Genomic DNA, 55,760 nt, shown 5'->3' with positions numbered 1-55,760 from the left:
CGTTCTACACTACAAGCAGATGCTCAATACTTCTGGCTTAGGAATTTGGAAGTTTACTATTTGGGATCGGATGAAGCAAGCTGGTCTCCTTCCGGCTAGGAGCAATACGAAGAAAATTTCAGCCAAGGAACATAGCGTGATTTTTAACAAAAAAGATGATTATCCATGGAACGTTGGTTAATGAATGAGGAGGAGATAGGATGAATGAAATTAAAAAGATCTGGCGTGCAAGAAAATGGATGAAAAGCAACGAGCCTTTCCTTTACGCCTGGCATGCGCACGTAGGCTATGTGCATGATCTTTTCGATGAATTCGAACATGGCGCTACAGTCAGAGACGTAGCGAGGAACCGTGGTATGAACGAGCTGCTTCTAACGAGATGGGCAGAAGTAGGAGTTGCGATCGGACACTTGAAGAAAGAGAAAGATGGCACGATTCGCTCAAAGAAAAACATGGTTGAATCCATGTCGAAAAGCAGTGACCAGGATGTTGGCGTATTGTTAAAAGAGATGATGGAGTTACATATTCCGATTCTCCTCTCTTACTCTGATCTATTGATAGGAGATGACTATGCTTCATACAAAGACGATGATTACGCAGGCACAGTAGCGGCTACTTCAAGCTTTATCGAACGTTTCGCATTTCCGAAGGTTTATCAATGGCTACAAAAGATAGATGCAAAGTCTGTCGTTGATTTCGGAGCTGGGTATGCAGGCTACCTTTCTAGAATCGGTGCTAAAGAAGAAAATATGAGACTCGTAGGAATCGAGAAGAATCGGCAAGTGTGTTTAGATGCTGAATCACATATTCCGTACCGATTAAAATCATCGATCGATCTTTATCCTGAAGATATGATGAGTTGGAAATGGGATGGTGAACGTTTTGACGTTGCGATGATGAATAATCTTCTATACTACTTTGCACCAGATGAAAGGTCTCATCTCTTTCAAAAAGCAAGTGAGGTCACGAATGATAGCGGATCGCTTATCATTATTTCACCTCTTCATGAATCAGATCACGGGCATGCATTCTCAGCAGCATTCAATAGTTTTATGAGTGCTCATAGTAACTTACACCAGCTCCCAACTAGCACCGAAATGATCGAGATGGCAGCGCGTGCTGGTTTTGGACTGAAGCACATGAAACCGATCGTGAAAGAAGGGGCTTGGTACTGTTTAACGTTCCAAAAAGCGTCATAAGGGAACCCTGTAGAGGGTTTCTTTTTTTATGATTTTCAATCACAAAACCTGGGCTCCTGCATACGTTAAAGAGAGTATGGATTGGAGGGGAAGCCTTTGTGTGGAATAACCGGGTGGGTAGATTGGAAGCAGGACCTGACACATAAAGAAAGCGTACTTCAACAGATGGCTAGCACCCTGTCAAAGCGTGGACCAGACGATACGAACTGTTTCGTGAATAGACACTGTGGTTTCGGTCACACGCGTCTTATCGTTGTAGACCCGTCCGGCGGAAGCCAGCCGATGTCACGGGAACATCTTAATCAGAAATATACGATTTGTTATAATGGAGAGCTTTATAACACAGAAGATTTACGTAGTGTATTGCTTACAAAAGGCTATACGTTTCGCTCTCATTCTGATACAGAAGTGCTATTAACATCCTATATCGAATGGGGTGAAGACTGTGTCGATCATTTGAACGGAATCTTCGCATTCGCCATTTGGGATGAACTTAGAAAACAACTGTTCCTTGCAAGAGACCGTCTTGGGGTAAAACCTCTTTTCTATCGATCTAGCGGACCATCCTTACAGTTTGGTTCAGAGCTTAAAGCGATTCTTGCGCACCCAGATGTGAAAACAGAAATCGATCGAGAAGGGTTACAAGAAATATTTGGACTCGGACCATCGCGCACCCCTGGCCACGGCGTCTTTCGTGGAATCAATGAGCTTCGACCTGGATTTGCCATGGTCTTTAATCAAAGCGGGTTGAAAACATGGCGCTATTGGGACGTTAAGAGTGCGGAACACACAGATGACCTTGATACAACCGTCGAAACGGTTGGGAATCTCTTGAAGGACTCCATAAAACGCCAGCTTGTCGCGGATGTTCCCGTGTGTACATTCTTATCAGGTGGAGTTGACTCGAGTGCGATAACGTCTGTCGCGCAATCGGCGTTTAAAGATGACGGAAAAGGCATCCTTCGTTCATTTTCTGTCGATTATGTAGATAACGATAAATACTTTAAAAGCAGTGAGTTTCAGCCGAATTCAGACGCGCCTTGGATTCGGAAAGTTTCATCGGAGCTTGGTACGGACCATAGTAACTGCGTCATCGATACCGATCAGCTCGTGCACCATTTAAAAGAAGCGGTCATCTGCCGTGACCTGCCTGGTATGGCTGATGTTGATTCATCGTTATTATGGTTTTCAAAACAAATCAAACAGCAAGCAACGGTTGCGCTATCCGGTGAGTGTGCAGATGAAATCTTTGGCGGGTATCCATGGTTTCATAAGCCAGAGCTACTCGACCAAGAACAGTTTCCTTGGATGCGTTCTACTCTTGAACGTCAGGCAATGTTAAAAGAAGATATTAGAAACAAGTTAAAGCTCGAAAGCTATGTTACTGAACGGTACAGAGATACGGTCAAAGAAACGCCAACGCTCGATGGTGAAAGTGAACTTGAGGCGAAACGAAGAGCACTCTTCTATTTGAATTTGAATTGGTTCATGACCACTCTCCTCGAAAGAAAAGACAGAATGAGTATGGGCGCAAGTCTTGAAGTGCGTGTACCTTTTTCTGATCACAGAATCATCGAGTATGTGTGGAACGTTCCCTGGGAAATGAAGATGCTCGATGGAAGAGAGAAAGGTCTTCTTAGAAAAGCGATGACAGGAGCATTGTCACATGACGTCCTTTATCGTAAAAAAAGCCCCTACCCAAAAACGTATAACCCTGCTTACACGAAAGCGGTGAAGACGTGGCTAACAGAGACGCTTGCAGATAAACAGGCGCCAATCCTCGATCTGATCGACCGAAAAGTCGTTCAGGATATCTTAGATACGGATGGAAAAGCTTTCAAAGTTCCATGGTTTGGCCAGCTTATGGCAGGGCCGCAGCTCATCGCCCATCTTGCACAGATTAATTTTTGGTTAGAGCATAATAAGATTAATCTTGTCGATTGATCGCTCAGAATAACATCATTGAAACCACACCTTTGAGAACAGGTGTGGTTTCTTCATGATTCTTACTACCAACAAAATTCTGATATGCGAGGAATCGAAAAATGATAAAGTAATAAAAGAAAGTGTTCTATAGATGAGCAGCGAAAAAACGGAAGAGGTGCAGCTGATGATCCTAGTGAGTTCTTGTTTAGCTGGGTTAGAAGTAAGATATGATGGAAACCATAGTTTACATTCAAAAGTCAGGAGATTAGTAGAACATAAAAAAGCCGTTACAGTATGTCCTGAATTACTAGGCGGGTTCGGAACGCCAAGAGAGCCCGCTGAAATCATAGGAGGGAGCGGAGAAGACGTTTTAGACGGTAATGCTAGAGTCGTTGATAAAACAGGAAAGGATGTGACCGCTTCATATATTGAAGGTGCGGAACAGGCATTGGAAATAGCGAAGCGAGTAGGTGCCACTACCATAATTTTGAAAGAGAATAGTCCATCCTGTGGAAGTTCAATGATTTATAATGGGGAATTTAACGGCAAAAAGGTTGTAGGGGACGGCGTTACGTCTGCGCTATTAAAACGAAACGGTTTTACAGTCATTTCAGAGAAACAATTTGTAGAAGGTAATGGATCTCCTTCAGTAGAATCGTGATCCATTGCTAAGAGACTGAAGGGGGGACTCTTATGAAACACATCCTTATCAACTATATGAAAAGATACTCTGATCGTACTGAAGAAGAATTGAACAAAATTGCATCCAATGTGCCTATTGAAGAGTTTTCAAAAGGGACCGTTTTGCTACAGCAAGGAGAAATTCCTGAGAAATGTTACTTTATTTTAAAAGGCTGTATTCGTAAATATTCAGTTAGTGAATGTGGAAAAGAAACGACTTTCAATCTTTACACAGAGGAGCAAAGCGTAACCATCTTTAATCAGCATGCAGCGGACAAGTCATCACGGTATCGTTTAGAATGTGTGGAGGATTGTGTCCTTGTTGTTGGAGACCTTTCAGAAGAGCGTGCTGCATATGAAGAGAATCCTGGTCTTGAAGCGATGATCCTAAATATGGTTCAAGGTGACTTAGGAGAAATGCATGATGAATTTGCTAGTTTTATGTCTTCTTCTCCTGCAGAGCGGTACAAAGCTCTCATTGCGAAAAGGCCGGAGCTTTTAAAAAGGATTCCACAGCATCAGCTTGCTAGTTATCTAGGAATGACGCCTGAATCATTTAGTAGAATAAAAAAACGATTAGGGAGTTTGAAGGGATGAGCGGTTAACTTTTGGTTTGATTCCTTTAAACAATAGCCACATACCGAACCCTAATTCACCGATTATCATAGGCAGACTAAGGAACATCTCGATCGTACCTGTGATCTCTTCATATTGAGGAGTGAGGTTATACATCGAGTGAATCAGCATGTAGCTTCCTCCAGCGATAAGTAACAATAAACTGATCACCTTCGGAATAAATGCCGCCTTCATCGCAACAGTACCTACGGCCAATAAGTGAATACCAAATACGATTAATCCAATGGACCACGTTGTTTCAAAACTTTCAATCTGTCCCATGACTTGTGCTGCTAAATCTCGTGTTACAGTCGAATCGTTCTGTATGAGGGTGGTGACTCTACCTAACTGAAAAACTGCTACGGCAAGAATCGAGGTATATAAAAGCCGAATCCCCCCAGCGACTAGTGCAAATGAACGGTGGACGGGTTTTAAAACCATGTAAAATGCCCATGAAACGATGATGTCAGTGAGGATAATGATTCCCCATCCCACAAGTTCAAAATGAAATAACAAAAGAGAGCTTTGTAACTTATTCAAAGTAGCCATTGCATCATCATTCATTACCAAAGAAGTATGAGCAAATCCATATGAAAAGAAAGCGGCTAGCGTCATAACGATTAAGCTGACTCCAGCAATGATGGCTGGTCGCGGGTTCACTTCTTGAGTGTTTACACGTTTCATAATAACCCTCCTTACTTTACACCTATCATACCTGAGAGATTGTATTTCACACATTGACTTAAATCAATAAGTGAAAAATAGTGATTTACAATTGTTAAGAGATTTGGTAATATCTTCACAAATAAGCTGCGATGAAGAGAAGAGTAGATCATGCTATCTTTTTACAGAGAACTCCGGTTGCTGAAAAGGAGGAAGGATATGTGATCGAACCAAACCTCTGAGCTTTACATCGGATCCGACTGGTGATGGTGTAACGGGAGCTCCCGTTATCGAGATAGGGTATACGCAATGTTAAATTGCCGTACCTGATAAGTTCGGTATGGTGACATATCGATAAACTGAGGTGGCACCGCGATACTTCTCGCCCTCAAGACAAAAGTCTTGGGGGTGAGATTTTTTTATTGTTTCAATAAAAAATATGTAACGGGGTGTGTATGATGAAGGGAATTACTAAGGATCATGTTATCTTATTGGTCAGCATCGGATTATCCAACGTTGGAGGGTGGATTTATCATATCGCACTTAACTTGATCATCCTCGACATGACAAAATCAGTGCTAGCAATCACAGCTCTATATACTTTAAAGCCGCTCGCATCGCTTCTTACGAACGGGTGGTGTGGTACCTTGATCGACCGCTTGAACAAACGAGCGTTAATGATCGGATTAGCTCTTTTTCAATCTGTCGTTATAGGATTTCTACCTTCACTAAGTTCGATTGGTTGGATCTTCTGCATGGTTCTTTTAATCAACATGACAGGTTCCATTTATCAGCCAACATCGATGGTATACCTTACAAAGTTCATTCCGGCTAAAAATAGGAAGGCTTTCAATTCGATCAGAAGTCTCGTAGATTCTGGTGCCTTTATTATTGGGCCGGCTATAGCGGGATTTCTGTTTATCGTAGGAACGCCTACGTATGCGATCTATATAAACGCTCTTGCAGTCGTAGTTTCTGCTGTCATTATGATGGCCCTCCCTGATGTTGAACGAAGTGTTAAGGCAAAGCTAAACCTGTCATTCCGTGTGATGGTGGAAGATTGGAAGGTTGTGTTTAACTATTCTAGGAAGGCATCTTACATTGTCGCGATCTATTTCTTATTTAGTGCAATCACGATCATGACGTGGGGGACGGATTCACTAGAAGCTGCGTTTTCAAAAGAAGTGTTGCACTTAACGAATAGTACGTATGGTTATCTTGTAAGTATTTCAGGCGTAGGAATCTTAATCGGTGCGACCGTTAATACCCTTCTCATCAAAAAGCTAACGACATCATGGTTATTAGGAGGAGGGACGGTCGTTCTCTCGATAGGCTATATCGTCTATGCTTTATCAGATGGCTTTGGTATGGCGAGTGTTGGGTTCTTTACGTTATCGTTCGCACTTGCTTTTGCAAACACAGGGTTCGATACATTTTATCAAACGAACGTTCCAGTCGAAATAATGGGAAGAATCGGGAGTTTATTTGGTTTTATCGAATCACTTCTCATTATTATCGTGATGGGAATAGTTGGACTAACGGCAGAAGTGATTTCAATTCAGTTTGCTGTTATTGGAGGCTCGGTTGTCATGTTCCTCTTATCGCTTCCACTAATTGTTTTGAGCGTGATGCCATCCAAAGTGGACTATTATTCAAGTACGGCCTCATCATAAAAAGAAAAAACCGCTCAGGTTACGAGCGGTTTTCCTACTTTATTGGGTTTGAGACTCTTTTACTTTCGGAGATTCTAACCGGTTCAATCGATCGACAAGTCCATGACCAAAGCCAGCGCCAGTGGAAAGACTATTGCTTGAGTTGATCGCTCCACGAACTTCATAAGCTGTTGATCCATGCTCTGAGAAGTCGAGTCCTTGAATTTCTTCTTCTCTTGAAACGCGAATCGATGAGAAGCGTGTGTAAACGAAGAGGAACAAGCCAACTGTCGAGAACGTCCACGCCATGACGGCTAGAATTCCAATTGCTTGAACACCTAGAAGAGCAGCGCCGCCTCCATAGAAGAGGCCGCCATCGACCGCAAAGAGTCCTACAGCGAGCGTACCCCACACACCACATACACCGTGAACCGCGATGGCACCAACTGGATCATCGAGCTTCACACGACGGTCGATCAACTGAACAGCTTCGATCAAGATAACCCCTGCGATAAGACCGATTGCAATCGCTCCGATCGGTGAAACGCTCGCGGTACCAGCAGTGATACCAACAAGCCCTGCCAGTGCACCGTTAAGCGTTAGTGAAGCATCGATCTGCTTGTATTTGATATAGGAATAAAGGGCACTTGAGATAACGCCACCAGAAGCGGCTAATAGAGTCGTTGCGACGATAGAAGGAATGAGTGCGTCACTAGCAGATAATGTACTACCAGCATTGAAGCCAAACCATCCGAACCAAAGAATAAATACGCCTAGAGCACCAAGTGGAATATTGTGACCTTGAATAACGTTTACTTTACCGTTTGAATATTTCCCAATACGACCACCTAAGAACGTAACTGCAACAACTGCACCAAGAGCACCTGTAAGGTGGACGACCGTTGATCCTGCAAAATCAGTAAATCCTAGTTCGGCTAACCATCCGCCACCCCAGATCCAGTGACCAACTACTGGGTAAACGAAGCCTACCATTGCAACGGTGATCGCAATATAGCTTATAAGCTTCATACGTTCAGCAACAGCACCTGATATGATCGTCGCACACGTTGCAGCAAACACGGCCTGGAAAACGAAGAACCCAATTTGATCAGACTGACCGGCGAGAAAGAATCCATTACTGCCAATAAAGCCAGAAGCAGATTCACCGAACATAAATGCATATCCGATTACAAAGTATAATACTGCTCCGATCGACATCGTCATCAAGTTTTTCATCAAAATATTCAGTGCGTTTTTCGAGCGGGTGAAACCTGTTTCTACCATCGCAAACCCTGCATGCATGAAAAACACGAGGAATGCTGCGATCATAACCCAAACCGTGTCGATGGACTGACTGAGTGCTGTAACCGCAGATGCATCTGTGGCAGCAAAAGCCTTTCCACTTGATAAGAGAATAATAGCTGCAAAGAGAACTGATACTTTTTTCATGACGTAACCATCCTTTACTGTTTTATTTAAAAGCAGTTAGACCGTGTTCACCAGACCGGATACGAATGACATCTTCTACGGGATAAACGAAGATCTTTCCGTCTCCTACCTGTCCAGTGGAACAAACATCGCGAATTGTTTTGACAACATGATCGAGAAGATAATCTTCAAAAATAAGTTCAACTTTCACTTTCGGCTGGAGATCGACTTCGAAATGACTTCCTCTGAATAATCCAGTTTGCTTTTTTTGGAGACCACAACCCGCTACTTCTGAAACAGTCATCCCTGTAATCCCTTCATCACGTAACCGATCTCTTAAGTCCTGAAATGATTCAGGACGAATAATCGCTTCGACTTTTTTCACCTTTTCGGCACCTCCATGTGAGTTAATCTAACAAACTAATTTTTCTATATGCTTATATTATGCTGAACAGCGTATAAGTTCAAGCTTATTTTTAGAAAATTTAAAATACTCTGTAAGGTAATCTGACATGGATGGAATTCTAAATTCGTATAAGTGCAGGCTGGGTATAGGTGGTTGCGCTTTCACAATATGGAAGTGTTTTTTGAACACAAAAAAGCTCCTGGAATAAAATCCAGAAGCTTTTTGCGATTAGGTTAGTGAGATGATCTCATAGCCATAAGGTTTGAGCTCTATATGATTCTTATCGATTTCTTCATGACTTAACAAACTCTTCGCATGGCTACCAAAGTTTGAAATAGAAATGGTAGAAGAAGAATCGTCATTGTTCAAAAGGAACAGTAACGTTTCTTTTTCTGTTCGCTTCACATATTGCGTAATCTTATCATGATCTGTTAACAATTCAAATGACCCAGCACTCCCGAATGCATCGTGCGTTTTTCTTAAAGAGATGAGCTTTTGAAGGAATTCAAACAGATCTTTGTCTTGTATTTTTTCATCCCATACCATACAGTATCGGCAGCCAGGGTCAGCCCCTCCCGTCATACCGACTTCGTCTCCATAGTAGATACAAGGTGTACCGGGGAACGATAGCTGCATCACATACATGAGCTTAACGAGGTCTTTGTTTTCACCCGCGAGCGTTAACAACCTCGGAGTGTCATGGCTCCCGAGAAGGTTGAATGCAACGTCATTCACATTCGCTGGGTATGAATGAATCAGTGAAGTGAGTCTGTTTGCCATCGTTGTAGCTGAAATTTTTTGATGTGCGAAATGATCAAGAATTGCAGCCGTGAACGGATAATTCATGACAGCATCGAACTGATCCCCCTGGAGCCATGGCATCGAATCATGCCAAATTTCACCTAATATATAGAGTTCCGGCTTCACTTTTTTCACTTCGTTTCTAAACTCACGCCAAAAAGCATGGTCCACTTCATTCGCAACATCAAGACGCCATCCATCGATGTCGAATTCTTCAACCCAGTAACGACCAACTTGTAAAAGGTAGTCACGTACTTCCTGGTTCTCCGTATTGAGTTTAGGCATCGCTGGTTGGAACGCAAACGTATCATATGAAGGTAACGGATCTGTTTCGATTGGGAACGAGCGAACGTGAAACCAATCACGATAACGGGATTTTTCTCCGTTCTTCAGCAAGTCTTGAAACGGTTCAAAGTAATAGCCGCTGTGATTGAATACGGCATCGAGCATAATTTTTATTCCTCGTTCGTGACAGAGTCTTACTAGTTCTTTAAACGTTTCTTTATCACCAAACTGTGGATCGATCTCCATGTAATCGATTGTATCGTACTTGTGATTAGATTGAGCTTTAAAGATAGGGGTGAAGTAGATCCCGTTAATGCCAAGTTCAATAAGGTGATCGAGGTGATCGATGATGCCTTGAAAATCTCCGCCAAAAAAGTTTGTTGGTGTTGGTGCAGCTTCTCCCCACGGTAAACTGTCGTCTGGGTCGATGGAAGGATCTCCATTCGCAAACCGCTCAGGGAAGATTTGATACCAGATCGTGTCCTTGACCCATTCAGGTGCACGGAATACGTCTTTACTATTCAAGAAGGGAAAGCTGAAGTAATCGTTCGTATCAGCTGGTTGTTCTGTGTAAAAACCTTTTTCAGTGAAGACGAATGATTCTTGATCGTCCTCTAAGTGAAACCCATATCGAAGCCTGCGATAAGGAGGCTTGATCGCAACATCCCAATAATCATAGTGAGCGTCTGAACCTGATAGGCTCATAGGTTGCTTCATAGATTGCCAGCCATCTTGTTTCCAATCATAAGGATCCCCATGTATGAGTGATACAGCCGTTACATCATTTTTCTTCGTTTGTAGTTTGATGTGTAGCGTTTCATCGTCATAAGGATAAGCGAAGTTGTTTTGAGGTCGATGATAGATCGCTTCTTTTTGCAAATTGTCCCCTCCTGAATGCAATCGCTTGCATGAATTGTTAGTATAAAAGTACCTATCGAACCAAACGAAGTCTGATACGCACTCTTAGATTAAATGTAGAAGATTATAGAGAACTAGTCAAATCCCTTTATAAACGAAAGAAATGTAGAATAAAAAAATTTCAAAAAAGTTTGTGCAAACGGTTGCTAAAAATTCCGCTACATGTATAATTAGTTATAGAAAGTTAGTGCAATCGTTTTCACGATTCAGCATAACTATCGTAAAAATTAGAGGGGGTTTAGGAAATGAAAAGGTTTTTTGCCTTATTTCTAACACTGGTCTTAGCAATCGGCGTACTCGCTGCTTGTGGTCCGCAAAACAATGAAAGCGCTTCTACGAACGAAGGCGGAGGTTCTGAAGGAGACGCTGATGCTAACAAACCTGAGAAACTAGTTGTATGGGAAGATAAAGATAAAGGCATTGCGCTTGAACCAGCAATTAAGAGTTTCGAAGAAGAATATGGTATTAAAGTTGAATTTAAAGAACTAGGAATGGCTGATGAAATCAGAGAGCAAATTCGTCTTGATGGCCCAGCGGGTACTGGACCAGACGTTCTAACTCTACCTCATGACCAAATTGGACAAGTTGCTGTAGAAGGATTGATCTCTCCAATCGAAGTGGATCAAGAAGTTGTTGATCGTTACACTGAATCTTCTATTCAAGCACAAACATACGATGGTAAGCTTTATGGACTTCCAAAAGCGACTGAAACACCAGTATTTATTTATAACAAAGCAATCATGGACGAAGCTCCAGAAACAATGGATGATGTATACACATTCGCAAAAGATTACACAAAGGACAAGCAGTATGGTTTCCTTGCACTTTGGGATAATTTCTACTTCGCGAACGCAGTCCTAGCTGGATACGGCGGTTATGTATTCGATCGTTCTGATGAAGGTCTGAACCCAGAAGATATTGGTTTAGCAAACGAAGGTGCTGTTGAAGGTACAGAATATATCGAGAAATGGTACACAGAAGGTTTATTCCCTAAAGGTCTAATTGGTGAAAACGGTGGATCTACGATGGATGGTCTCTTTAACGAAGGAAAAGCTGCATCTGTAATGAACGGTCCATGGTCTTTCCAAGGATACAAAGATGCTGGAATCGAGATCGGTGTAGCACCGATGCCTAAACTTCCTAACGGTGAAAACTTCAAGACGTTTATCGGTGTTAAAGGCTGGCATGTAAGTAACTTCTCTGAGAACAAAGAGTGGGCTACTAAGCTAGTCGAATGGGTAGCAAATGCAGAAAACGGTAAGATTCGTTACGAAGAAACTGGTGAAATTCCTCCAGTTAAATCTCTTATCGAAGATCCTGTAATCGCTGACAACGAAGCTGCTAGCGCAGTTGCAATTCAATCTCAGTACGGTACTCCAATGCCTAACATTCCTGAAATGGCAGAAGTTTGGGGACCAGCAGCATCTGCACTTCAATTAGTAGCGACTGGAAAACAAGATCCTAAGCCTGCACTTGAAGAAGCTACGAAAACAATCAAGTCTCAAATCGAACAAAACCACAGCAATTAAGGTAAAGAAAACTAAAAGCGGTACTCCGGAAACGGAGTGCTGCTTCTCACTTTAAAGGGTGACAAAGTGAGGGGAGAAAGGGGATTGCCATCACGATGGAGGCAAATGGAAGTCAAACTAAACATCGAAAAATTGCATTAGCATTGTCCCTCATACCAGGGTTGGGTCAATTTTATAACAAGCAGCTTTTGAAAGGGTTAATGTTCTTTATTCTAACCATTTCCTTTGCGGTTGCTTTTGCTGATCTAATCAATATCGGCCTATGGGGAATCGTTACGCTAGGAGAAAAGTTACCACGAGATCACTCCATTTTCCTTTTAACGCAAGGGATCATCGCGATTCTCGTCATTGCGATCGGGTTGTTGATCTACTTCTTGAACCTTCGGGATGCTTACTTGAACGGAAGAAATCGTGACCTTGGCATTCCACTTAACTCAGTAAGAGAACAGTATCGAAATGTTTCTGAGCAAGGTTTTCCTTATTTAATGCTTGCACCTGGATTTTTTCTATTAATCTTTGTTGTTATTTTTCCAATTCTTTTCGTAATTCTACTATCGTTTACAAACTATGATCTTTATCACTCGCCACCTGCTAATCTAGTAGACTGGATTGGCATCCAAAACTACATCGACATCTTTAGTATGGATATTTGGCGTAATACGTTCTTAGACGTATTCTCATGGACGATCGTCTGGACGTTCGTCGCAACAACTGGTCAAATCGCAATCGGTATTTTCCTAGCCGTCTTGATGAACCAGAAAGACCTTAAATTCAAAGGCATCATTCGAACAATTTTCATTTTGCCATGGGCAGTACCGGCTTTCGTATCGATCCTTGTTTTTGCAGGAATGTTCAACGAAACGTTCGGTGCCATCAACAATGACATCTTAGCTGCATTTGGAGTAGATAGTATTCCGTGGTTAACGGATCCTTTCTGGACCAAAGTAGCTTTAATACTCATACAATTTTGGTTAGGCTTCCCGTTCATCTTTGCGATGGTTACGGGTGTACTTCAGTCGATTCCAAACGAATTATACGAAGCTGCAACAGTCGATGGTGCTTCGATCTGGCAAAAGTTCAGAGCGATTACGCTCCCAATGATTCTTTTCGCGATCGCACCGATTCTGATCACACAGTATACGTTTAACTTTAACAACTTTAACGTGATCTATCTGTTCAATGGAGGTGGACCTGCTGTTTCAGGTCAAACTGCAGGTTCGACTGATATTTTGATCTCATGGATCTATAAATTGACGTTTACTTCAGCACAGTATGGTAAAGCTGCAGCAATTACCATGATCCTTTCCGTGATCGTGATCGCGGTTGCATTGTGGCAGTTTAGAAGAACGAAATCATTCCAAGAAGAGGATATGATGTAATATGAGTACAAAAATGCAGAACACCATCCGTTTAACACTGTCCTATATTGTTATTGCTATCGCTTGTATCATCATCCTATACCCAGTAGCATGGATTGTCGGTTCTTCCTTCAATCCGGGTGATAGTTTGTCTGGTTCATCGATCATTCCTGAAAATGCAACGCTTCAGCACTACAAAGATCTTTTCAATACTGCTGAAAGTGATTACTTACTTTGGTATTGGAATACACTGAAGATCTGTATCATCACGATGGTCATTGCGGTCGCTATGATTTCTTGCATGGCATATGCGTTTTCACGCTATCGTTTCGTTGGACGTAAAAATGGTCTGATGACATTCTTGATCTTGCAGATGATTCCTAACTTCGCAGCATTGATCGCAATCTATGTCCTTGCTTATATCACAGGATTCCTTGATACACACTTTGCGTTGATCCTTGTTTATGCTGGTGGCTTGTTGCCGATGAATACGTGGCTTGCGAAAGGGTATCTCGATACGATTCCGAAAGAGCTCGATGAGTCGGCTCGTATCGACGGTGCAGGACACTTCCGAATTTTTTGGCAGATCATCTTGCCACTTGCAAAGCCGATCCTAGCAGTTGTAGCACTATTTAGCTTCATCACACCATTTACTGATTTTATCCTTGCACAGATTATTTTGAGAAGTGAAGAGAAATTTACACTAGCAGTGGGATTATATCGAATGATTTCTGATCAGTTCGGAAATGAGTTTACAACCTTCGCAGCGGGCTCTGTTCTCATTGCAATCCCGATCTCCATTCTATTCCTATCGCTACAGCGTTACTTTATCTCCGGTCTAACAGCAGGAGGAACAAAAGGGTAAGTCATAAAGGAGGAAGAGGAATTAGGTGAATGCCATCTTCTTTCTCCTTTCTTAATTCATTTTGTACTTTAAAAGTGGAATCGTTTACAATAAGAAAGTAACAAACAACGGAAGAAGCTTGACCGGTGAGACTGGCAGCGACTTGCCTGTTGTTCAGGAGGGAAACCAGTGGCAGTAACGATTAAAGATGTAGCAAAGTTAGCAAATGTCGCCCCATCCACTGTTTCTCGTGTCATTGCAAATAATCCGAGAATCAGTGAAAAAACAAAGCGCCGCGTTCGTGAAGCGATGGAAGAACTCGGTTATCACCCGAACTATAACGCTCGTAGCTTAGCGAACAGAAGCACACAAACGCTAGGTGTCGTCATGCCTAGTTCAGCAGATAAAGTGTTTCAAAACCCTTTCTTTCCAGAAGTCTTAAGGGGAATCAGCACAAAAGCACATGAAAATGAATTTACGCTTTACATGTCGACCGGTTCCAAGGAAGAAGAGATTCTGGATGCTGTGAAAGGGATGGTTCATGGAAGAAGAGTAGATGGAATCGTCTTACTTTATTCTAGAATCGATGACTCGATCATGAAGTTTTTAAAAGAGGAACAGTTTCCGTTTACAGTGATTGGAAAGCCGTTCAAGTATCCTGACGAAGTAACACATGTGGATAACGACAACTTCAGGGCCGCAAAAGACGTGACGGAACATCTGATCGAAAGAGGGCATGAACGAGTAGCGTTCGTAGGTGGTCAACTCGACTTAGTTGTGACGGTAGATCGGTTGAGTGGCTATGAAAAAGCATTGCGTGAGGCAAATTTAACGTACCGCGATGAGTATATCGTGCATGTGGAGTTTCTGAAGGAAGGCGGACATGAAGCTGTGATGGAACTGTGCTCGCTTGAAGAACCTCCAACGGCACTAGTCGTAGCGGATGATTTAATGGCGCTTGGAATCATGAGCAAGTTAGATGAGATCGGACTATCTGTCCCAGATGATATTTCCATCATCAGCTTTAATAATGTGATGCTTGCAGAATATGCAAGTCCGCCACTAACGTCAGTTGATATCAATATTTTTCAACTAGGCTATCAGGCTGTTACTTGTTTACTTGAAAAGATTGAAGATGCAGAGTCGAGCAACAAGCGTGTTTGTGTCCCGCATAAGCTCGTTGAACGCTGGTCTGTAAAAACGCTTTAGGTTACGGAGCCTGCTGAGAATTTCTCAGCAGGTTTTTTTATCGTTCACGGAGTTTATCGATGATCACGTTAAGTGGTTCGTTCTTTTCACCATAGTACTTATCAAATGGACAAGGCTTCTCCTGTATTCGTTCAAGGACAGTCTCGATAGTAAACGAAGTAGGAGATAAAGAATCAGTAATCTCCTCCCAAAAAAGAGGTGCTGCGACGGTTGGGTTTTGTTTTCCTCTTGTTGAATAAGGACAGATCATCGTTTTACCTTCCGCATGCTGAAGGAAGTCTACGTACAGTCTTCCGTGACGGTTTCGTTTCAACCGTTCCACAGTAAATGAGGAAGGGTGCTCTTCGACAAGGTAATCTGCGACAAACGAAGTGAACACCCTTGTTTCCTCATAGGTTAACCCTTTTATCGGAATGTGGATCTGTATGCCTTTGCTTCCTGTGAGCTTAGGAAAACTCACGATTTTTAAAGAGGAGAGGATAGCATGGATCTCCTTCGCAGCTAAAATGACGAGATGAAAGGATTCTTCGTCAGGTGGATCTAAATCAAACACAATTTCAACGGGCTTCGTTGATCGGCGCGTGTGAAAGGGAATATGAAACTCGATGGTCCCCTGATTTCCTAGCCAAACTAACGTTGATAAATCATTGCAGACAATGTAGTCGATGTCATCATGTCTACTTGTTTGAATAAAGTCGGGAGCATAGTCAGGACAGTTCTTTTGATAGAACGACTCTCCATCCACACCGTCAGGGTAACGGATAACAGTCAATTGCTTCTCTTTCAGCATCGGTAGTAGAAAAGGGGAGACATGCATTAGATAAGAAATATAATCACTCTTCGTTACATGAGACCAGTATTGTTTCGAAGGGTGTGTGATGGAAACGTCTTCTCTATGAGGCAAGTTGTCTAGGATCAGTTTCTCGATCGTACACGTTTGATAATCAGTGTCGAGTGTAAAAGAAAGAAATGAAGTATCGGTGAGTTCGCCATTTTTCATACCCTTGAAAGAAAGTTCAACGCATATTCCAGGAGCTACTGAAATGCTTTCTCCATCACGGTGCGATTGGTTTGATTCGATGGTCTTAAGCAAGCTCTCAAACTCTTGTTTCGTGAGACCTTGCGAAAAAAATCCGATGAATGTAACCACATCGTCTTTCATAATCGATGCGATAAATTCCGCGCGTATCTCGTGATACCCAGTAACAATAATGACTCCTCTACCACCATGAGAGAGGGTTTCCTTCAATACCTGTTCCATTAACGCCCCTCCTAAGTTTGTTGAAGCGTACAATCAGTAGGATCACCTTCGACAATTGTTTGAACGACAGGTTGACGCAGGCGAAGATCACTCGTCCATTCAAGGTAGGTAACTTTTACAATGATCTTAGGAGAAACCCAAGTGACACCTGATTGTTGAGGGCCATCAATAACTTGTGACGTCGCTTCTTGTAGTGATTCGATTGTTGAAGAAAAGTCTGCGATCTCATCGCTCTTCAGCTTCCCCGTCCCAGCACTTCCGATATAGCGTAATTTCTTATTAGAGTCGTACAAACACAACAACAACGTATTGACTGATTTCCCTCGAAACGTGACACCGCACACAAGAGCATAAATGTCTTTGTAATTCTTGATCTTCATCCAATTTGCACTTTTTCCATTGATTACATAAGGGCTGTTAACATCTTTACATACGATGCCTTCCATTCCTTTTTCTTTGATCACCTCGTAGAGCTTGTTACCATCCTCGTGATTTTGAACGATTCTTATCGAATTGTTTTCTTCGAGACCATTCTTTAAAAGAGCGAGCCGTTCAAACAATGGACGTTCGTTAACCCATTCACCATCCCAATAGACAACATCAAAAATCATATAGAAGATCGGGTTCGATACAACACCTCTTGCGATTTGGTGGTCTTTTTTTAGTCGGTCTCTGCGCATGACATCATGAAAAGAAGGTTCACCTTTTTCGTTTAGAGCTACGATTTCACCATCAAAAATAAATGACTTTGCCTTTACTAAATCCGGCAGATCGTGTAGCTCGGGGTACGTATTAGTACGTTCGTTAAGAGAGCGGTTAAAAAGCGTTAACTCTTGTTCGAAATAGGCTAAAACCCGCACGCCATCCCACTTCACCTGAGCAAGATAAGAAGGTGGAATCGTGGTAGAAGATACTGGTTCAAATGGTTTGATCGGTTTCATTTTAAATCCTCATTTCACGTGCCTATGCGAGCATGCTAGTTCGCTTCTTTTTCTTTCTTTTTCTTCACAGATACTTTTTTCTTCTTTTGCTCTGACTTTGCCTTTGAGCCAGTATCCGCCGGCTCTAAACTAGCCTGAAGGGCATCCATCAGATCAACAACATTCTTCTTTGGTTTTTCTTTCACGACTTTAATATCATCACCAGATATCTTACTCTGAATAAGAGCCATGATAGCTTCTCGTCGCTCGTCTTTGTATTGAGAAGGATCGAATTCAGTTGTTAGCTGTTCGATTAACTGCTGCGCCATCGTTAATTCTTTCTTACTTAAATCCATTTCTTCTGGTAAATCAGGTACATGATCTAATTCACGCACTTCATCAGGAAAATACATCGTTTCCATCATCAATCCATTTTTGTATACACGAACGGCAGCGAGGTGTTCCTTTGAACGTATCGTAATTTTTGCAATACCGATCCTTCCCGACGCTTCCATTGCTTTTTTCAGTAGAGTATAGGGCTTGCTGCCATTTTCGTTCGGTCCTATAAAATAGGAGCGGTTGAAATACACGGGGTCGATGTCATCTAGTTCGACAAAGTCCACAATTTCGACAGACTTGTTTTTTTCTTGAGCGAGCGCTTCGATCTCGTCTCTTTCGATGATCACGAACTTACCGTCTTCATACTCGTAGCCTCTCACGATTTCATCTGATTCAAGTGCTTTTTCACAGTGAGGACATGTTTTCTCATATTTTATCGGCGTATGACACTTCTCGTGAAGGTAGCGCATTTTGATATCTTTATTTTCTGTAGCGGAATATAGCTTTATCGGAATATTAACCAAACCGAAGCTTATCGAGCCTTTCCACATCGTATGCATGATATTCAATCCTTTCAGCTTCTCTATACTGTTAGAATGTCTCATGAACGATAAAGCATGCAGAGAAAAGGGTGGGATTCGGTTGCACATAGAATGAAAGAGGAGTCGGATTTGCCCGTCAGAGAGCTTTATTGTCTAAAAAATAAATTTATTAGCCAAACATCCATTTTACTGTCTAAAATCTCGATTTGTTGTCCAAAAATCCGTATTTATTAGCCAAAGTAAAAAACCTCCTTCGAAAAGGAGGTTTGGATAAGGTCCTATGAAGTCATATACTGTCCGCCGTTAATGTGGATGGTTTGCCCCGTCATATAGGAAGAGTCGTCGGAACCAAGAAGCACATAAGCAGCAGCGAGTTCTTCTGGCTGTCCAGGGCGTCCCATCGGTGTATTCGTTCCAAAGTTCTTCACCTTATCTGCTGAAAAAGTGGATGGAATCAATGGTGTCCAAATTGGCCCGGGAGCAACGCTATTCACACGGATACCTTTTCCTACGAGCGATTTTGCCATGCTCCTTGTAAAGGACGTGATTGCACCTTTCGTACTCGCATAGTCGATCAGCTGTTCGTTTCCTTCGTAAGCTGTTATGGAAGACGTGTTGATGATTGCGCTACCCTTTTTCAAATGAGGGAGAGCGGCTTTTGTTAGATGGAACATGGAAAACACGTTCGTTCGGTACGTTTTCTCAAGTTGTTCTGCAGTAATATCCTCTAACCCTTTCTGAGGATGCTGTTCGGCTGCGTTGTTAATCAGGATATCAAGGGTGCCATAAGCTTCGATCACTTGGTTGATCACGCTTTGACAAAATGCTTCATCACCGATATCACCCGAGAGCAGAAGGCATTCAGCCCCATGCTCCTCGATGAGTTTTTTCGTGTTTTGAGCATCTTCTTCTTCATCTAAGTAAACGATTGCGAGTTTAGCTCCTTCTTTCGCATAGGCGAGAGCGGCAGCTTCACCGATCCCACTGTCACCACCCGTAATGAGAGCAACTTTATTCGTAAGCTTGCCAGACCCTTTGTAATCCCAGTTTTCAATCAATGGCTTTGGATTCATTTCTTCTTGTGAGCCTGGTTGATGGTTTTGATGTTGAGCTGGTTGACCATCCGTTTGTTTAAAATCTGGTCGCATAATCAGATCATCTCCTCAAGAATAATTTTACCTATGGTAGTGATTACCATTCCTGTTAGTTTTCAAACATTGCTTCTATCATGTAGGAATCAGTATTTCATGATAAACTAGAACAAGCATAAGTAGTCAGTGAGGGAACGCCATGGAAAATGATAAACAGTTTGAACAACAACTCGCAGCATTTTTAAAAGATAGCCAGCCAAAAATTGTTCAAAAGTGGCTAAACATCGCAAAGCTCTCGAAAGAAGATCCTTACTATGAAGAAATCATAAACAACGGGAAACGAACGGTAGAATTGATTTCTCATTTTATTTTGACAGAAGATGAAAGTTGGATCGTCACGCTAACCAAGAAAATCGCAACGGAGCGTATTCAAGCGAATGTGAATATAGGTGAATTCGTAGCGAATATTAATTCAGGTCGTTCAGTGGTGATTTCTGTATTAAATGAATCGGAATTCAATCGCGACGATCTATCGAGAGCATTAGATAAGGTCAATGATTATTTTAATTCTTACCTTTACCATTCAGTGACCGAATATACGAAGCAAAAAGATAGTATCATTCAAGATAAGAATTTGTTTATTAAAGAGATGCACAGCGATCGACTTACGATTCTTGGACAGTTAGGGGCTAGCTTCGCTCATGAATTTCGTAATCCTCTCACATCGATAAAAGGGTTTCTCAAACTTTTAGAAGGACAGCAGCATGAGACGCTGAGGAACCACTATTTTGAAATTATCAATGAAGAAATGAACAATCTTGAAGAAAAAGTTCGTCAATTTTTATTCCTTTCAAAGATGCGTGGAATCGACGATACGCCGTCGAAGGTGAACATGACTAGTTTGCTCGAGTACTCTGTCGAAGTGTTATACCCGAGGTTCCTTGAATCGAATATTGAAGTGATCACAACGGTTTCTAAAGAATTGTTCGTTTGCGGCGTTGAGGAACAGCTTAAACAAGTTGTTCTAAATATCATGATAAACTCGATAGAAGAATTGAGTGAGAACGATCAAGAGTCACGAAAGATAGTGGTCGAGGGGTTTAAGGAGGGTGAGTGGGTTATCACTCAAATTACGAACAACGGCGAGCCGATCCCTTCTCATCTCGTTGAAAGTATATTTGAGCCTTTTATTAGTACGAAGGAGCTCGGAACAGGCCTTGGGCTCTCGGTTTGCAAACAAATTATTGAAAAACACAATGGATCCATCTCTGTGCGTTCCAATGAAGATGAAACAACATTCGTAATTAAACTTCCAGAAAATTGTTGACAGAGGAAGAAATGAATAGTAGCTTTAAGATTATAATATGAAATGCTTATAGTCCACTAGGGGAGTCATTCACATGACTGAGACAGGAATACCTGGACCCTTTGAACCTGATCTGGTTAGCGCCAGCGGAGGAAAGTGGAGACGGATGCATAACGCAACCGCTCCATTTTTGGAGCGGTTTTTGTTTTGCTTCAAAAATGTTGATGTTCGTGCATGTGAGCTCCTTTCCTCTTCATCAGGCGGATGATAAGCGGAAAGGAGTTTTTTATGTTGTTTACTGATCAAATTAGAAGAGAAGCAGAACCAATTTTTGAAGCCATTTACCAACATCCGTTCGTGAGGGGCATCGCTGAAGGCAAGTTGGGAAAAGAGCAGCTTATTCATTATGTGAAGCAGGATTTCGAGTACTTGAATACGTTTGCTCGTATTTATGGGATTGCACTATCGAAATGTGAAAAGAGAGAGGAGATGGAATTCTTCAATGAACAAATCTCATTTGTCTTAAACAGTGAAGTTCACCCTCATACGAACTTCTGTAACGTGGCAGGCGTGACGTACGATGAATTGCAAGGATTTCCGCTCGCCCCAACTGCCCATCATTATACGAGACACATGCTCGATGCAGCTCATTCTGGATCATTAGGTGATATTGCTGCTGCTCTACTTCCTTGTCCATGGACGTATCAAGAGATTGGACAGCGACTGATTGAAGACCTTTCTCCAAGGAAAGATCATCCATTTTACGATTGGATCACATTTTACGGTGAAAAAGAGATGGTGTCCGTAACAGATCAACTGAGGGAAATTGTGGACGAAAGAGCTAAATCAGCTACGGAGGCTGAGTTTAAGAGGATGAGAGACCTTTATATTCAAAGCTGTCAACTTGAGTATGGTTTTTGGGAGATGGCATATACGATTGAACAGTGGCCTGTTCCAATCCTGGAGGAGGAGCGGATATGAAAAGGTTGAAACTTTCAGATATTCTGATCACCATCGTCATCGCACTTGTTTTTGGTATCATTTATAAACTCTGGGGCCCCGTTTATAACCTTGTGAAACCATTTGGCCTTCATGTTGGGGACATCGTATATGGCATGTGGTTTATAGCAGGAACAGTCGCAATGTTGATCTTACGAAAGCCAGGTGTAGCACTGCTTGCCGAAACAGCAGCGGCTTCAGGTGAATTTCTAGTCGGCTCAGAGTATGGTCTCTCTGTTCTTCTATATGGAATCGTTCAAGGTCTTGGAACTGAACTTGTCTTTGCGCTGTTTAGATATAAGCGCTACACAGCATTTGTAGCTGCTCTTAGTGGAATTGCAGCAGCTGCAGGTTCCTTGATCATGGATGTAGCTTACGGTTACATTTTAGATCTCGCACTGTGGAACTTGCTATTATTGATCTCAGCTCGAGTTCTTGGTGGTATACTGATCGCCGGAATCTTTGCTTACTTCCTTGTGGAAGCTCTTGAAAAAACAGGGGTGACAAGCCTTGTAAGACCTGCTAGTCATGAGGACTTCAAAGCATTGGATAAGTAAGGAGGCAGCTTATGAGAGTAGGAGTGACGAATCTTAGAGTGAAATATGCAGGAGCATCTGAGCTCCTTTTTAATGACCTTACACTTCATATCGAAAAAGGGGAAAAGGTGCTTTTACTAGGTCCTAGTGGCTGTGGAAAATCAACGTTGCTTCAAGTATTATCGGGACTCATCCCAGCGGCAGTACCAGTCCCAATGAAAGTGGAAGAGAAGATGATTCCTGAATCGACAGGGTATGTGTTTCAAGATCCTGACGCACAATTTTGTATGCCTTACGTTGATGAGGAAATGGCTTTTGTTTTAGAGAACCGTGCTATCCCTAGAAGCGAGATGAAGGGATTGATCAATACGTACCTCGATAAGGTTGGGTTACATTTTGATGATCCTCATGTTGAAATCGCTACGCTCTCTCAAGGAATGAAGCAAAGGCTTGCTATTGCATCCGTTTTATCTTTAGAACCAGATGTCCTTTACTTGGATGAGCCTACAGCTCTTCTAGATCCTGAAGGGACGAAGGACGTATGGGAGACGATAAAAAAGATCGAACAGCATCAAACGATGGTAATCGTAGAACATAAGGTTGATCATGTCATCGATTTTGTAGATCGCGTTGTTCTTTTCGACGATAGCGGAACGATACTTGCAGATAGTGACCCTGAAACGATTCTTTCTTTTTATAAACATAAGATGAAGGAATTCGGAATTTGGTACCCTGGTATTTGGAAAGAACACGAGCATGGCTTGAAAAGGGAGACGAAAAACGCCCTCTCTGTTATGACCATTAAGGATTTAAAAGGCTTCAAAGGGAAGAAGTGTCTTGTTGAACTTCCTGAAGCCGTGATCCATGAAGGTGAGTGGATCGTCGTCACTGGCGAGAATGGAGCCGGGAAAAGTTCTCTTCTCCTTAGTATCATGCAAGTGTTGAAAACAACCGGAGATGTACATGTTGACGGTAAAGCGTTGCACTCTATAAAAGAAGCTAGAGAAAAACTAGCGTTTGTATTTCAAAATCCAGAATTTCAATTTGTTACGAATTCGGTATATGATGAGTTAGCATATTCGATGTCTGAGGACGTACAGAATCGAGTCACGACCTGGCTTCAGAACTATGAGTTGTTAAACCATCAACATCAGCATCCTTATCAGCTCTCGACGGGACAAAAGCGCAAGCTGAGTGTTGGAACGGCATTGTTTGGAAATCAACGGGTCCTATTGTTAGACGAGCCAACGTTTGGACAGGATGCAAAGAATACCTTCAAACTACTGGAGTATTTCGAGGATTTACGGTCAAAAGGGATCACCATCATGATGGTTACTCATGACCAAAACATCGTAGAAACGTACGCGACGAGAGAGTGGATCATCTCGAAAGGGAGAAGGGTATCTGATCGTAACGTGAATCGAGGAGAGGAGGCTGTCGTTCATGCAGTTGACTCTTGATTACAATGAAACGTGGTTACATCGCATGAATCCTGCCTTTAAGCTCGTCTTTTTCCTTTTCTTGTTTTTAGGGCTGTTGTTTATTCATAATCCGAACATCATCACGTATGTAACGCTGCTCCCGCTCATTCTTGTGGCGTTCTTTACAGGACATAAAAGAAAGCTATTGTTGATTTTGATGATTCCGTTTCTTCTTTTGTTTGTATCTAGCTCATCAAGCATGATCTTTTTTGGACAGGGTACGACGACGTGGTGGAAGTGGGGACTCATTCATATTACGGAAGAGAGCTTTTACAGAGGTCTTCATATTGGATTCCGAGCACTTAACTTTGCATTGCTCGGTTTGATCTTTGCTCTTACGACAAGACCTGTCCTGCTATTTTACTCATTGACTCAGCAGCTGAAAGTCCCTCCTCGGTTTGCATATAGCTTTATGGCGGCAGTTCGAATCCTACCGATGATGGTGGAAGAGTTTCAACAGCTTAAGAATGCGCTGTTAGTTCGTGGAGTAAAGAAAGAGAAAGGGTGGAAGAGGATTACGCAATCCATCACGTTGTATGCTGTACCGCTTTTATCCCAAAGTATTCGGAGAGCGCATCGAATAGCAGTGGCGATGGAATCGAAGCAGTTCCACAATGGAAAACGGACGTATTATTATGAGACCCGTTTATCAAAATTCGATGGACTGTTTGTTCTGTACATCGTCCTAGGAGTAGTGACCATGGTCTGGTTGGGGTTAGAAGTCCCCACATATGAAATTACAGATGTGAGAAATTCAGAATGAAAAACAAAACTGCCGAGCAATGGGAAGTTTTTAGAGTGTAGAGAAAGTCTCGGTGTTGCGGTGAGACTAGTCGATCTTTTCCGTTATAAATAACTTGAAGGATAAATGGAAGATCAGAATTCTCATTTGTTAATCAATGGGACGGGATGTTCGTTTTGGATTTATTCACTTCGAGTAGGAGAGACAATCGCGGACTCCTGCGGTAGAACGGGCGGCCGAGACCGGGGTGTGGTTTTCACCTCGGGCTTGGACGTTCGTCCGCGGAAAGCATGCGATTGTCATAGACTACGGCATCGGGAGCACCGAATAATGACATAGGTTTCTAGATAAGGTACAGACTGCCGGTCAATAGGCAGTTTTGTTTTTTTGATCAAAAAAAGCAGGCTGATCGTTCAGCCTGCTTGATTTTTATAGATGATCACTGCTCTTTGAATACTGATGTTTCCCTTTTTCACGGTTTATTTCTTTTTGATCATTTTTCAGCATTCGCTTCGCATTATGATCCACTGGCTTTTTATTATTGTCTGTCGTATTAGGCACGATATTCCCTCCCTGGACCCATAGTTTAAATCACTACTTTTAGGGTACACAGTTGAAGGAGATACTATGTAGCATACAATTTACTTATTTAGGAAAAATAAGGCAAGTGTACCTGGGCCTGAGTGAGAACCGATCGTGGCACCAACTTCAGTGATGATGAAGTCTTGTCCGCCGTACTTTTCTTGAATCGCTTCTTTTAGTTTTTCAGCACTTTCAAGGTCATCACCATGTGAGATACCGATCACCTGAGATTGAAGGTTCACACCGCGTTCTTCCATGATTTCAACCATCCGCTTGTACACCTTGCTCTTTCCACGGACTTTTTCGATCGGAACGAGTTTTCCATCTTCCACATGGAGGATCGGCTTTATTTTTAACATGCCGCCAAAGAAAGCAGATGCTTTACTCACTCTGCCACCTCTTTGTAGGAAGTCGAGATCATCTACAGTAAAGATGTGTTCCATATGATCGATGTATGATTCGTTAAGGCTTTCGAGTATCTCTTCAACGTTCTTTCCTTGTGCTGAAAGTTCTGAAGCGTGGATCGCCATCAGCCCATATCCAAGAGATGCGCCTCTTGAGTCAACGACTTCCATTTTGACATCAGGGTATTCTTCTTGGACTTCATTTTTGATTACGGCTGCTGATTGGTACGTTCCAGATATACCTGATGAGAGGCCGATATAGATGAACGGTTGACCTTCTTTCGCGAACTTTGTAAATGTTTCTTTGATGCGAGCCGGAGGGATTTGAGAGGTCTTCGCTAATTTTCCATCTCGTAACGCAGTGTATAGCTCTTTCGATTTGATCTCTTCGCGGTCGAAATACTCTTTCTCTTCTAAAATAACAATGAGAGGCATGATTTCGAGGTTGTGCTTTTGCACTAACTCCTCTGGAAGATCAGAGGCACTATCTGTAATGATTTGTACACTCATTAAGAACCGTCCTTTCATAATTATGATACAGGCTAGTTTCTTAAAGTTTATCCCTAGAATCGTTTAAAATCAATGATTATATCGTAAAGTAAGTGCTTGATCGGCTTTACTTGAATAACACTTAAATTTGATGTTGTCGAACTGTGCCGAAAGCCTTACAATAAATCTTGCTAATGAAATAAAATCAATCGTCCTTTTTCATCAAGAAGAGGCAGTTACAGAAAAGGGTGTTAACATGGAAGAAGTAAAGAAAATAATTATTATCTTATTAGGAGCAATTCTAGGAGCAGTATCACTAAATTTATTTCTTATCCCAGCAAACGTATATGCTAGTGGTTTTACCGGTCTTGCCCAGTTGATTTCGAGCGTGTTGAACGATTATACGCCGATCCATATCTCAACGGGTATCTTGCTATTCTTATTAAATATTCCTGTTGGCATTCTAGGTTGGAAGAAGGTAGGAAAAGCGTTTACGCTATACAGTTTGATCAGTGTTGGCCTTACAACATTGTTTCTTGAAATTATTCCTGTTCAAGCTCTCTCAGAAGACATTCTTCTTAACGCAGTATTTGGAGGAGCGCTAGCCGCGATCGGAATCGGCTTTACGTTAAAGTGGGGTGCTTCGACCGGGGGAATGGATATCGTCGCTATGATTCTTTCTAGAATGAATGACCGTCCGATCGGTACTTACTTTTTTAGTTTGAATGCTTTGATCATTTTAACAGCAGGTATGCTGTATGGTTGGGAGAAAGCACTCTATACGCTCGTTACCTTGTATGTTTCTTCTCGTGTGATCGATGTCATCCATACTCGTCATGAAAAACTAACGGCGATGATCGTCACTTCTAAAGGGAATGAGCTGCAAAAAGCAATCCATGACAGGCTTGTACGAGGAATTACAAAGCTTCCTGCGAAAGGCGCATATCGAGGCGAAGATAAAGAAATGCTTATGATGGTCGTTACACGTTATGAACTTTATGATCTCGAACATATCATCAATGATATCGACCCTCATGCGTTTACGAACATTGTCAATACTGCAGGTATTTTTGGGTTTTTCCGAAAAGACCACTAAATAAAATTCCCCGGGATGTCCCGGGGAATTTCTTTATGCGTTATTCGTAATGATTTCTTTTACTTCTGGGAGCAAGCTGTCCCATTCTGCCTCAGGCATTTTGTTGATCGTGATGAAATCTTGATAGCCAAATACATTGTCGACACCATCTAACTTCAGTAGTTCAGCAGCTACTGGATGATCAGGAGTGTCATTCTTCTTAAAAGAATGACTGGATGAGCCTTCAAAAAGGTTCTTGTCAGCTGTGATTTTAATCGCATTTGGGTTTGGTGTATGATCTACTCGTAATTGCATAATAAGCCTCCTTTTCTTAACTTCTACTAGTGTACCAAAATTCTCTCTTAGCATAAATCAATTATGACGAGAAAGTGAAACCATATCGCTTAGAAATAATATCGTGAAACCCAAGTGAATTATAAAGATGTTTCGTAACAGCATTATTTATCCCGGTTTCAAGTTCAATGCCCGTGATTCCTTCGCGTTCAGCCCAGTAGATCACATGTAATAAAAGCCTTCGACCGATACCCTGATTTCTTGCTTCTGGATCCACGAATAATTCATTCAACCATAAGTAAGGACCGCCATTTGCGACACTCACTCCCATATTAAAAAACGCAACGCCAAGTATCTCGTTATCATCTTCTGCAACAACGATTCTAGAAGCCGTATCTTCGCTTATCGCAAGTTTTGCTCCTTTGATTAATTTCTCATAACTTCCTTCGCGATCGGCATGCGTGATCTGCTTCATGAGTAGTTTCGCTACTTTTTCGATCACATCATCCTCGACTTGGCTAGACAACTGGTAAACGTTCATTCCCGCTCCACCTCCGTGTAATTGTTTCGACTCTTTCATGGAAGAACCCTTGTTAAAGTAAATTAATATTATTTCTAATAATTTCTAAATAATTGAAACATTATGGCATTCTCATTCGTCTATATAGAGGAAAGGAGAATGACGAATGAATCTTCTTTTTTCTTGGAGTTCTGGAAAAGATAGCGCATTAGCTCTTTATGACATCATGACAAATGAAAAGATCCATCTTGATGGCCTGTGGACCACGATCACTGCTCCAAAAGAAATGATCTCGTTTCATGGGGTAACGGTGAATTTACTAAAGAAACAGGCCGAAGCGCTACAACTTCCACTAACGATTACAAATCTACCAGATAATTGTTCAAACAACCAGTATGAAATGATCATGAAGCAATCCTTCGAGCGGTTTATCCTTAGGGGAATCGAAGGGATTGCATACGCTGATCTATATGTAGAAGAGATCCGAAACTATCGGGAACAGCTTTTAAAGAAAAGTGGCCTAATGGGGGTGTTCCCTTTATGGCGAAATTCAACCATAGATACGGCAGAACGTTTTATAGAGAGCGGATTTAAAGCGGTTATCACTACAGTAGATCATACGAAGATCAATCCCATTTGGATAGGGAGACCTTTCGATCACACCTTTCTTTCTAGTTTGTGTGATGAAGTTGATCCTTGCGGTGAAAATGGGGAATTTCATACGTTTGTATATGATGGACCGATCTTTGCAAATGCCGTATCGTTTTCGATTGAAGGCATGATCGACAACGATCCATACATAACTGCACGACTTCAAGGGGAGTAAGATTAAAATTCAATAAAGAAAGGGGCGGTATCATTGCCAGTACTCGTCTGTTTTGGGGACTGTTTAACAGCAAGGGAAGTTGATGAAAAAGGAAATGAACGGCTTACATCTCTCATAAGAAATGAATTAGAGGAATGGATCGTGATCAATGCTGGTTCTTCTTCAACGACTCGAGAAGGAGTTTCACGATTTCAAACAGATGTATTAAGCTATCAGCCTGATTTTGTCACGATCTTTTTTGGAACACAGGAAGCTTGCATAAATAAGGAAAGTAATCTCCTCGAATATGAGAAAAACATCGGGTATATGCTGAACAATTTGCCGAGAGAGCGCGTCATTCTGATATCGCCTTCACCGATTCGAGAAGAGGAGAACGCTTCTGTGACCAATCATAAGATCGAAGGATACGCAGATAAGATTAAGTCCCTTTCACAAAAGTTTAATACGAAACACATCGATCTATGGTCGATCATGAAAGAACACAAAGCGCAGGAATCCCTGTATGAGAAAGACGGTGTTCAGTTAAACAGGAAAGGATATAAGCTGTTAACGAGTGAACTGTATAAAGCACTAGGCGTTCGATCTTCTTTTAGGAGAGCGCTGAAATTATTTTAACGAAGAAAACCCGGCAGCAGCCGGGTTCTTTTTGCTTTTAAAAGGGTTTGTTGGAAGATTCTTGACTAAGTTCTTGAATGGTTTGTTGGTATGCAGTAAGCTGTTCTTTCTCTGCTGATGTCGATTGATGGAAAGCAGCAGATAAATTGTTTTTGGCTACTTCGATTTGCTGCTGGAGACCTTGTTGACCGCTTGATGCAAGCTGCTCAGCGTTTTCAACGGCTTCTCTAGCAAGTTGAAAGTATCGGTTGCCCATTTACTCACCACCCGATAGACGTTCTTGTTCTACCTTTTTACGTTCCTGACTGCTCATGCTCGTCAGATCACGCGGGTCGTCATGTGCAACCGCTCGATCTGCTCCTGCTCTTGCCATTCTTTGCTTTTGTTTGCTGTTCTTACCCAAAAGAAATCCCTCCCTTTGTCACTAGGATGAGTCCTTTTTGTAGTAATTATGCAGTCATCACCTGCGTGATTTCTTGATATAGAGCATAAAAAAAGACAGCTTTTATAAAAGCTGTCCTGTACGTTGTGAAGATAAGTTAAGACGTTCTTCTAGATAGACCGCGATTCCGTCTTCTTCATTTGTTACGGTGATTTCATTCGCAATATTTTTAAGTTGATCGATTGCATTGCCCATGGCAACACCTGTCCCGGCATATTCGATCATCTCAAGATCGTTATCTTCATCACCGAATGCGATAACGCGCTCTTGAGGGACATTGAAGTGTTCGGCAAGTCGCTTTAGGCCAACCGCTTTGTTAAGTCCTATGCGTACGATTTCGATCACGTTCCACGGTGCTCCCCAAACACGATGCTCAATTGCTTCTGCATGATGAGTGTGTAACGTTTCTCTAAGCTGTGTGAGCTGCTCATCATGAGGCAGAATCAGAAGAGACGTTGGATCATGATTTAAGTTCTTAAGAATCTCTCCAGTAACGATGGAGGACTCATTCATTATCATATTTTGAATGATTTGATCATCATGCTGATGAAGATATACATCGTCGATTACTTCTGCCATAATATTTTTCACCTTTATTTCATTGCAAGAAGAAACGATCGAATGCGCAGTCTTGAGATCAAGCGGTGTGTGGTACGTACCGAATGATGAATCGAGCGGGTGATGAACAAATGCACCATTAAAGTTAATCATCGGGCTATCGAGTGAAAGCTCATCGTAATAGCGGGCGCTAGCTCGATACGGTCTTCCCGTTGCTATGGCAACATGATGTCCCTGGTTTCGTGCTTCGCGGATCGCCGCTTTTGAGCGTTCAGAAATGTTTTTCTCTCCGTTTAACAACGTTCCATCAAGATCAATGGCGATAAGATGCGGTTTTGTTGTCATAGAAGCTCCTTTGAAAAGTGTCTTTAGTTTAAGCCTTTCTGGCTATACTGAATATTGTACATCGCTCCAAAACAAGTGTCTAACTATATTACAAAATTTACAATAAATTAAAAAGAAGGGTATGCCTGTTTGAGAATAGAATTACGAGGGTAAACCATTATTAACATTTTATTGGAGGTGCAGTCGATTATGACGAAAAAACAAACGTTACTTCTTTCAAGTATTGCAGCAGCTAGTACAATCGGCATTTCTTCTTACTTATTGAAAGATAAGGAGAAGAGAGCAAAGTTGAAAACGAAAGCCAAAGATATTCGCCATCAAGTATCCAAAAAATTCAGTGATGGTCTTCCTGTTGAAAAAGCAGGAAATCCAACGCCTCCAGATAAAGCATACGATAGTGGAGATAGCAAGATGGTTTATGAAGGGTCCCAGTTTCCTACGCAGTACTACAACAAACTTGAAAACATGAAATCGGTAGAAGAGAGCAACGAAAAGCAACTCAATAAATAAGATTGAACATGCAGGCAAATGCCTGCGTGTTTTTTTTTGAAAATGGAGCAAAAAATTTACTAATACTTTCCTTGAATGGTAGGATTAATAGAGATAAACGATAAAGGGGCTATGTACATGATTACGATACAAAATGAGTTGATGGAAAATATCCCAGTGTTACATATAGTCGATGCGAATCTCTCTAAAGAGAAGCTGCCTCTTGTGATGTTTCAGCACGGTTTTACAAGTGCAAAGGAACACAATCTCCACATTGCATACTTGTTAGCTGAGGAAGGGTTCAGGGTCGTTCTTCCTGATGCTGTCCATCACGGAGAACGTGAAAAAAACCTCTCAGAAGAAAAGAGGCAGTATGTATTTTGGGATATTGTCATTCAGAGTTTGAATGAACTCGATTACATAAGGCAGCATCTAATTAGCCGAAACCTCGTACAAGAAGAGAGAATCGGTATGTCAGGCACATCCATGGGAGGAATCCTTACCTTTGGTGCTTTGACACAGTACTCCTGGATTAAAGCAGCTGTTTCATTGATGGGGTCACCTTCTTATTTTAAGTTAGCAAATGCACAGATACATTATTTGAAAGAAGAAGGGTTCAGTCTCCCGATTTCTGAAGAAGAGATGAAGAGACAGATCGAAGGACTGCAAGAATATGATCTTTCTCTAAAAGAAGAAACATTGCGTGGTCGCCCTCTATTGATGTGGCATAGTACAGTGGACAAAGTAGTGCCTTACACCCTTACGTATGATTTCTATCATCAAATTAAAACGCATTACGAGGGCAACGAGCAAAACTTAAAGTTTGTAAAAGATGAAACTTCTGGTCATAAAGTTTCGCGCGAAGCTGTGCTCGAATTAGTGGAGTGGTTTAAAACTCATTTGTAGCAATAAGTGCTTTTCGGTTTAAGTTAAAACTCAGTTTGTTATAATAGTATGTGGATGACGTATGAAAGGAGAATGAAGATGGCAGATCAAGCAACGAAAGATAAATTGCTCGAAGCTCTTGAGAACGTAATCGACCCTGAGCTTGGAATCGATATTGTAAATCTAGGTCTCGTCTACGATGTAGATTTAGATGAAGAAGGCAATGCGCACGTTACGATGACGTTGACTGCAATGGGATGCCCACTAGCAGGTACGATTGTCAACGACGTAAAACGTTGTCTTTCAGATGTTGAAGAAGTGAATGACGCAGAGGTTGATATCGTGTGGAATCCACCTTGGACAAAAGACAAAATGTCCCGTTATGCTAAGATTGCACTTGGCATTACGTGATAACATGAAGAAGGAAGAGGGCTCACCCTCTTCCTTTATTTATTCAGTTCTTTCTACAACGACTTCATCGCTGACCATCGTCCACATCGCCGGATCCTCCATGCCGAGTCTCCAAAGCGCTACTCCTTGAATGCCGAGTTGGTCTGCGAGATTAATCTTCGCCCTGATGCTTTCTTCGTTTTCAAACCACACCTCATGCTTATTCCCTTCATCGTCCGTATATGTGAAGTAAGGCGTTTTACGCTCCTCATCAAACTTTAATTCTGCATTATATTTCTTCTTTAATTTCATTGCCATATCATACGTTACATAAGTGCTTTTATCTTTATCAAGATTAAAGTCAAATCCAAATACAGAAACTGCAGCCACGAGTTTTTCAGGAGGAATTCTCGTTTTCGCATACTTCATCACTTTATCCATCCATCCTGCAGTTACCGCAGGTCCAGCAGGACTTCCTGGCCATCCGAATTCGTTATAGAGCATAACGATAAATTGGTCAACAGCACTTCCGATCTCCGCATAATCAAACGGGTCAGAGAATGGATTTGCAGGTTCGTCAGATGCGCGTGAAGGTACGCTCGCTGAGAAGAAGTAGCCTTTCTTATTCATCTCCTCTCCGATCGTTTTATAAAGAAGTGAAAGCTTTTCTGAGTCTTCGATGTACACATCTTCAATATCGATGTCAACACCATCAAAGTTATATTTTTCCACAAGCTTTACGAGATTTAGCGCAAAAGCTCTTCTATTTTCTTCGCTGGAAACGAGCTTCTGAACCACTTTTTTACTCGGTTCAGTATCTCCCTTTTTATATAGAAGATTATGAACGACGGGCATGATCTTAATGTTTTGCTCATGAGCGAGCTGCACGAGTTTAGCGATTTCTTTATCTGTGAACTTACCAAACTTTTCTATCTTCGTTGGGTTTTCCTGACTGATTCGAAACAGAAACAGCGCGAGTTGAGATAGGGAAGGCCGATGAGACACAAACGATTTATAAGAAGAAGGAAGCTGAGGACCTTCTTCAAGTGTATAATAGCCTATGATACGAGAGACTGGCTTATCATCGCCATACACTTTAAACTCAACGACACCATCAGAAATCCAACCTTCCGTCCCATCATAAAGCTCAACTTTGTACCAATTGTCACGAATCCCGTTAACAGCAAGTCTTGCGCCAGAACGCATTTGAGTAATGACGTTATACCCTTTCCCAGGTCCCGTTCTTACATTTGCACGATCAGTTCGTGTAACAACTTCGGTATACATAGGAATCTTCAACTTTTGGCCAATGGTCAATGAATCCGCTTCAAGGTTATTTAATGTAAGGAGACTTTTCACCGTCGTATTGTATTCGTTCGCAATCTGGTAGAGGCTATCTCCAGCTTTCACCGTATAATCCAATCGGTATGAGCGGCTGCGTCCTTCAGGAATGTCAAGCTGCTGACCAACATAAATAATATTGGTTCGTAGTTGGTTTTCTTGCTTGATTTCGTCGACAGGGACGCTGAATCGATCGGCAATTGTTAAAAGTGTGTCTCCTCTTTGGACTTCATACGGCGTAGAATCTGTAGGAATCCGGAGCATCTGTCCGACGTAAATGATGTTCGAAGGAAGTCCGTTACGTTCTTTAATTTCACTCACGGGCCGATTATGAGAATCAGCAATCGACAACAACGTATCGCCGGGCTTAACCATATAGTGGCTCTCAGGCATATTCATCACTCCTTTCCATTCACATATAAGTAGCATCACTATCACTCTATTCAGTTCGATTGGCAATCATTCAACGTTTATTCCAATGGATGGATGAGTTCTTTGTTACAATGAAATCAATTGATAATAAAGGAGTGGAGATCAAGATGGTTGAAAGAAGAAAACCACTACCAGTACAAGATGCCATAGAAAAAGTCATGGCTTTATCTTACGAAAGTCAAATTGAGACGGTCCCCCTTTCTGAGAGTGACGCAAGGCATCTAGGTGTTGATTTAAAGGCAGATCATGATGTGCCTCCGTTCGATCGCTCTCCCTACGATGGTTTTGCCATTCGAGCTGAGGATACCAATGAAGCGAGTCAGGAAAATCCTGTTCGATTAAAAGTGGTCGAAGAGATCGGTGCAGGAACAGTTGCGAAGAAAACTCTTAATCGTGGCGAAGCAATTCGAATCATGACGGGTGCACCGATACCGAACGGTGCTACAGCAGTGATCATGTTCGAACTCGTTCGTGAAGATGCCCCGTACATTTACATAAAGCGAAACGTTAACAAAGGCGATAACATATCTAAACAAGGTGAAGATGCATCGAAGGGAGAAGTACTTTTAGAACGTGGAACAGTCATATCTCCTGGTGTTAAAGCACTACTCGCTACGTTCGGTTATGCAGACGTACCGGTAGTAAAAAAGCCTGAAGTAGGGATTTATGCAACGGGTACTGAGCTCCTTGATCCGAATGAAGCATTACAGCCTGGAAAAATCAGAAACAGCAACGCCCCGATGGTCGAAGGACAGACCAAAGCTGCAGGCGGGCTACCAACATATTATGGGGTGCTAGAAGATGACTTTGAGAAATGTTTCTCTTCCGTGAAGAGAGTTCTTGAAGAAGTTGATATTCTTATAACAACAGGCGGAGTATCTGTAGGGGACTATGATTATTTACCGGCTATCTATGAGAAGTTAGGAGCGACGGTTCTCTTTAATAAAGTAGGCATGAGACCCGGCAGCGTAACGACGGTTGCCGAGTGGAACGGGAAAATTTTATTCGGACTTTCTGGAAATCCTTCAGCTTGTTTCGTTGGATTCGAACTGTTCGTAAGACCGATTCTTAAGCGAGCACTTCTTTCGAATACACCATACCGTCTAAGAAGCAAAGCAGTGCTACAAAAGGATTTCCCTAAACCGAACCCTTTTACAAGGTTTGTTCGCAGTAAAACAGAAGAAGTAGAAGGAACCGTCCATGTGAAACCAACCGGTTTAGATAAATCCGGTAGCGTCACATCGCTTGCTGAAGCAAACGCGCTTACCGTTCTCCCTGGTGGGACACGAGGGTTTAAAGCAGGAGATGTAGTCGAAATCCTCCATCTTCGTGAGGGAGGATCCAGCCACTCATGAGTGCTGCGATTTTACAAGTCGTTGGGTACCAAAACAGTGGTAAAACGCTTTTTATTGAAACCTTCATTAAAGAAGCAAAGAACCGAGGGCTAAAGATAGGCGTCATCAAACACCACGGTCATGGAAAGCCGGACGTATATGATCGTAAAAAGGACACCGGCCGACACCGACATGCAGGAGCAGTTGTAACAGGTGTAAGTGGAGATGGGCTTTTGTCGATCAATGCTATGAACGAAAAGGAGTGGGAGCTTGAAAAAATCATATCCGTTTATTCTTCTTTTGAGCTCGACCTCATTATGATCGAAGGATACAAACGCCATCACTTTCCACGCGTCGTGATGCTAAGAGACCATCGTGATGATGGATTGCTCGTTGGTTCTATGATAAAAGCTATTGTCACACAGGGGTCGCAATTACCTAACACTCAAAGCTATCACGTGCAAGATATCAATAAATGCATCGATCATTTACTAGAGGAGTTACAAAATGGAGTATTATAAAATCACATCTCAAGAAATCGACGTTAATGAAGTTGTTTCAAGCGTCATTCACCCTGAGTCAGGTGCTGTGAATACGTTTATTGGAACTGTTCGTGAGTTTACTGGTCAAAAACAGACTGTCTCCTTACAATATGAAGCTTATCCATCTATGGCAGAGAAGCAGCTTTGTAGAATAGGGAGTGAAATTTCTGATCGATGGCCTGGAGTAAAAACATCGATCGTCCACCGAACAGGTAAGCTTGCGATTAGCGATATAGCCGTCGTCATCGCCGTCGCTTCTCCACATAGAGCAGAAAGTTATGAAGCGAGTCGGTATGCGATTGAGCGTATAAAAGAAATCGTACCTATTTGGAAGAAAGAATACTGGGTTGATGGGGAAGAGTGGATCGGTGATCAACTCGAACAAACCTCTTATCCAAACGGTCGACCAGAGGAGGAACGGCATGATTAAGGTATTGTTTTTTGCAGATCAACGAGAAAAAGTGGGAAAAGATCAATTGGAGTTTGATGGTGAAGGGATGAACATCCACGCTGTTAAGACCTATTTAGAGGAGAAATACCCTGCTTTAGCACTTGACCATACAATGACAGCGGTCAACGAGGAATATGAAGAAGAAGAGAACCGTTTAATGGAGAAGAATGACGTCATCGCATTTATTCCTCCAGTTAGCGGAGGATAATAAAAAAAACACCCGAATTGGGTGTTTTTTTATTTTAGAATATAAGTACAAGTGCACCTGCAATAAAACAGTAGATCGCAAAATAAATGAGGTTTCCTCTTGCCATGATATTCATGAACCATTTTAAGGAGAAATAAGAAGCGATTAAGGAAAGCAGGAAAGCGACGATATACGGTATGAGCAGATCATCTAAACGTAGACGCTGGTCGGCTAGAATGTCACCGATACCAAAGACCATCGTTCCTACACTAACCGGAATGAACAACAAGAATGAGAAACGTAATGCAGTCTCTTGCTTCATCCCAACACCCATTGCGGCAACGATCGTTGCTCCAGAGCGGCTGATTCCAGGAATAAGTGCGATTGCTTGAGCGAAACCAACGATGAGTGCATCCTTCAAGTTAAGATCTTGATCGCCTTTTCCACCACGAAGGTTTCTAATTAACCAGAGCGCAACACCTGTAATCAAGAGAGTGACGCCAACCGTTTTGTAATGACTTAAGTTTTCACCGATCAAGTCACCAAACAGAATTCCGAGTACAGCAGCAGGAATCGTACCGATGACCAAGTACACGATGAACATAAAGTCGTCTTTCGCGGCTTTGTTCTTTGACGTCATGTAACTCAAGCCATTCGTGGTTAACCTTATAAGGTCACGTCGGTAAATGATCAGTACTGCGATGAGAGAAGCGAAGTTCATAAGAACCTCAAAGCTTAACCCCTTTGTTTCTAAGTTGAAATATTCTTTTGCAATAACTAAGTGACCGCTCGAAGAGATTGGAATCGGTTCCGTGAATCCTTGAAGCAGTCCAAGTAATGCGTACTTTAGAAGTACCCACAATTCCATGATTTCTTTCCTCCAATAATTAAACGTCTATCTGACACATGTATCCATTAAACACCAGGCTTTCCAGTTTTGTAAAGACCTTGTTTCTACATAAAAAACTATTCGGTGTTGAATGCTGTTAAAGGGGGCGGTGTGAATAAGAGGAAGGAGGCTGTCAGATGGGTGGAGAAAATCGTCAATATACGCCAGGGCAAAAAGCTCCGAACAATGGGGTATATATTGAAATAGGTGAGACCGGAACGATGGTAAAAGACCCTAAACAGATTGAACTCAAAGCTGGTGAGGCTTTCCCTCAATGTTCGAATCAAAATCGTAAGTGGGCACGTGAGCCAAAACCACACCACTAAAAAAACAAGCGCCAGGCAGGCGCTTGTTTCTATTGTTCAGCTGAATCAGTGATGAGTCCATCACCTAAAACGATCGAAGCTGCTGAGATAATAAGCCCAAAGATAATTGCAGCCGCAAAATTGAATTGGCCGCCCTGCATGGATGCAAGTACGTAGAAGATCATGTTGCTAAGCAGGAATCCCCAAATAATTGCCCAGATATAGCGCACAGTATTTCACCCCATTTGTAAACGTATTCTACCGAACATCATACCATAAAGACAGGCTTTCGACACCTATCAATTTTAACGATTCATGACATAAATAATCCATGAAAGATAGGTTGCAAAGCTCGTCCATAAGAAATACGGAACGAGTAGCCAGCCTGCAAGCTTGTTCTGTCTACCGGCAAGAAAAATCAGAGCTAGGGACGTTAATGCTAAAAACAATGCATCGAGAAATGATGTGAACAGCTGATGCTGTTGAAATTGAAAGAAGCTGAACGCTTGGTTCAATAAATAGTTTATCGATAAGAGGGAAAGGTATTCACTATTTGGTCTTCCAAACCCGTTCGTCTGATAAACGATAGCAACGGAAAGGGAAATAAGACCGAATAATACTGCCCATATTCCACCGATCAATGCTCCGTTTGGTGTCCATTCAGGTTTCGCAAGACTGGTGTACCAATCTGCGTCGTAAGGAAACAGAAACCCCGAAAGGCTAAATAATCCATATGCAGCAAAAAATACTAATGTTGTTGATTTTTTCATATTATCACCACCACAAACCTTTTACCCTTTTTGTTGTAATAATAAGCTCTATCATGAATCGATTCGGGTTGGCATACGATGTTGTAAGGGGGCATCGTTTGAAAATAGTGGTTCACTCCATAGAAAAAGACTATAAAATAGGCACATCTCCCTTTCTTCTAAGCTTATCCTGCATAGTGTATACAGAAAGATGTAAAAGGGCGAGGGGAGAGTATGTGTATTCGTAAACGAGTCTATCGATTAGACGGGGAGTGGACGATCGTTCTTGTCCCTGAAAAGCCTAACGGATTCGGCGTGTTCATTTTCGGAGACGTCTCACATTTTGTTGATGCCGATACAAGTTTTTGGCTTCAAAACTATACAAGAGCGAGTATCGTTGAAGAACTCCTGAATGCAGGCTATACCGTTTATACGAGCAATTTATATCGGCGCCACTGGGGTTCAGATAAAGCTGTTAGATTAGCAGAGCGGATTTATAAGCTCGTTCATAAACAGGAAATTTTGAATGGGAAAATTCATATTTTAGCTGAAGGAATGGGAGTGCTTGCAGCAAACGCCTTTCAACATAATAAAAGCAGCCGTATTCGTTCAGCTGCTTACTTGAATCCGTGTTTAAATGTGAAAGATCTCATTTTGCAAGAACAGAAGCACAAATTGTTTTATAAACGATTGATAAAAGAAATCGGTCTTGCATATGGAGTCGAGCGTGAAGATGTATTAGAAACTCTAGATGGGAAAGAAATTGCGATCGCTCGTTGTCCAGTTAAGATATGGCATCATTCTATCAAAAGTCCCTACTCGCTCGAACAGATCAGAAAGTATGAGCAGTTGCAAGAAACTGCTGGCTCTCCAATACAACTAACATTGTTAAGTGATAGTTATCAATCATTGGGTAGAAAGATCGTTCAGTTTTTTCAGTCGGAAGAAAGTAGTCTTTAACCTTACCGTTTTAATGAAGTGATCATCATCGCAGGGTGGTAGTTGTACAGAATAAGGTCCTTCAAGATGTCAGCCGCCACCATATTATAAACGGTCCCATTGCCTCCGTATCCTAGCATGAAATACACGCCCTTGTATTTTGGGTGTTGTCCAATAAATGGCAATCCATCTTTACTAGAGGCAAAGACGGAGCTCCATTCATAGGCGATCGAAGTCTGGATGTTTGGAAACATCGAATGAAGCTTATCTAGCAACTTCGTACTAGTCGTTTCGAGCATATCCTCCTTATTGAATGAGGTATCGAGACCTCCAATCAGAATTCTTCTGTCTGCTGTGGTGCGTAAGTAGTAGTAAGGACGATTGGTTTCCCATATTAAAGAACGATTGTGCCAACCATCAAAGCTTTCAATAGGTTCAGTCGCAATTGTATAAGTGCGCTCAAGTAGAGCGCCTTTTGTTTTTGCAAACTCTTGAGTTGCATAACCTGTTGCATAGATAACGTGTTTCGCTTTGACCTGTCCATATTCTGTCTCAAAATAAAGCTCGTTGTCAGTAAATCTATGTGATAACACTTCCGTGTGTTCGTAAAGATCAACACCTAGATCATGTGAATGGGCTGCAAGAGCATGAGCAAATTTATACGGGTTGACCTCCACTTCATTTTTCGTATAGATGCCACATGGAGCACGAAAGGAATATAGACTCTCAATCGCTCGTTGATCTAAAAAATCCGCCGCAAATCCGTGTTTTTGTAACGCTTCGAACTCATTTTTAAGTTTTTTAGCATGTCGATCAGAACTCGCATAGTAAAGGCTGTCCACCCGATTGAAATCTGCAGGCGATGGTAAGTAGGAATGGTACTTATCGAGTTCATCAAGGGCCTTTAAGCAAAGTTTATAAAAATAAACGGCTTTCTCTTCTCCGATGGAGTCGATAAGGTCAACAAGAAACTCATCATTCGAAAATTGCAATAAACCTGTGTTAGCAGCAGTACTACCAGAGCCGATTTCATCTTTTTCAAGTAACACTGTCTTCAATTGATAGTCTGAAAGCATGCGAGCCATGATGGTACCTGCAATACCGCCACCGATGATCAACACATCACATGAGGTAGAAGATTTTAGCTTAGGAAAGAGTGTTTTATGCTGTTGTAATGTTGGCCAAAATGGTTTCCCATTGTGAAGGTCCATAGTCCATTTTCCTTCCGTTTTAAGTTGGTTTTCTTAGACTGCGTTCTGATTGTGTCAATTATTCAGGTTTGGAGGATGAGGAATATGAAGAAAGTGCTTATTACCGGTGCACTTGGATTCATTGGGTTTCACTTGAGCGAATTACTGTTAGATGAAGGAATCGAAGTTGTGGCAGTCGATGGAAAGGTCGACGACAGTCGTAAAGTTGAATACAGCGAGAAAGAGCTTTTTTTCGCTAGAAACGCAAACTATACGTTTGTAGACGAACGAATCGACGACGCTTCGCTCGATTCGTTAGTGAGTGAATGCGATGCGGTATTTCATCTGAGTGTTCCTTCTAATATTGAAGGGCAGCGATCTGCTCGAGTTCTTGAAGAAGGTACGTTGATAACAAAAAAACTGCTCTCTGCGTGTTCTGGAAAGCGGCTGATCTACACGTCTTCGTTTGAAGTATTCGGGAGACGCTATGGGAGGATTACAGAACGCACACCTTTGAATCCATCTACCGTAATCGGAAAGTTAAAGGCAGCTGAAGAAGTCGTCCTTGATTGCTCTGATGAAACCACGATCGTAAAGAAGATACGATTGCCTCTTGTATATGGCCCATGGCAACGTGATCGCCATGTTTTCCAACATTATTTGCAAACAGGTGCACTGACGAACTCGTTTTTGTTAGAAGGAGAAAGGTTTCATTTTGACGCCCTTTATGTAAAAGACGTATGTGAAGCCCTAGTGAAAGCAGCTGAGAGGAAGAAACGCTCTGAAACATTCAATCTGTCTAGTGGAAGAGAAGGAGAATGGCAAAAAGGAGTCGAATGGTTAATAGGAGATAAAGTGGATGTACGTAAAGGCTCAGTATTAACCTGTACTGTGTCGAATAAGGAAAGTGTCAAGAAGCTCTCGTTCACAAAACTTACCCCGATTGAAAAAGGGCTAGAAGAGCAGCGCAATCACTTTATGAAATTACAGCAGCTTTATCCTGATTATTATTCACAGCAGCTTGAATGAGTAGGAAGGGGCGATCGATATGTTGGAAAAAACGCTAGGAAATTATGATGTTCATGATTCTTCACACGGTATGAAGGCTCTGAAAGAAACGAGAGAGAAATTGCTTTATATGGTTAGTAAAATTGAAGATCAAGAGCTTCATTACCATTATTCAAAGTTCCCAACAGTGGCTGGCTACCTGCTTCACATCGCACAGATCGAACTATGGTGGGTTAAGAATGCTCTGATGGGTGAGGAAGTAACAAAGGATGAGAAGGAACGGTTTTACTTTAAAGAAGAACAGGTGATTACAGCACCAGAGGATAAGGAGCTATCCTGGTTTCTAGCAAGACTCGCAGAAGTGAGAGAGATGAGCCGTAAATTTTATAACAATTTATCGGATGTCGACTACCGGAAGCCTGGCCCTCCGGTTGAAATAAACGGTGAGGTCCATGCTTATTCTCCCGAATGGGTGATCAGCCACCTCATCGATCACGAAGCCTACCATAGAGGACAGGCTGCAATGGTACTTAAGATGGTTTCGGGGCAGCGAGAACAATGGGAGCATTTCAATACACCCTATTTGTCGTTATAATAGAAACGAGCCTAATGAGGCGAAAGAATAATAGGGGTGAATGTATTGGAACAAAACATGAGATTTATGCAGATTGCAATGAAGTATTTTCCAGAGGCGAAGCAGTCTCTTAGCGAACAAGATATCGAGTTAGATCTAGAAAAGATGCAACCGCTGCTCGAACTATTCTTAAAAGCGATGGAAGATGCATACGAGCTAGGAAAGCAGGACGCACAGGAATAAGGGAGAGAGCGAAATGACCAAGAAATCTTACTGGATCTGGTTCATCCCGCTGATTGGACTATTATTGGGGATCTTAATAGGAAGTTTTGGTCTAATGGTCATTTCCGGTGTCCTTTTAGTCGTTACAGTGGGAAGCTTGCTGTTGTACTCTAAATAACATGAAAAGACGTGATGATTCACGTCTTTTCCATTATTTAATAAATAAATTCATGAGAGAACCCATCTGTTTTACCATCGGACTAACTTGTTTGAAGGTGTTCATCACCTGGTTGGCAGAATTAATCATCTTAGGCATATCATAATTTCCATTAGGTTTCTTATACTTATTTAAAAATCCTCCAGGCCCTCCAGGATATCCAGGGTAAGGCGGTGCTCCAGGGAAGCCGGGGTGTCCATGATAACCGGGTGGCCCTTGATATCCAAATTGACTATGGTAACCAGGTTGACTAGGATATGGCGAGCTTCCGGGATACCCAGAAAAATGTTGAGGGGCAGGAGATTGCTGGGAATAGTATGGTTGGTATCCTGGAGCCATAGGTTGTTGAAACGACTGGTAGGGAGCTTGCTGTTGAGGGTAGTACTGATGTTGATACGGCTGTTGATACGGATTATACATCCATAGACCTCCTTCACTCATTCGTTATGTTTATTTTATGTAGCAACTCATGATTGGTGTTGAAACGGTCGAGCAATAGTGTAGACAAATCGGTGAGTTTCAATTAAAATTAGTACCAGATACTAAAGATTGGTGGTAATCCAGGTTAGAAAATTTCCTATAAAGGAGCAATTAATATGAATGCAGGTTTAATGGGTATTGGCCATTATGTACCAGAACGTATTTTAACGAACCATGATCTAGAAAAGATGGTGGACACATCAGACGAATGGATTCGCACGAGAACAGGGATCGAAGAGCGAAGAATTGCTGATGATAATACGAGTACATCTGATATGGCTTATGAAGCATCTATTAAAGCTCTAGAAGATGCAAATATAAAAGCTGAAGATCTCGATCTTATTCTAGTCGCTACCGTAACACCAGATTTTCCATTCCCTTCTGTAGGCTGCCTCCTGCAAGATAAGCTAGGAGCAACGAAAGCTGCAGCGATGGATGTGAGTGCTGCGTGTGCAGGATTTATGTATGGTATGATTACAGCGTCTCAATTTATTAATAATGACACATATAAGAATATCTTAGTTGTAGGTGTAGAAAAGCTTTCGAAAATCACGAACTGGGAAGACCGTAATACGGCTGTCCTATTCGGTGATGGTGCAGGAGCTGCCGTAATCGGTCCTGTTTCTGAAGGAAGAGGAATTCTATCCTTTGAATTAGGTTCAGATGGTTCAGGTTCAAAGTACTTATATCAAGAACCACAAGGATTTATGGAGATGAACGGAAGAGAAGTATTTAAGTTTGCTGTAAGGCAAATGGGACAATCTGCAGTTAACGTCATTGACAAAGCAGGTCTCACAAAAGCAGACGTCGATTACCTCATTCCGCACCAGGCAAACATCAGAATCATGGAAGCTGCTCGTCAGAAGCTTGAATTACCAGAGGAAAACATGGCGACGACGGTGAAGAAATATGGAAACACGTCTTCTTCAACAATTCCGATCGCACTTTCTGAAGCGATTCAAGAAGGTCGTGTAAAAGATGATGATATCGTCGTTCTCGTTGGATTCGGCGGAGGATTGACCTGGGGTGCTGTAGCACTTAAATTAGGTAAGTAAGTGAACTTGTAGTTTTGGAAAAGGAGAGTTGTTTGAAATGAATAGAAGAGTTGTAATAACTGGTTTAGGAACGATTTCACCTTTAGGAAATTCTGTTTCAGAAACGTGGACTAACGTTTTAAACGGTGTATCTGGTGTGAACCCTTTACAACGTTTAGACGTGAATGAATTTCCTGCGAAAGTTTCAGCAGAAGCACTTGAATTCGATCCAGAACAGTTCATGGACAGAAAAGAAGCAAGAAAGATGGACCGTTTTACACAGTTTGCTGTAGCTGCTTCTCAAATGGCAGTTGAAGATGCAAACTTTAAGATCACTGACGAAAATGCTGAACGTGTTGGCGTTTGGATCGGTTCAGGAATCGGTGGAATGGAGACATACGAGTCTCAGTTCCGTACGTTCATGAGTAAAGGTGCACGTCGCGTCAGCCCATTCTTTGTTCCGATGATGATTCCTGATATGGCTTCAGGACAAGTATCGATCATGCTTGGCGCTAAAGGCATCAATTCATGTACTGTGACAGCATGTGCCTCCGGAACGAACTCCATCGGAGATGCGTTTAAAGTCATTCAGCGTGGTGATGCAGATGTCATGATCACGGGTGGATCTGAAGCACCGATCACGAACATGAGCGTTGCAGGTTTCAGTTCGATGAAGGCTTTATCAACGAACCCAGATCCTAGCTCAGCAAGCAGACCTTTCGATGCGAACCGTAACGGCTTCGTTATCGGAGAAGGTGCCGGAATTCTCGTAATCGAAAGCCTAGAATCTGCTGAAGCTCGTGGTGCAAAAATCTACGGTGAAATCGTTGGATACGGTTCTACTGGAGATGCTTATCACGTCACACAACCTGCACCAGAAGGTGAAGGCGGTGCTAGATCGATGAAGCAAGCGATAGAAGATGCTGGCTTAAAGCCAGAAGACATCGACTACATCAACGCACACGGTACAAGTACGGAATATAACGATAAGTATGAAACAGCAGCGATCAAATCGGTGTTTGGAGATCATGCTTACAAGCTAGCAGTAAGCTCTACGAAGTCTATGACGGGCCACTTATTAGGAGCTGCTGGTGCAGTAGAAAGTATTTTCTGTGCGAAGGCAATTGAAGAAGGCGTTCTGCCTCCAACAATCAATTATGAAACACCAGATCCAGACTGTGATCTCGATTATGTGCCGAATAAAGCGCGCAAATCAGATGTACAAGCGATCTTAAATAACTCCCTTGGATTCGGTGGACACAATGCAACATTGATCTTCAAGAAATTTGTAAAATAAACAAGATACCTCCGGGAAACCGGGGGTATTTCTTTGTCATAAAACTCTTTTCTTAAGAATATGCTCATCATGGAATATTTTGACTTACTCCTGACTATACTGATTTTACAAACAGTAGCGAAGTGAGGGGTAACCGAATGTTATATTTGCGAGATGTGTGGGTGAATTGGTTTGAAGGTGAAGAAAACGGATATAACGTTTGTGATTTTCACGAATGGAGAAAAGACGACTTTATTGAGTTATTAGATCAAGTCCCAGTCATTAAAGTAGAATCACTTTTATATCACTACATCGAGAACGACCTAGCAGAGCTTCCTGAAAGTCTACTTAGTGACGTATTTCAGAAGAGCTACATTCGTAAAAATAACGAGCGATCTCCATTAGAATATTGTTTTCTTGCAACTGACGGAAGAGGCGTAATCATCATTGACACGCTTGGATATAAAATCCCGATCCGAAAAAGCAGAGTCATTCCAAGACAAGAAAAAGCCGTCTACGAAATGGTAGCGGACGTAGAAGCAACGATCTATCCGTTTACAGCAGAAAACCCAGTGAAAGAGCATCACATTCTATCACCAGGTCCTGATGTCATGAGAGGATTGACCAGGAAAGAACGTCAGCTTAAGCAGCTGTTATTCATGGCACTCGATCAGCTTTACACAACTGGAAATTCAGCAGAAATCAGATACTGGTTAACAGAATGCCAGCCAAAGAAATACATGGCGATTCAACATATGGAAATGGACGAGGCCTGGGAAGGGCTTTATCGTGAAGTAAAAGCAGGCTGGTCCCCTAAGCATGAACAGATCTGCGAACGAATTATCAAAGGCCAACCCTATTTTGAAAAGATATGGGAGCTTGAGAAGGGTACACATGTGAATTAAGAAGAAGGCTGCCAGGGAGGCAGTCTTTTTTGTGTTTCGATATGCTGAGGTGTATGGGTAGAAATTAGTATTACTCTTATTAGACAATAAAATGAGACTTTGGCTAATAAACTAGCTGTTTTGGACAATAAATTAGGAATTTAGCTAATAAAATTGAATTTTGGACAATAAAATAGCCCTCTCCGGGTATTGGAGAGGGCTATTCAAGTTGCTAGATGATGGATATCCGCGAAAAGGTTCTAGATATCTGCGGAAATTAGGATTTATCCGCGATATTGTACTACTTATCCGCGAAAATGAGAATATATCTGCGAAAAGGAATTCTGAGCGGCTTAAACGTTCCTAGACGCCAGCCTACTTTCGACTTTCTTGTCTAGCTGCGGTGGTCAGGCTCTCGAGTCGCTTCACCATTACGATTGAACACAAAAAGCGTGTTCATTCGCGATGGTTCCAGCGCTTGTCGAGCCTATCCGGCCACCTCCGCCTTTCATGTCTAGCTGCAGCTCGCAGAAACTCTGATATTTCACCATTTCAACCGAACACAAAAAGCGTGTTCAATTGAAATGCTTCCAATATCGCCGTTTCTAAACGCTCACCTTCGCTTTTCAAGTCTAGCTGCAGTAGGCAGGCCCTCGAGTCGCTTCAGAATTATAGTTGAACACAAAAAGCGTGTTCATCTATAATCCTTCCAGCGCTTGTCGGGCCTAACCGCCTACCTCCGCTTTCTTTCTAATCCCATCGCTCTTTCCGCTTTTGCTAGCATTTTATTTGCTTTGCGGTTTGCTTTTTTAGCTCCGAGGTCGAGGATGTTATCCAGTTCTTCTGAGTTGATCAAGTCGTTGTAGCGTTCTTGGATCGGACGTAGTGTTTCGGCGACGACTTCACCAAGTTCTGCTTTGAAATCTCCGTATCCTTTACCTTCATACATTGTTTCAATTTCTTCGATCGATTTTCCAGAACATAGGGAGTAGATGGTCAGCAAGTTCGAAATGGCTGGTTTATTTTCTTTATCGAATCGAACGACACCATCAGAATCAGTCACAGCGCGCTTGATTTTCTTAATGATTGTATTCGGTTCATCCAACATAGAGATGAATGCATTCTTATTTTCGTCAGATTTGCTCATCTTTCTCGTTGGGTCTTGAAGAGACATGATCCGTGCGCCAACTTTTGGAATGCGTGGTTCTGGCATTGCAAAGATATCGTTATATTTGCGGTTAAATCGTTCAGCGAGATTTCGTGTGAGCTCGATATGCTGCTTTTGATCGTCCCCAACCGGTACGATCTCTGTTCCATAAAGCAAAATGTCAGCAGCCATAAGTGGAGGATACGTGAGTAGACCTGCACTAACTGCATCTTTTCCAGACGATTTATCTTTAAATTGCGTCATTCTCTCTAGTTCTCCTATATAAGAGACGCATTGTAACATCCAGCCTAACTGCGCGTGCGCTGGCACTTCAGATTGAATGAACAAGGTAGATTTTTCTGGATCGATTCCAGATGCTAGGTAGAGAGCTGCCAAGCTTTTCGTGTTTGTTTTTAAAGCTTTCTTTTCCTGTGGTACTGTAATCGCATGCTGGTTAACGACACAAAAGTAACATTCGTTATCTTCTTGCAACTCTGTGAAATGCTTCATTGCTCCAAGATAGTTTCCAATTGTTAATGTTCCACTCGGTTGTATACCTGAAAAAATAACGCTCATTGTTTTCCCTCCAAAAAAGTTCTTTATCGATAGAATACAAAAAAGGCCCATTCATCCCTTATTGCTAGGGACGAATGGACCGTGGTGCCACCCTGCTTATCCATATTAATGGATCACTTGTTGGTTTAATCATTAAACCTGGTGATAACGTGAATGCTCACGCCTTTACCTACTGAACCATTCAGTAAAGGTGCTCGAAAGTCCATTCCAAACAGTGTGATGCCTGTTTACACCATCCACAGGCTCTCTATAAATCACGGCTGAATGTACTACTCTTTGTCATAGCGGTTTTCCGTATCCTATTCGTACAGTAAGTATATCTTAACGATACCTACTCATGCAACAATTCAACTACTTGTGATAATCACAGCGATAATGATGGTGATGATCATCCAAAAACCACCTGCAATCAATATCGGGTACGTAATGGGATTATCATATTCTAGCTTATATGAAATCTCTGAATTGTCCTCTTCAATCATTTGATGTTTCGTTGTTGTTCTTAAAAACCTCTTGAAGGAATAAACAATGCCATCAAAAAATCCAGTTTGTATGACATGAAGTGCAGCACCGATCAATAGCATCGCGAGTGATATCATAAATAAAATATCAGATGCACCCTGGAAAGAAAAACCATCATCGGATAGGATAGAAGTGATGACTGCAGCAAGTAAAGCAACTACGATTAGTACTATAGAACGTTTTAATAATGATTTCATTGGAACCCCCGTCTTTGTTTGTCATTCATAAGTATAAAAAATGTAAACGATAAGAACAATAACTTATAGTTAATTACACAAAAGTAATTTATTAGAAAATTATGTTTCATGCATAGGTTATTCACTTTAAAGCACTACATACTTTTAGATACATGGCACTAGTTAGATTTTCATGCAAAAGCATGCAAAAGTACAAATCACTACCCAAAACCCCGAATTACATACTAGGTCTTTTGGACTATCTTTTGTTATGCAAACGTAATGCTGACGCGGTTTTTGTAAATTCTCGTTAAAATTACATATGCAAAATAGTTAGAAAACTTGTATAATACGAGTTGTGGGAAGGAACGAGTCAAATTTTTAGATAATTTGATGAATTTCGTCTCACGAGAAAATGGCTTTTATAGCTACATAATTTAAGGGAGGTCACACAGCATGAAGAAATCAAGATGGACTCTTGTCCTATCTCTTGTGCTAGTTTTGAGCATGTTCCTTTCCGCTTGCGGCGGAGGCGGCTCAAACGAAGGTAATGGAAATGCTGGAGGAGACGACAGCGGATCTGAATCAGCTAAACAAGAGCTGAATCTAACTGATAGTGCAGAAATTCCTTCAATGGACACTACTCAGGCAACAGATACAACTTCATTCAAAGCAATGAACCAAGTTTTTGAAGGCCTATACCGCCTAGACAAAAACAACGAACCAACACTTGGTGTTGCGGCTGATGAGCCAGAAGTAGAAGAAAAAGACGGTGAAACTGTTTATACTTTTACACTTCGCGAAGATGCTAAATGGTCTGACGGTTCTCAAGTAACTGCAGAAGACTTCATCTACGCTTGGCACAAAGCTCTACACCCAGACACTCTTTCTCCTTACGCTTCCATGTTTGGAACTGCAGGAATCAAGAACGGTAACGCAATCGTTACTGAAGGCGATCCTCTATACGGTAAGGTTGAAGAACTAGGTGCTAAAGCAGTTGACGAAAAAACTCTTGAACTCACAGTTGAAAGCAAGACTCCTTACTTCAAGTCTCTTTTAACTTTCGCAACGTTCTATCCACAACCTAAAGGTTTTGCTGAAGAGCAAGGCGACAAGTACGCTCTTGAAGCAGACACTATGCTTTACAACGGCCCATTCGTATTCTCTGAGTGGAACCACGGTGAAGGCTGGAACTACAAGAAGAACACTGAATACTGGGATGCTGATGTTGTAAGTCTTGAAAACATCTCTGTAAAAGTAGTACAAGACGTTGCTACTGCAGTAAACCTTTATGAAACTGGAAAGATTGACCGCGCTGGTCTTAGCTCTGACTTCGTAGATCAGTTCCAAGATAGAGAAGATTTCTCTACTATTCTTGAGCCAACAATGTTCTTCCTTCGTATGAACCAGGAGAACGAAGCTCTTGCTAACAAAAACGTACGTAAAGCACTATTCCTTGCGTATGACCGTGAAGGACTTGTAAACGTTCTTCTTAACAACGGTTCAATCGCTGCGAAATACTTCGTACCTTCAGACTTTGTAAGCGGACCAAATGGCGATGATTTCCGTGATCACGCTCCAGACGGTTTCCACGCTGACATGGGTGAAGCAGAAGCGAAAGAAGCTTGGGCAGCTGGACTTGAAGAGCTTGGTATGGATTCTGTAGAACTTGAATTCTTAACAACTGACTCTGAGCTTGCTTCTAAGATTGCAGAATATGCAAAAGAGCAGTATGAGTCTAAGCTTGACGGACTTACTCTTACTATCAACAAGCAGCCATGGAAGCAGTTCCTAGAGCTTGAAGATAACGGAGAATTTGATATCTCAACTGGTGGTTGGGGTCCTGACTATCCAGATCCAATGACATTCCTTTACATGTTTGAAACTGACGGTGCATACAACCGTATGGCTTACTCAAGCGAGAAGTATGATGAGCTAGTTTCAAACGCTAAAACTGAAACTGACGCTGCTAAGCGTTGGGAAATGATGCAAGAAGCTGAAACAGTACTAATGGAAGAGGACATCGCAATCGTTCCTACTTACCAACGTGGTCTTGCAATCCTTCAAAAGGATTACGTTAAGAACTACTATGTACACCCATTCGGTGCTGACGCATCTTACAAGTGGATTAAGATTGAAAAATAATTAAAGCTTTTCAGGAGAGTATATGTCATCCTGACATATACTCTCTTTTTACCTGTATTAAAAAAAATGTCGAATGATAGCTAAATTATCAGAAAGATAAAAATAATATCTGGTTATTCACTGTTTTTCGACTTATAATTAAAAAGCAGGTATTTCTCGAGGAGGTTGGTTGTAGTGGGACGTTATATCGGTGGAAGGGTAGTTTCAATGGTTATTACCTTTCTAATTATTGCTTCACTAACGTTTTTCCTGATGAAGCTTCTCCCTGGTACACCTTTTAATAACCAGGAAAAGCTAAGTGATGCACAAATCGTACAACTTAATGAAAAGTATGGACTAAATGATCCAGTAGCAGTTCAGTACTTTACTTACATGACAAACTTATTTAAGGGTGATCTTGGTGTCTCCTTCCAGCAGGACGGCCGTCAAGTATCAACGATTATTGGAGAACGTATTGGTCCATCTGCTTATCTAGGTTTTCAATCATTAGTGGTAGGTACTATTTTAGGGTTAGTTCTTGGAATAGTTGCAGCATTAAGACATAATTCCATTTGGGACTACGGAACAATGGTCGTAGCCGTACTCGGTATCTCAATTCCAAGTTTTGTTATCGCTGGCCTTATGCAGTATTGGTTTGGTGTTAAGTGGCAGCTTCTACCAGTAGCATACTGGGACGGCTTCGCATATACAATCATGCCAACAATTGCGATTGCTTCAATTGTTGTTGCGACGATCGCTCGTTTCATGAGAACAGAGATGCTTGAGGTTCTTGGACAAGATTATATCGTAACAGCGAAAGCAAAGGGCTTAAGCAGTACAGCGGTTGTTATTAGACATACAATCCGTAATGCTTCTATACCTATCATTACAATTATGGGACCACTGGTTGTAGGTCTAATGACAGGTACTCTAGTTATTGAAAGAATATTTGTAATCCCAGGTCTTGGTGAGAAATTTGTTAACTCCATTTTGACAAATGATTTCCCAATCATTATGGGAACGACCTTATTCTTTAGTTTTCTGTTTATTTTAGTAATCTTATTGGTTGACATTTTATATGGAATTGTTGACCCTCGAATTCGTTTAGCGGGAGGGAAAGAGTAATGAGTATGAAACAAGAAAAACTACACGACCTTACAGATGATATGTTTCAGCCCGCTAATATCGATGATTCTGAGAATGAATTGATAGCCGGTGAAAGTACTGGCTTTTGGAAAGATGCTTGGAGACGTTTGAAGAAAAACCCAGGTGCAATCATTGGGTTGGTAATTATCTTTGTCATCACTTTCTTAGCTATCTTTGGGCCCTATATGAACGAACATGACTATCGTACGCAGGAGCTAACTAGAGCGAAGCTGCCTGCTAAAGTGCCTGTTTTAGAAAACATTGATTTTCTAGGAGTAAACGGTGTAGATATTCGTGGCGTGGACTAATATGAAGCGAAAGGTTATGAAGATGAGTATTTCTGGTTCGGTACCGATGAATTCGGACGTGATCAGTGGACTCGTGTTTGGCAAGGTACACGTATTTCACTATTTATTGCTGCAGCGGCAGCATTCATTGACTTTGTAATCGGAGTTGCTTACGGCGGTATCTCAGCTTATTACGGTGGACGAGTAGATAATGTTCTACAGCGTATTATCGAGGTACTAGTAGGAATTCCAAACTTGATTTTGATCATCCTAGCGATTCTAATATTTGAACCCGGTATATTCTCGATTATCGTAGCCTTATCCTTAACAGGATGGGTCGGAATGTCGCGTATCGTACGTGGACAGGTTCTGAAGTTAAAAACACAAGAATTCGTACTAGCGTCACGTACTCTTGGAGCAACAAGTGGCCGTGTTATAGGTAAACACTTGATTCCAAACGTACTTGGTCAGATCATCATCACGACGATGTTTACGATCCCTGGAGCAATATTCTTTGAAGCATTCTTAAGCTTTATCGGTCTAGGTATCAGACCACCAGAAGCTTCACTAGGTTCAATTATCAACAACGGTTTCTCAAGCCTACAAATCTACCCTCACTTAGTGTTATGGCCGTCGATCATCATTTCATTGATCATGATTGCCTTTAACCTTGTAGGTGATGGGCTTCGAGATGCATTTGATCCAAAGCTACGTAAATAGGGGGGATTATGATGGAAAGAATTCTAGACGTAAACGATCTGCATGTCTCCTTTGATACGTTTGCTGGAGAAGTCAAAGCAGTTCGAGGAGTAAACTTCCATTTAAATAAAGGTGAAACATTAGCAATTGTAGGAGAATCAGGCTCTGGTAAGTCCGTAACATCAAAGGCAGTAATGCGTTTGATTCCTGATCCTCCTGGACGAATTAAGCAAGGTGAAATTAAATTCGGTGACCGTGACCTTTCTAAGCTTTCTGAGAAGGAAATGCAAAAGATCCGCGGTTCAGAAATTTCGATGATCTTCCAGGATCCAATGACATCTCTTAATCCTACGATGACAGTAGGTAAGCAGATCATGGAAGGTTTGATCAAGCACCAAAACATGAATAAATCTGAAGCAAAGGAACGTGCGATTGAGCTACTTAAGCTAGTAGGTATCCCAGATGCTGAGGGTCGAGTAACACAGTATCCTCACCAATTCTCTGGTGGTATGCGTCAGCGTGTTGTTATCGCGATCGCACTTGCTTGTAACCCAAGAGTTCTTATTGCAGATGAGCCTACTACGGCACTTGATGTAACGATTCAAGCTCAAATTCTTGAACTTTTGAAAGATCTTCAAGAAAAGATGGGAACTTCTATTATCTTTATCACGCACGATCTAGGCGTTGTAGCAAACATCGCTGATCGCGTAGCTGTTATGTATGCTGGTAAAATCGTTGAGACAGGTACAGTAGATGAGATCTTCTACAACCCTCAACATCCTTATACATGGGGTCTTCTTGGTTCGATGCCAAGTCTAGAAGCAACTGAAGAGGAATTGATCGCAATTCCTGGGTCTCCTCCAGACTTACTAGATCCACCGAAAGGAGACGCATTCGCTCCTCGTAACCCATACGCGATGAAAATCGATACTGAGATGGAGCCACCTCTTTTCAAAGTATCTGATACTCATTACGCAGCAACGTGGTTGTTGCACGAAAAAGCACCAAAAGTAGAACCGCCAGCAGCGATTAAGAAACGCCTACGCGGCATGGCTCCAGACGAGCCGATCATTGCCACGAAAGATGGTGAAAGAAATGTCTAACCAAGAAAAACTACTCGAAATTAAAAACCTAAAACAGCATTTCAAAGTGGGTAAGAGTACTGTGAAAGCTGTTGATGGATTAACATTTGATATTAAAAAAGGTGAAACGTTCGGCCTTGTTGGAGAGTCTGGTTGTGGTAAATCAACAACAGGACGTACGATCATTCGTCTATATGATGCAACTGACGGCGAAGTTATCTTTAAGGGAGAAGACGTTCACGGCAAAAAGTCTGCTAAAGAGCTGAAGAAATTCAATCGTAAAATGCAGATGATCTTCCAAGATCCGTACGCATCACTTAACCCAAGAATGACAGTTGCTGATATCATTGCAGAAGGGATCGATATTCATAACCTAGCTGAATCCAAGCAAGCTAGAATGGATAAAGTACATGAGCTGCTTGAAACGGTAGGTCTTAACAAAGAGCACGCTAACCGTTACCCTCACGAATTTAGTGGTGGACAAAGACAGCGTATCGGTATCGCTCGCGCACTAGCCGTAGATCCTGAATTTATCATTGCCGATGAGCCGATTTCAGCTCTTGACGTTTCGATTCAGGCACAGGTTGTTAACTTGATGAAAAAGCTTCAGCGTGAAAAGGGCCTAACATACCTTTTCATCGCACACGATCTTTCCATGGTTAAGTACATTAGTGATCGTATCGGTGTAATGTATCGTGGACAAATCGTTGAGTTGGCAGAGAGTGAAGAGCTTTATCGTAATCCTCTCCATTCTTATACGCAATCGCTTCTATCTGCGATTCCACTACCGGATCCTGAGTATGAGCGTTCAAGACAGCGTATGGTGTACGATCCAGAGAAGAATTTGCCTGAGAACGGCGAAGAAAGAATTCTTCGTGAAGTATCAGATGGCCACTGGGTTGCTTGTACGGAAGAAGAATACAACAAACTAAAGAAAACCGTAACGGTCTAATTAGAAAAAGGCTGCATTTCATTTGAAATGCAGCCTTTTATTTTTTGTTTTTAATCTTGTATTTTACAATGTAGATTAGATAAATTGCAATTGTTACGAAAAGGATTGCTTGAATAAAAAGGGATAAGTTCAATGAAGTAGAATAGTCTATTAAAATCGCTGTTATGAGTACTAGTGTAGAAACTAGCAGTATGAGTCTTATTGCCATGGTTTAAAACTCCTTATGTAAAAGATAAAAGGGGGATGAAGATGATTTTTTATTCGTATAATCCCGAGTTTGATAAAGAATCATTACAATTATTAAGAAGTCATAATCAAGAAGCGTGTTCAGGTGAACCATCTAATGATTC

General features: G+C 41.8%; 63 protein-coding genes, 1 pseudogene, 1 riboswitch and 2 other annotated features (2 of these 67 cut by a window edge). Of the genes and pseudogenes, 40 read left to right on the top strand and 24 right to left on the bottom strand.

Going from position 1 to position 55,760, the window contains the following annotated elements:
• The 5 genes from ACXADT_RS16495 to ACXADT_RS16475 all read left to right on the top strand — a co-directional run.
• On the top strand, window positions 1-181 hold the 3' end of the coding sequence (locus tag ACXADT_RS16495; protein ID WP_474812444.1) for an FAD-dependent oxidoreductase. It extends 1,148 nt beyond the left edge of the window; the window shows 181 of its 1,329 coding nt (coding positions 1,149-1,329); the start codon falls outside the window, past its left edge; the stop codon is at window positions 179-181.
• A gap of 19 nt (window positions 182-200) precedes the next feature.
• Complete coding sequence (locus ACXADT_RS16490) at window positions 201-1,199, top strand: class I SAM-dependent methyltransferase (protein WP_474831946.1); 999 nt, start codon at window positions 201-203, stop codon at window positions 1,197-1,199.
• A 96-nt stretch (window positions 1,200-1,295) separates the two neighbouring features.
• Entirely contained in the window at window positions 1,296-3,143 is a 1,848-nt protein-coding gene (asnB, locus tag ACXADT_RS16485; protein WP_474831944.1) for an asparagine synthase (glutamine-hydrolyzing), read from the top strand.
• Window positions 3,144-3,309: 166 nt separating this feature from the next.
• Window positions 3,310-3,786 carry a 2-thiouracil desulfurase family protein gene (locus ACXADT_RS16480; protein WP_474812438.1) on the top strand — a complete coding sequence of 159 codons (477 nt, stop codon included), beginning with the start codon at window positions 3,310-3,312 and terminating at the stop codon, window positions 3,784-3,786.
• Between the two features lie 32 nt (window positions 3,787-3,818).
• Window positions 3,819-4,403 carry a Crp/Fnr family transcriptional regulator gene (locus tag ACXADT_RS16475; RefSeq protein ID WP_474831943.1) on the top strand — a complete coding sequence of 195 codons (585 nt, stop codon included), beginning with the start codon at window positions 3,819-3,821 and terminating at the stop codon, window positions 4,401-4,403.
• On the opposite strand, the gene ACXADT_RS16470 is transcribed toward ACXADT_RS16475, so the two are convergent.
• A complete protein-coding gene (locus ACXADT_RS16470) occupies window positions 4,383-5,105 on the bottom strand; it encodes a DUF4386 domain-containing protein (RefSeq protein WP_474831941.1) in 723 nt (240 codons plus the stop codon). The genes ACXADT_RS16475 and ACXADT_RS16470 overlap by 21 nt on opposite strands.
• A gap of 122 nt (window positions 5,106-5,227) precedes the next feature.
• Window positions 5,228-5,477, top strand: a binding site (T-box leader).
• A gap of 65 nt (window positions 5,478-5,542) precedes the next feature.
• Here ACXADT_RS16470 and ACXADT_RS16465 point away from each other — a divergent pair.
• Window positions 5,543-6,757, top strand: coding sequence for an MFS transporter (locus tag ACXADT_RS16465; protein ID WP_474831940.1), 1,215 nt, complete (start codon window positions 5,543-5,545; stop codon window positions 6,755-6,757).
• 39 nt (window positions 6,758-6,796) lie between these two features.
• Here ACXADT_RS16465 and ACXADT_RS16460 read toward each other — a convergent pair whose 3' ends face one another.
• The 3 genes from ACXADT_RS16460 to ACXADT_RS16450 all read right to left on the bottom strand — a co-directional run bounded on the left by ACXADT_RS16460 (window position 6,797) and on the right by ACXADT_RS16450 (window position 10,535).
• Complete coding sequence (locus ACXADT_RS16460) at window positions 6,797-8,185, bottom strand: ammonium transporter (RefSeq protein WP_474831938.1); 1,389 nt, start codon at window positions 8,183-8,185, stop codon at window positions 6,797-6,799.
• A 22-nt stretch (window positions 8,186-8,207) separates the two neighbouring features.
• Complete coding sequence (locus tag ACXADT_RS16455) at window positions 8,208-8,549, bottom strand: P-II family nitrogen regulator (RefSeq protein WP_224881418.1); 342 nt, start codon at window positions 8,547-8,549, stop codon at window positions 8,208-8,210.
• 249 nt (window positions 8,550-8,798) lie between these two features.
• Window positions 8,799-10,535, bottom strand: coding sequence for a glycoside hydrolase family 13 protein (locus ACXADT_RS16450; RefSeq protein WP_474831937.1), 1,737 nt, complete (start codon window positions 10,533-10,535; stop codon window positions 8,799-8,801).
• Between the two features lie 284 nt (window positions 10,536-10,819).
• Between ACXADT_RS16450 and ACXADT_RS16445 the strand changes: the two genes are divergently transcribed.
• The 4 genes from ACXADT_RS16445 (at window position 10,820) to ACXADT_RS16430 (ending at window position 15,514) form a co-directional block, all read left to right on the top strand.
• The gene (locus ACXADT_RS16445) at window positions 10,820-12,103 is read left to right on the top strand and encodes an extracellular solute-binding protein (protein ID WP_270181588.1); all 1,284 of its coding nucleotides are present in this window, start codon (window positions 10,820-10,822) and stop codon (window positions 12,101-12,103) included.
• A gap of 95 nt (window positions 12,104-12,198) precedes the next feature.
• Window positions 12,199-13,482 carry a carbohydrate ABC transporter permease gene (locus ACXADT_RS16440; protein ID WP_474812426.1) on the top strand — a complete coding sequence of 428 codons (1,284 nt, stop codon included), beginning with the start codon at window positions 12,199-12,201 and terminating at the stop codon, window positions 13,480-13,482.
• A 1-nt stretch (window position 13,483) separates the two neighbouring features.
• Complete coding sequence (locus ACXADT_RS16435) at window positions 13,484-14,326, top strand: sugar ABC transporter permease (protein ID WP_270181590.1); 843 nt, start codon at window positions 13,484-13,486, stop codon at window positions 14,324-14,326.
• A gap of 168 nt (window positions 14,327-14,494) precedes the next feature.
• Window positions 14,495-15,514 (top strand): LacI family DNA-binding transcriptional regulator, encoded by a 1,020-nt coding sequence (locus ACXADT_RS16430; protein ID WP_270181591.1) that lies wholly within the window; start codon window positions 14,495-14,497, stop codon window positions 15,512-15,514.
• Window positions 15,515-15,551: 37 nt separating this feature from the next.
• Here the strand turns inward: ACXADT_RS16430 and ligD are convergent, their stop codons facing one another.
• The 4 genes from ligD to ACXADT_RS16410 all read right to left on the bottom strand — a co-directional run bounded on the left by ligD (window position 15,552) and on the right by ACXADT_RS16410 (window position 19,724).
• The gene (gene ligD, locus ACXADT_RS16425; protein WP_474831935.1) at window positions 15,552-16,775 is read right to left on the bottom strand and encodes a DNA ligase D; all 1,224 of its coding nucleotides are present in this window, start codon (window positions 16,773-16,775) and stop codon (window positions 15,552-15,554) included.
• 11 nt (window positions 16,776-16,786) lie between these two features.
• Entirely contained in the window at window positions 16,787-17,716 is a 930-nt protein-coding gene (locus tag ACXADT_RS16420; RefSeq protein WP_474831934.1) for an ATP-dependent DNA ligase, read from the bottom strand.
• 35 nt (window positions 17,717-17,751) lie between these two features.
• Window positions 17,752-18,594, bottom strand: a complete 843-nt coding sequence (ku, locus tag ACXADT_RS16415; protein WP_270181594.1) for a non-homologous end joining protein Ku — start codon at window positions 18,592-18,594, stop codon at window positions 17,752-17,754.
• A gap of 260 nt (window positions 18,595-18,854) precedes the next feature.
• Window positions 18,855-19,724, bottom strand: a complete 870-nt coding sequence (locus ACXADT_RS16410; protein ID WP_474831932.1) for an SDR family oxidoreductase — start codon at window positions 19,722-19,724, stop codon at window positions 18,855-18,857.
• Window positions 19,725-19,866: 142 nt separating this feature from the next.
• Between ACXADT_RS16410 and ACXADT_RS16405 the strand changes: the two genes are divergently transcribed.
• The 5 genes from ACXADT_RS16405 to ACXADT_RS16385 all read left to right on the top strand — a co-directional run bounded on the left by ACXADT_RS16405 (window position 19,867) and on the right by ACXADT_RS16385 (window position 24,752).
• A complete protein-coding gene (locus ACXADT_RS16405; RefSeq protein ID WP_474831930.1) occupies window positions 19,867-20,994 on the top strand; it encodes a histidine kinase N-terminal domain-containing protein in 1,128 nt (375 codons plus the stop codon).
• 48 nt (window positions 20,995-21,042) lie between these two features.
• Window positions 21,043-21,145, top strand: a riboswitch (TPP riboswitch).
• 116 nt (window positions 21,146-21,261) lie between these two features.
• Window positions 21,262-21,954 (top strand): thiaminase II, encoded by a 693-nt coding sequence (tenA, locus tag ACXADT_RS16400; protein ID WP_474831929.1) that lies wholly within the window; start codon window positions 21,262-21,264, stop codon window positions 21,952-21,954.
• On the top strand, window positions 21,951-22,529 hold the full coding sequence (locus ACXADT_RS16395; protein ID WP_270181598.1) for an ECF transporter S component: 579 nt from the start codon (window positions 21,951-21,953) through the stop codon (window positions 22,527-22,529). The genes tenA and ACXADT_RS16395 overlap by 4 nt, the downstream gene beginning before the upstream one ends.
• An 11-nt stretch (window positions 22,530-22,540) precedes the next feature.
• Window positions 22,541-23,968 carry an ABC transporter ATP-binding protein gene (locus ACXADT_RS16390; RefSeq protein WP_474831927.1) on the top strand — a complete coding sequence of 476 codons (1,428 nt, stop codon included), beginning with the start codon at window positions 22,541-22,543 and terminating at the stop codon, window positions 23,966-23,968.
• Window positions 23,952-24,752: an energy-coupling factor transporter transmembrane component T family protein gene (locus ACXADT_RS16385; RefSeq protein ID WP_474831926.1), complete on the top strand. Its 801-nt coding sequence runs from the start codon at window positions 23,952-23,954 to the stop codon at window positions 24,750-24,752. The genes ACXADT_RS16390 and ACXADT_RS16385 overlap by 17 nt, the downstream gene beginning before the upstream one ends.
• Before the next feature lie 408 nt (window positions 24,753-25,160).
• On the opposite strand, the gene ACXADT_RS16380 is transcribed toward ACXADT_RS16385, so the two are convergent.
• Window positions 25,161-25,292, bottom strand: a complete 132-nt coding sequence (locus tag ACXADT_RS16380) for a DUF3941 domain-containing protein (protein WP_270181601.1) — start codon at window positions 25,290-25,292, stop codon at window positions 25,161-25,163.
• Between the two features lie 80 nt (window positions 25,293-25,372).
• A complete protein-coding gene (locus ACXADT_RS16375; protein ID WP_474831924.1) occupies window positions 25,373-26,227 on the bottom strand; it encodes a DegV family protein in 855 nt (284 codons plus the stop codon).
• A gap of 235 nt (window positions 26,228-26,462) precedes the next feature.
• On the opposite strand from ACXADT_RS16375, the gene ACXADT_RS16370 reads away from it, so the two are divergent.
• Window positions 26,463-27,302: a YitT family protein gene (locus ACXADT_RS16370; RefSeq protein ID WP_270181603.1), complete on the top strand. Its 840-nt coding sequence runs from the start codon at window positions 26,463-26,465 to the stop codon at window positions 27,300-27,302.
• 33 nt (window positions 27,303-27,335) lie between these two features.
• Here the strand turns inward: ACXADT_RS16370 and ACXADT_RS16365 are convergent, their stop codons facing one another.
• On the bottom strand, window positions 27,336-27,596 hold the full coding sequence (locus tag ACXADT_RS16365) for a NifU N-terminal domain-containing protein (protein WP_270181604.1): 261 nt from the start codon (window positions 27,594-27,596) through the stop codon (window positions 27,336-27,338).
• Between the two features lie 61 nt (window positions 27,597-27,657).
• Complete coding sequence (locus tag ACXADT_RS16360) at window positions 27,658-28,116, bottom strand: GNAT family N-acetyltransferase (RefSeq protein ID WP_270181605.1); 459 nt, start codon at window positions 28,114-28,116, stop codon at window positions 27,658-27,660.
• 145 nt (window positions 28,117-28,261) lie between these two features.
• Here ACXADT_RS16360 and ACXADT_RS16355 point away from each other — a divergent pair, with 145 nt between their 5' ends.
• Together ACXADT_RS16355 and ACXADT_RS16350 are read left to right on the top strand one after the other, a co-directional pair.
• Complete coding sequence (locus ACXADT_RS16355; RefSeq protein WP_474831923.1) at window positions 28,262-28,921, top strand: Dph6-related ATP pyrophosphatase; 660 nt, start codon at window positions 28,262-28,264, stop codon at window positions 28,919-28,921.
• Between the two features lie 33 nt (window positions 28,922-28,954).
• Window positions 28,955-29,536 (top strand): GDSL-type esterase/lipase family protein, encoded by a 582-nt coding sequence (locus tag ACXADT_RS16350; protein WP_474831922.1) that lies wholly within the window; start codon window positions 28,955-28,957, stop codon window positions 29,534-29,536.
• Between the two features lie 37 nt (window positions 29,537-29,573).
• Here the strand turns inward: ACXADT_RS16350 and ACXADT_RS16345 are convergent, their stop codons facing one another.
• The 3 genes from ACXADT_RS16345 to ACXADT_RS16335 all read right to left on the bottom strand — a co-directional run bounded on the left by ACXADT_RS16345 (window position 29,574) and on the right by ACXADT_RS16335 (window position 30,881).
• Window positions 29,574-29,792: a DUF3813 domain-containing protein gene (locus tag ACXADT_RS16345; RefSeq protein WP_270181608.1), complete on the bottom strand. Its 219-nt coding sequence runs from the start codon at window positions 29,790-29,792 to the stop codon at window positions 29,574-29,576.
• Window positions 29,793-29,939 carry a hypothetical protein gene (locus ACXADT_RS16340; RefSeq protein ID WP_270181609.1) on the bottom strand — a complete coding sequence of 49 codons (147 nt, stop codon included), beginning with the start codon at window positions 29,937-29,939 and terminating at the stop codon, window positions 29,793-29,795.
• Between the two features lie 102 nt (window positions 29,940-30,041).
• Window positions 30,042-30,881, bottom strand: coding sequence for a Cof-type HAD-IIB family hydrolase (locus ACXADT_RS16335; RefSeq protein WP_474831920.1), 840 nt, complete (start codon window positions 30,879-30,881; stop codon window positions 30,042-30,044).
• Window positions 30,882-31,070: 189 nt separating this feature from the next.
• Here ACXADT_RS16335 and ACXADT_RS16330 point away from each other — a divergent pair, with 189 nt between their 5' ends.
• From ACXADT_RS16330 to ACXADT_RS16320, 3 genes are all read left to right on the top strand, one after another.
• The gene (locus ACXADT_RS16330; protein WP_270181611.1) at window positions 31,071-31,391 is read left to right on the top strand and encodes a hypothetical protein; all 321 of its coding nucleotides are present in this window, start codon (window positions 31,071-31,073) and stop codon (window positions 31,389-31,391) included.
• Between the two features lie 117 nt (window positions 31,392-31,508).
• The gene (locus tag ACXADT_RS16325; RefSeq protein ID WP_270182042.1) at window positions 31,509-32,276 is read left to right on the top strand and encodes an alpha/beta fold hydrolase; all 768 of its coding nucleotides are present in this window, start codon (window positions 31,509-31,511) and stop codon (window positions 32,274-32,276) included.
• A 78-nt stretch (window positions 32,277-32,354) separates the two neighbouring features.
• Window positions 32,355-32,666 (top strand): metal-sulfur cluster assembly factor, encoded by a 312-nt coding sequence (locus ACXADT_RS16320; protein ID WP_270181612.1) that lies wholly within the window; start codon window positions 32,355-32,357, stop codon window positions 32,664-32,666.
• 39 nt (window positions 32,667-32,705) lie between these two features.
• Here the strand turns inward: ACXADT_RS16320 and ACXADT_RS16315 are convergent, their stop codons facing one another.
• The gene (locus ACXADT_RS16315; RefSeq protein ID WP_270181613.1) at window positions 32,706-34,379 is read right to left on the bottom strand and encodes a LysM peptidoglycan-binding domain-containing protein; all 1,674 of its coding nucleotides are present in this window, start codon (window positions 34,377-34,379) and stop codon (window positions 32,706-32,708) included.
• 146 nt (window positions 34,380-34,525) lie between these two features.
• On the opposite strand from ACXADT_RS16315, the gene ACXADT_RS16310 reads away from it, so the two are divergent.
• The 4 genes from ACXADT_RS16310 to moaD are packed head-to-tail and all read left to right on the top strand — an operon-like array spanning window position 34,526 to window position 36,953.
• The gene (locus ACXADT_RS16310) at window positions 34,526-35,773 is read left to right on the top strand and encodes a molybdopterin molybdotransferase MoeA (RefSeq protein WP_474834561.1); all 1,248 of its coding nucleotides are present in this window, start codon (window positions 34,526-34,528) and stop codon (window positions 35,771-35,773) included.
• The gene (gene mobB / locus ACXADT_RS16305) at window positions 35,770-36,273 is read left to right on the top strand and encodes a molybdopterin-guanine dinucleotide biosynthesis protein B (RefSeq protein WP_270181614.1); all 504 of its coding nucleotides are present in this window, start codon (window positions 35,770-35,772) and stop codon (window positions 36,271-36,273) included. The genes ACXADT_RS16310 and mobB overlap by 4 nt, the downstream gene beginning before the upstream one ends.
• Window positions 36,260-36,724, top strand: a complete 465-nt coding sequence (locus ACXADT_RS16300) for a molybdenum cofactor biosynthesis protein MoaE (protein ID WP_270181615.1) — start codon at window positions 36,260-36,262, stop codon at window positions 36,722-36,724. The genes mobB and ACXADT_RS16300 overlap by 14 nt, the downstream gene beginning before the upstream one ends.
• The gene (gene moaD / locus ACXADT_RS16295; protein ID WP_474831918.1) at window positions 36,717-36,953 is read left to right on the top strand and encodes a molybdopterin converting factor subunit 1; all 237 of its coding nucleotides are present in this window, start codon (window positions 36,717-36,719) and stop codon (window positions 36,951-36,953) included. Before ACXADT_RS16300 ends, moaD begins: the two co-directional genes overlap by 8 nt.
• A gap of 34 nt (window positions 36,954-36,987) precedes the next feature.
• Here moaD and ACXADT_RS16290 read toward each other — a convergent pair whose 3' ends face one another.
• Window positions 36,988-37,800 (bottom strand): undecaprenyl-diphosphate phosphatase, encoded by an 813-nt coding sequence (locus tag ACXADT_RS16290; protein ID WP_270181617.1) that lies wholly within the window; start codon window positions 37,798-37,800, stop codon window positions 36,988-36,990.
• Window positions 37,801-37,958: 158 nt separating this feature from the next.
• On the opposite strand from ACXADT_RS16290, the gene ACXADT_RS16285 reads away from it, so the two are divergent.
• Complete coding sequence (locus tag ACXADT_RS16285; RefSeq protein ID WP_270181618.1) at window positions 37,959-38,147, top strand: YjzC family protein; 189 nt, start codon at window positions 37,959-37,961, stop codon at window positions 38,145-38,147.
• Between the two features lie 29 nt (window positions 38,148-38,176).
• Here the strand turns inward: ACXADT_RS16285 and ACXADT_RS16280 are convergent, their stop codons facing one another.
• On the bottom strand, window positions 38,177-38,356 hold the full coding sequence (locus ACXADT_RS16280) for a YjzD family protein (protein ID WP_270181619.1): 180 nt from the start codon (window positions 38,354-38,356) through the stop codon (window positions 38,177-38,179).
• Between the two features lie 75 nt (window positions 38,357-38,431).
• The gene (locus tag ACXADT_RS16275; RefSeq protein ID WP_474831916.1) at window positions 38,432-38,896 is read right to left on the bottom strand and encodes a TspO/MBR family protein; all 465 of its coding nucleotides are present in this window, start codon (window positions 38,894-38,896) and stop codon (window positions 38,432-38,434) included.
• A 213-nt stretch (window positions 38,897-39,109) separates the two neighbouring features.
• On the opposite strand from ACXADT_RS16275, the gene ACXADT_RS16270 reads away from it, so the two are divergent.
• The gene (locus tag ACXADT_RS16270) at window positions 39,110-39,835 is read left to right on the top strand and encodes a hypothetical protein (protein WP_474812388.1); all 726 of its coding nucleotides are present in this window, start codon (window positions 39,110-39,112) and stop codon (window positions 39,833-39,835) included.
• Window positions 39,836-39,837: 2 nt separating this feature from the next.
• On the opposite strand, the gene ACXADT_RS16265 is transcribed toward ACXADT_RS16270, so the two are convergent.
• A complete protein-coding gene (locus tag ACXADT_RS16265; protein WP_474831915.1) occupies window positions 39,838-41,025 on the bottom strand; it encodes an NAD(P)/FAD-dependent oxidoreductase in 1,188 nt (395 codons plus the stop codon).
• Window positions 41,026-41,109: 84 nt separating this feature from the next.
• On the opposite strand from ACXADT_RS16265, the gene ACXADT_RS16260 reads away from it, so the two are divergent.
• From ACXADT_RS16260 to ACXADT_RS16245, 4 genes are read left to right on the top strand one after another with little or no spacing between them, the layout of a single operon-like run.
• A complete protein-coding gene (locus ACXADT_RS16260) occupies window positions 41,110-42,033 on the top strand; it encodes an NAD-dependent epimerase/dehydratase family protein (RefSeq protein ID WP_474831913.1) in 924 nt (307 codons plus the stop codon).
• 19 nt (window positions 42,034-42,052) lie between these two features.
• A complete protein-coding gene (locus tag ACXADT_RS16255; RefSeq protein WP_474831912.1) occupies window positions 42,053-42,607 on the top strand; it encodes a DinB family protein in 555 nt (184 codons plus the stop codon).
• 57 nt (window positions 42,608-42,664) lie between these two features.
• Window positions 42,665-42,829 (top strand): ComZ family protein, encoded by a 165-nt coding sequence (locus ACXADT_RS16250; protein WP_270182044.1) that lies wholly within the window; start codon window positions 42,665-42,667, stop codon window positions 42,827-42,829.
• A 13-nt stretch (window positions 42,830-42,842) separates the two neighbouring features.
• Window positions 42,843-42,986: a hypothetical protein gene (locus tag ACXADT_RS16245; RefSeq protein ID WP_270181625.1), complete on the top strand. Its 144-nt coding sequence runs from the start codon at window positions 42,843-42,845 to the stop codon at window positions 42,984-42,986.
• A gap of 33 nt (window positions 42,987-43,019) precedes the next feature.
• Here ACXADT_RS16245 and ACXADT_RS16240 read toward each other — a convergent pair whose 3' ends face one another.
• Complete coding sequence (locus ACXADT_RS16240; protein WP_270181626.1) at window positions 43,020-43,445, bottom strand: YppG family protein; 426 nt, start codon at window positions 43,443-43,445, stop codon at window positions 43,020-43,022.
• A 176-nt stretch (window positions 43,446-43,621) separates the two neighbouring features.
• Between ACXADT_RS16240 and ACXADT_RS16235 the strand changes: the two genes are divergently transcribed.
• From ACXADT_RS16235 to ACXADT_RS16225, 3 genes are all read left to right on the top strand, one after another.
• Entirely contained in the window at window positions 43,622-44,560 is a 939-nt protein-coding gene (locus ACXADT_RS16235; protein WP_270181627.1) for a beta-ketoacyl-ACP synthase III, read from the top strand.
• A 37-nt stretch (window positions 44,561-44,597) separates the two neighbouring features.
• A complete protein-coding gene (fabF, locus tag ACXADT_RS16230; protein WP_270181628.1) occupies window positions 44,598-45,836 on the top strand; it encodes a beta-ketoacyl-ACP synthase II in 1,239 nt (412 codons plus the stop codon).
• Between the two features lie 137 nt (window positions 45,837-45,973).
• Complete coding sequence (locus ACXADT_RS16225; protein WP_474831910.1) at window positions 45,974-46,720, top strand: DUF3603 family protein; 747 nt, start codon at window positions 45,974-45,976, stop codon at window positions 46,718-46,720.
• A 712-nt stretch (window positions 46,721-47,432) separates the two neighbouring features.
• Here ACXADT_RS16225 and trpS read toward each other — a convergent pair.
• Both trpS and ACXADT_RS16215 read right to left on the bottom strand, forming a co-directional pair.
• Window positions 47,433-48,422 (bottom strand): tryptophan--tRNA ligase, encoded by a 990-nt coding sequence (gene trpS, locus ACXADT_RS16220; RefSeq protein WP_474831909.1) that lies wholly within the window; start codon window positions 48,420-48,422, stop codon window positions 47,433-47,435.
• Window positions 48,423-48,485: 63 nt separating this feature from the next.
• Window positions 48,486-48,714 (bottom strand) — a binding site (T-box leader).
• Between the two features lie 55 nt (window positions 48,715-48,769).
• Entirely contained in the window at window positions 48,770-49,141 is a 372-nt protein-coding gene (locus ACXADT_RS16215) for a DUF3899 domain-containing protein (protein WP_474831907.1), read from the bottom strand.
• Between the two features lie 435 nt (window positions 49,142-49,576).
• Here ACXADT_RS16215 and ACXADT_RS16210 point away from each other — a divergent pair, with 435 nt between their 5' ends.
• From ACXADT_RS16210 to ACXADT_RS16190, 5 genes and pseudogenes are all read left to right on the top strand, one after another.
• The gene (locus tag ACXADT_RS16210; RefSeq protein ID WP_270181632.1) at window positions 49,577-51,265 is read left to right on the top strand and encodes a peptide ABC transporter substrate-binding protein; all 1,689 of its coding nucleotides are present in this window, start codon (window positions 49,577-49,579) and stop codon (window positions 51,263-51,265) included.
• Window positions 51,266-51,439: 174 nt separating this feature from the next.
• Entirely contained in the window at window positions 51,440-52,369 is a 930-nt protein-coding gene (gene opp3b / locus ACXADT_RS16205) for an oligopeptide ABC transporter permease (RefSeq protein ID WP_270181633.1), read from the top strand.
• A gap of 5 nt (window positions 52,370-52,374) precedes the next feature.
• A pseudogene (gene opp3C / locus ACXADT_RS16200) lies at window positions 52,375-53,397 on the top strand (oligopeptide ABC transporter permease).
• Between the two features lie 11 nt (window positions 53,398-53,408).
• Window positions 53,409-54,479 carry an ABC transporter ATP-binding protein gene (locus ACXADT_RS16195; protein ID WP_474831905.1) on the top strand — a complete coding sequence of 357 codons (1,071 nt, stop codon included), beginning with the start codon at window positions 53,409-53,411 and terminating at the stop codon, window positions 54,477-54,479.
• Window positions 54,472-55,410, top strand: coding sequence for an ABC transporter ATP-binding protein (locus ACXADT_RS16190; RefSeq protein ID WP_474831903.1), 939 nt, complete (start codon window positions 54,472-54,474; stop codon window positions 55,408-55,410). Before ACXADT_RS16195 ends, ACXADT_RS16190 begins: the two co-directional genes overlap by 8 nt.
• 37 nt (window positions 55,411-55,447) lie before the next feature.
• Here ACXADT_RS16190 and ACXADT_RS16185 read toward each other — a convergent pair whose 3' ends face one another.
• Window positions 55,448-55,618, bottom strand: a complete 171-nt coding sequence (locus tag ACXADT_RS16185; protein WP_474831902.1) for a hypothetical protein — start codon at window positions 55,616-55,618, stop codon at window positions 55,448-55,450.
• 41 nt (window positions 55,619-55,659) lie between these two features.
• Between ACXADT_RS16185 and ACXADT_RS16180 the strand changes: the two genes are divergently transcribed.
• Window positions 55,660-55,760, top strand: the 5' end (the start) of a protein-coding gene (locus ACXADT_RS16180) for a hypothetical protein (protein ID WP_474831901.1). It continues 292 nt past the right edge of the window; the window shows 101 of its 393 coding nt (coding positions 1-101); it begins with the start codon at window positions 55,660-55,662; its stop codon lies off the right edge, out of view.

The organism is Anaerobacillus sp. ABR4_321, from assembly GCF_056158505.1.
This window is presented reverse-complemented; position numbering and strand designations above follow the sequence as displayed.

Coding starts and splice junctions, on each gene's coding strand:
- ACXADT_RS16490 (WP_474831946.1), top strand. CDS start 201: ATGAATGAAATTAAAAAGATCTGGCGTGCAAGAAAATGGATGAAAAGC.
- ACXADT_RS16480 (WP_474812438.1), top strand. CDS start 3,310: ATGATCCTAGTGAGTTCTTGTTTAGCTGGGTTAGAAGTAAGATATGAT.
- ACXADT_RS16475 (WP_474831943.1), top strand. CDS start 3,819: ATGAAACACATCCTTATCAACTATATGAAAAGATACTCTGATCGTACT.
- ACXADT_RS16470 (WP_474831941.1), bottom strand. CDS start 5,105: ATGAAACGTGTAAACACTCAAGAAGTGAACCCGCGACCAGCCATCATT.
- ACXADT_RS16465 (WP_474831940.1), top strand. CDS start 5,543: ATGAAGGGAATTACTAAGGATCATGTTATCTTATTGGTCAGCATCGGA.
- ACXADT_RS16460 (WP_474831938.1), bottom strand. CDS start 8,185: ATGAAAAAAGTATCAGTTCTCTTTGCAGCTATTATTCTCTTATCAAGT.
- ACXADT_RS16445 (WP_270181588.1), top strand. CDS start 10,820: ATGAAAAGGTTTTTTGCCTTATTTCTAACACTGGTCTTAGCAATCGGC.
- ACXADT_RS16440 (WP_474812426.1), top strand. CDS start 12,199: ATGGAGGCAAATGGAAGTCAAACTAAACATCGAAAAATTGCATTAGCA.
- ACXADT_RS16435 (WP_270181590.1), top strand. CDS start 13,484: ATGAGTACAAAAATGCAGAACACCATCCGTTTAACACTGTCCTATATT.
- ligD (WP_474831935.1), bottom strand. CDS start 16,775: ATGGAACAGGTATTGAAGGAAACCCTCTCTCATGGTGGTAGAGGAGTC.
- ACXADT_RS16420 (WP_474831934.1), bottom strand. CDS start 17,716: ATGAAACCGATCAAACCATTTGAACCAGTATCTTCTACCACGATTCCA.
- ku (WP_270181594.1), bottom strand. CDS start 18,594: ATGCATACGATGTGGAAAGGCTCGATAAGCTTCGGTTTGGTTAATATT.
- ACXADT_RS16410 (WP_474831932.1), bottom strand. CDS start 19,724: ATGCGACCAGATTTTAAACAAACGGATGGTCAACCAGCTCAACATCAA.
- ACXADT_RS16405 (WP_474831930.1), top strand. CDS start 19,867: ATGGAAAATGATAAACAGTTTGAACAACAACTCGCAGCATTTTTAAAA.
- tenA (WP_474831929.1), top strand. CDS start 21,262: ATGTTGTTTACTGATCAAATTAGAAGAGAAGCAGAACCAATTTTTGAA.
- ACXADT_RS16395 (WP_270181598.1), top strand. CDS start 21,951: ATGAAAAGGTTGAAACTTTCAGATATTCTGATCACCATCGTCATCGCA.
- ACXADT_RS16390 (WP_474831927.1), top strand. CDS start 22,541: ATGAGAGTAGGAGTGACGAATCTTAGAGTGAAATATGCAGGAGCATCT.
- ACXADT_RS16385 (WP_474831926.1), top strand. CDS start 23,952: ATGCAGTTGACTCTTGATTACAATGAAACGTGGTTACATCGCATGAAT.
- ACXADT_RS16375 (WP_474831924.1), bottom strand. CDS start 26,227: ATGAGTGTACAAATCATTACAGATAGTGCCTCTGATCTTCCAGAGGAG.
- ACXADT_RS16370 (WP_270181603.1), top strand. CDS start 26,463: ATGGAAGAAGTAAAGAAAATAATTATTATCTTATTAGGAGCAATTCTA.
- ACXADT_RS16365 (WP_270181604.1), bottom strand. CDS start 27,596: ATGCAATTACGAGTAGATCATACACCAAACCCAAATGCGATTAAAATC.
- ACXADT_RS16360 (WP_270181605.1), bottom strand. CDS start 28,116: ATGAACGTTTACCAGTTGTCTAGCCAAGTCGAGGATGATGTGATCGAA.
- ACXADT_RS16355 (WP_474831923.1), top strand. CDS start 28,262: ATGAATCTTCTTTTTTCTTGGAGTTCTGGAAAAGATAGCGCATTAGCT.
- ACXADT_RS16345 (WP_270181608.1), bottom strand. CDS start 29,792: ATGGGCAACCGATACTTTCAACTTGCTAGAGAAGCCGTTGAAAACGCT.
- ACXADT_RS16335 (WP_474831920.1), bottom strand. CDS start 30,881: ATGACAACAAAACCGCATCTTATCGCCATTGATCTTGATGGAACGTTG.
- ACXADT_RS16330 (WP_270181611.1), top strand. CDS start 31,071: ATGACGAAAAAACAAACGTTACTTCTTTCAAGTATTGCAGCAGCTAGT.
- ACXADT_RS16325 (WP_270182042.1), top strand. CDS start 31,509: ATGATTACGATACAAAATGAGTTGATGGAAAATATCCCAGTGTTACAT.
- ACXADT_RS16320 (WP_270181612.1), top strand. CDS start 32,355: ATGGCAGATCAAGCAACGAAAGATAAATTGCTCGAAGCTCTTGAGAAC.
- ACXADT_RS16315 (WP_270181613.1), bottom strand. CDS start 34,379: ATGCCTGAGAGCCACTATATGGTTAAGCCCGGCGATACGTTGTTGTCG.
- ACXADT_RS16310 (WP_474834561.1), top strand. CDS start 34,526: ATGGTTGAAAGAAGAAAACCACTACCAGTACAAGATGCCATAGAAAAA.
- mobB (WP_270181614.1), top strand. CDS start 35,770: ATGAGTGCTGCGATTTTACAAGTCGTTGGGTACCAAAACAGTGGTAAA.
- ACXADT_RS16300 (WP_270181615.1), top strand. CDS start 36,260: ATGGAGTATTATAAAATCACATCTCAAGAAATCGACGTTAATGAAGTT.
- moaD (WP_474831918.1), top strand. CDS start 36,717: ATGATTAAGGTATTGTTTTTTGCAGATCAACGAGAAAAAGTGGGAAAA.
- ACXADT_RS16290 (WP_270181617.1), bottom strand. CDS start 37,800: ATGGAATTGTGGGTACTTCTAAAGTACGCATTACTTGGACTGCTTCAA.
- ACXADT_RS16285 (WP_270181618.1), top strand. CDS start 37,959: ATGGGTGGAGAAAATCGTCAATATACGCCAGGGCAAAAAGCTCCGAAC.
- ACXADT_RS16275 (WP_474831916.1), bottom strand. CDS start 38,896: ATGAAAAAATCAACAACATTAGTATTTTTTGCTGCATATGGATTATTT.
- ACXADT_RS16270 (WP_474812388.1), top strand. CDS start 39,110: ATGTGTATTCGTAAACGAGTCTATCGATTAGACGGGGAGTGGACGATC.
- ACXADT_RS16265 (WP_474831915.1), bottom strand. CDS start 41,025: ATGGACCTTCACAATGGGAAACCATTTTGGCCAACATTACAACAGCAT.
- ACXADT_RS16260 (WP_474831913.1), top strand. CDS start 41,110: ATGAAGAAAGTGCTTATTACCGGTGCACTTGGATTCATTGGGTTTCAC.
- ACXADT_RS16255 (WP_474831912.1), top strand. CDS start 42,053: ATGTTGGAAAAAACGCTAGGAAATTATGATGTTCATGATTCTTCACAC.
- ACXADT_RS16250 (WP_270182044.1), top strand. CDS start 42,665: ATGAGATTTATGCAGATTGCAATGAAGTATTTTCCAGAGGCGAAGCAG.
- ACXADT_RS16245 (WP_270181625.1), top strand. CDS start 42,843: ATGACCAAGAAATCTTACTGGATCTGGTTCATCCCGCTGATTGGACTA.
- ACXADT_RS16240 (WP_270181626.1), bottom strand. CDS start 43,445: ATGTATAATCCGTATCAACAGCCGTATCAACATCAGTACTACCCTCAA.
- ACXADT_RS16235 (WP_270181627.1), top strand. CDS start 43,622: ATGAATGCAGGTTTAATGGGTATTGGCCATTATGTACCAGAACGTATT.
- fabF (WP_270181628.1), top strand. CDS start 44,598: ATGAATAGAAGAGTTGTAATAACTGGTTTAGGAACGATTTCACCTTTA.
- ACXADT_RS16225 (WP_474831910.1), top strand. CDS start 45,974: ATGTTATATTTGCGAGATGTGTGGGTGAATTGGTTTGAAGGTGAAGAA.
- trpS (WP_474831909.1), bottom strand. CDS start 48,422: ATGAGCGTTATTTTTTCAGGTATACAACCGAGTGGAACATTAACAATT.
- ACXADT_RS16215 (WP_474831907.1), bottom strand. CDS start 49,141: ATGAAATCATTATTAAAACGTTCTATAGTACTAATCGTAGTTGCTTTA.
- ACXADT_RS16210 (WP_270181632.1), top strand. CDS start 49,577: ATGAAGAAATCAAGATGGACTCTTGTCCTATCTCTTGTGCTAGTTTTG.
- ACXADT_RS16195 (WP_474831905.1), top strand. CDS start 53,409: ATGGAAAGAATTCTAGACGTAAACGATCTGCATGTCTCCTTTGATACG.
- ACXADT_RS16190 (WP_474831903.1), top strand. CDS start 54,472: ATGTCTAACCAAGAAAAACTACTCGAAATTAAAAACCTAAAACAGCAT.
- ACXADT_RS16185 (WP_474831902.1), bottom strand. CDS start 55,618: ATGGCAATAAGACTCATACTGCTAGTTTCTACACTAGTACTCATAACA.